53 protein-coding genes and 3 tRNA genes (2 of these 56 only partly in view) are annotated in these 56,273 nt (G+C 70.8%); 37 read left to right on the top strand and 19 right to left on the bottom strand.

Features of this window, described 5'->3' with window-relative positions:
* On the top strand, positions 1-212 hold the final stretch of the coding sequence (locus tag ABZ532_RS23000) for a hypothetical protein (protein WP_361286699.1). It extends 271 nt beyond the left edge of the window; the window shows 212 of its 483 coding nt (coding positions 272-483); its start codon lies beyond the left edge, outside the window; its stop codon occupies positions 210-212.
* A 58-nt stretch (positions 213-270) separates the two neighbouring features.
* Here the strand turns inward: ABZ532_RS23000 and ABZ532_RS22995 are convergent, their stop codons facing one another.
* Positions 271-930, bottom strand: a complete 660-nt coding sequence (locus ABZ532_RS22995; RefSeq protein WP_361286696.1) for a SprT family zinc-dependent metalloprotease — start codon at positions 928-930, stop codon at positions 271-273.
* Positions 931-1,040: 110 nt separating this feature from the next.
* Here ABZ532_RS22995 and ABZ532_RS22990 point away from each other — a divergent pair, with 110 nt between their 5' ends.
* Positions 1,041-2,198 carry an acyl-CoA dehydrogenase family protein gene (locus ABZ532_RS22990; protein WP_361286693.1) on the top strand — a complete coding sequence of 386 codons (1,158 nt, stop codon included), beginning with the start codon at positions 1,041-1,043 and terminating at the stop codon, positions 2,196-2,198.
* 4 nt (positions 2,199-2,202) lie between these two features.
* On the top strand, positions 2,203-3,078 hold the full coding sequence (tesB, locus tag ABZ532_RS22985; protein ID WP_361286690.1) for an acyl-CoA thioesterase II: 876 nt from the start codon (positions 2,203-2,205) through the stop codon (positions 3,076-3,078).
* A 49-nt stretch (positions 3,079-3,127) separates the two neighbouring features.
* Here tesB and ABZ532_RS22980 read toward each other — a convergent pair whose 3' ends face one another.
* The gene (locus ABZ532_RS22980) at positions 3,128-3,847 is read right to left on the bottom strand and encodes an alpha/beta hydrolase (protein ID WP_361286789.1); all 720 of its coding nucleotides are present in this window, start codon (positions 3,845-3,847) and stop codon (positions 3,128-3,130) included.
* Positions 3,848-3,918: 71 nt separating this feature from the next.
* Between ABZ532_RS22980 and ABZ532_RS22975 the strand changes: the two genes are divergently transcribed.
* Positions 3,919-5,046 carry a cation diffusion facilitator family transporter gene (locus tag ABZ532_RS22975; protein ID WP_361286687.1) on the top strand — a complete coding sequence of 376 codons (1,128 nt, stop codon included), beginning with the start codon at positions 3,919-3,921 and terminating at the stop codon, positions 5,044-5,046.
* On the opposite strand, the gene ABZ532_RS22970 is transcribed toward ABZ532_RS22975, so the two are convergent.
* Both ABZ532_RS22970 and ABZ532_RS22965 read right to left on the bottom strand, forming a co-directional pair.
* A complete protein-coding gene (locus ABZ532_RS22970) occupies positions 4,982-5,761 on the bottom strand; it encodes a phosphatase (RefSeq protein WP_361286684.1) in 780 nt (259 codons plus the stop codon). The two genes, ABZ532_RS22975 and ABZ532_RS22970, sit on opposite strands and share 65 nt — an antisense overlap.
* Before the next feature lie 76 nt (positions 5,762-5,837).
* A complete protein-coding gene (locus ABZ532_RS22965; RefSeq protein WP_361286681.1) occupies positions 5,838-6,461 on the bottom strand; it encodes a TetR/AcrR family transcriptional regulator in 624 nt (207 codons plus the stop codon).
* Positions 6,462-6,544: 83 nt separating this feature from the next.
* Here ABZ532_RS22965 and ABZ532_RS22960 point away from each other — a divergent pair, with 83 nt between their 5' ends.
* The 13 genes from ABZ532_RS22960 (at position 6,545) to glmS (ending at position 22,944) form a co-directional block, all read left to right on the top strand.
* Positions 6,545-8,176, top strand: a complete 1,632-nt coding sequence (locus tag ABZ532_RS22960) for a carboxyl transferase domain-containing protein (protein ID WP_361286678.1) — start codon at positions 6,545-6,547, stop codon at positions 8,174-8,176.
* A gap of 27 nt (positions 8,177-8,203) precedes the next feature.
* Complete coding sequence (locus ABZ532_RS22955) at positions 8,204-10,255, top strand: acetyl/propionyl/methylcrotonyl-CoA carboxylase subunit alpha (protein ID WP_361286675.1); 2,052 nt, start codon at positions 8,204-8,206, stop codon at positions 10,253-10,255.
* Positions 10,248-11,189 carry a hydroxymethylglutaryl-CoA lyase gene (locus ABZ532_RS22950; RefSeq protein WP_361286672.1) on the top strand — a complete coding sequence of 314 codons (942 nt, stop codon included), beginning with the start codon at positions 10,248-10,250 and terminating at the stop codon, positions 11,187-11,189. The genes ABZ532_RS22955 and ABZ532_RS22950 overlap by 8 nt, the downstream gene beginning before the upstream one ends.
* A 2-nt stretch (positions 11,190-11,191) precedes the next feature.
* On the top strand, positions 11,192-12,358 hold the full coding sequence (locus ABZ532_RS22945; RefSeq protein ID WP_361286669.1) for an acyl-CoA dehydrogenase family protein: 1,167 nt from the start codon (positions 11,192-11,194) through the stop codon (positions 12,356-12,358).
* A gap of 126 nt (positions 12,359-12,484) precedes the next feature.
* Entirely contained in the window at positions 12,485-13,525 is a 1,041-nt protein-coding gene (locus tag ABZ532_RS22940) for an ABC transporter substrate-binding protein (RefSeq protein WP_361286666.1), read from the top strand.
* 2 nt (positions 13,526-13,527) lie between these two features.
* On the top strand, positions 13,528-14,385 hold the full coding sequence (locus ABZ532_RS22935; RefSeq protein WP_361286663.1) for a siderophore-interacting protein: 858 nt from the start codon (positions 13,528-13,530) through the stop codon (positions 14,383-14,385).
* Positions 14,386-14,652: 267 nt separating this feature from the next.
* Positions 14,653-16,095, top strand: coding sequence for an aspartate aminotransferase family protein (locus tag ABZ532_RS22930; RefSeq protein WP_361286660.1), 1,443 nt, complete (start codon positions 14,653-14,655; stop codon positions 16,093-16,095).
* Complete coding sequence (locus ABZ532_RS22925) at positions 16,079-17,359, top strand: lysine N(6)-hydroxylase/L-ornithine N(5)-oxygenase family protein (protein WP_361286657.1); 1,281 nt, start codon at positions 16,079-16,081, stop codon at positions 17,357-17,359. The genes ABZ532_RS22930 and ABZ532_RS22925 overlap by 17 nt, the downstream gene beginning before the upstream one ends.
* Complete coding sequence (locus ABZ532_RS22920; RefSeq protein ID WP_361286654.1) at positions 17,356-17,907, top strand: GNAT family N-acetyltransferase; 552 nt, start codon at positions 17,356-17,358, stop codon at positions 17,905-17,907. Before ABZ532_RS22925 ends, ABZ532_RS22920 begins: the two co-directional genes overlap by 4 nt.
* Complete coding sequence (locus ABZ532_RS22915) at positions 17,907-19,694, top strand: IucA/IucC family siderophore biosynthesis protein (RefSeq protein ID WP_361286651.1); 1,788 nt, start codon at positions 17,907-17,909, stop codon at positions 19,692-19,694. The genes ABZ532_RS22920 and ABZ532_RS22915 overlap by 1 nt, the downstream gene beginning before the upstream one ends.
* A gap of 125 nt (positions 19,695-19,819) precedes the next feature.
* Positions 19,820-20,680: a DUF4429 domain-containing protein gene (locus ABZ532_RS22910; protein WP_361286648.1), complete on the top strand. Its 861-nt coding sequence runs from the start codon at positions 19,820-19,822 to the stop codon at positions 20,678-20,680.
* A 101-nt stretch (positions 20,681-20,781) separates the two neighbouring features.
* Positions 20,782-21,060, top strand: coding sequence for a hypothetical protein (locus ABZ532_RS22905; RefSeq protein WP_361286645.1), 279 nt, complete (start codon positions 20,782-20,784; stop codon positions 21,058-21,060).
* A gap of 66 nt (positions 21,061-21,126) precedes the next feature.
* Positions 21,127-22,944, top strand: coding sequence for a glutamine--fructose-6-phosphate transaminase (isomerizing) (gene glmS, locus ABZ532_RS22900; protein WP_361286642.1), 1,818 nt, complete (start codon positions 21,127-21,129; stop codon positions 22,942-22,944).
* A 101-nt stretch (positions 22,945-23,045) separates the two neighbouring features.
* Here glmS and ABZ532_RS22895 read toward each other — a convergent pair whose 3' ends face one another.
* On the bottom strand, positions 23,046-23,618 hold the full coding sequence (locus tag ABZ532_RS22895) for a GPR1/FUN34/YaaH family transporter (protein ID WP_361286638.1): 573 nt from the start codon (positions 23,616-23,618) through the stop codon (positions 23,046-23,048).
* Positions 23,619-23,975: 357 nt separating this feature from the next.
* Positions 23,976-24,497 (bottom strand): universal stress protein, encoded by a 522-nt coding sequence (locus ABZ532_RS22890; RefSeq protein ID WP_361286635.1) that lies wholly within the window; start codon positions 24,495-24,497, stop codon positions 23,976-23,978.
* A gap of 763 nt (positions 24,498-25,260) precedes the next feature.
* On the opposite strand from ABZ532_RS22890, the gene ABZ532_RS22885 reads away from it, so the two are divergent.
* From ABZ532_RS22885 to ABZ532_RS22875, 3 genes are all read left to right on the top strand, one after another.
* Positions 25,261-26,463, top strand: coding sequence for a helix-turn-helix domain-containing protein (locus ABZ532_RS22885; RefSeq protein ID WP_361286632.1), 1,203 nt, complete (start codon positions 25,261-25,263; stop codon positions 26,461-26,463).
* 202 nt (positions 26,464-26,665) lie between these two features.
* The gene (orn, locus tag ABZ532_RS22880; protein WP_361286629.1) at positions 26,666-27,271 is read left to right on the top strand and encodes an oligoribonuclease; all 606 of its coding nucleotides are present in this window, start codon (positions 26,666-26,668) and stop codon (positions 27,269-27,271) included.
* Between the two features lie 135 nt (positions 27,272-27,406).
* A tRNA-His gene (locus ABZ532_RS22875) sits at positions 27,407-27,479 on the top strand.
* A gap of 214 nt (positions 27,480-27,693) precedes the next feature.
* On the opposite strand, the gene ABZ532_RS22870 is transcribed toward ABZ532_RS22875, so the two are convergent.
* Together ABZ532_RS22870 and ABZ532_RS22865 are read right to left on the bottom strand one after the other, a co-directional pair.
* Positions 27,694-29,067: a HAMP domain-containing sensor histidine kinase gene (locus ABZ532_RS22870; RefSeq protein WP_361286626.1), complete on the bottom strand. Its 1,374-nt coding sequence runs from the start codon at positions 29,065-29,067 to the stop codon at positions 27,694-27,696.
* Entirely contained in the window at positions 29,064-29,753 is a 690-nt protein-coding gene (locus tag ABZ532_RS22865; protein ID WP_361286624.1) for a response regulator transcription factor, read from the bottom strand. The genes ABZ532_RS22870 and ABZ532_RS22865 overlap by 4 nt, the downstream gene beginning before the upstream one ends.
* A 69-nt stretch (positions 29,754-29,822) precedes the next feature.
* Between ABZ532_RS22865 and ABZ532_RS22860 the strand changes: the two genes are divergently transcribed.
* Entirely contained in the window at positions 29,823-30,386 is a 564-nt protein-coding gene (locus ABZ532_RS22860) for a hypothetical protein (RefSeq protein ID WP_361286621.1), read from the top strand.
* Between the two features lie 16 nt (positions 30,387-30,402).
* Here ABZ532_RS22860 and ABZ532_RS22855 read toward each other — a convergent pair whose 3' ends face one another.
* Together ABZ532_RS22855 and ABZ532_RS22850 are read right to left on the bottom strand one after the other, a co-directional pair.
* Positions 30,403-31,269, bottom strand: coding sequence for a fused MFS/spermidine synthase (locus tag ABZ532_RS22855; RefSeq protein ID WP_361286618.1), 867 nt, complete (start codon positions 31,267-31,269; stop codon positions 30,403-30,405).
* Positions 31,270-31,336: 67 nt separating this feature from the next.
* On the bottom strand, positions 31,337-31,711 hold the full coding sequence (locus ABZ532_RS22850; RefSeq protein WP_361286786.1) for a hypothetical protein: 375 nt from the start codon (positions 31,709-31,711) through the stop codon (positions 31,337-31,339).
* A 499-nt stretch (positions 31,712-32,210) separates the two neighbouring features.
* Between ABZ532_RS22850 and ABZ532_RS22845 the strand changes: the two genes are divergently transcribed.
* Positions 32,211-33,563 (top strand): tetratricopeptide repeat protein, encoded by a 1,353-nt coding sequence (locus ABZ532_RS22845; RefSeq protein WP_361286615.1) that lies wholly within the window; start codon positions 32,211-32,213, stop codon positions 33,561-33,563.
* Positions 33,564-33,583: 20 nt separating this feature from the next.
* Here ABZ532_RS22845 and ABZ532_RS22840 read toward each other — a convergent pair whose 3' ends face one another.
* The gene (locus ABZ532_RS22840) at positions 33,584-34,180 is read right to left on the bottom strand and encodes a histidine phosphatase family protein (protein ID WP_361286612.1); all 597 of its coding nucleotides are present in this window, start codon (positions 34,178-34,180) and stop codon (positions 33,584-33,586) included.
* Between the two features lie 178 nt (positions 34,181-34,358).
* Between ABZ532_RS22840 and ABZ532_RS22835 the strand changes: the two genes are divergently transcribed.
* The 6 genes from ABZ532_RS22835 to ABZ532_RS22810 all read left to right on the top strand — a co-directional run bounded on the left by ABZ532_RS22835 (position 34,359) and on the right by ABZ532_RS22810 (position 40,126).
* Positions 34,359-35,321 (top strand): phosphatase PAP2 family protein, encoded by a 963-nt coding sequence (locus ABZ532_RS22835; RefSeq protein WP_361286609.1) that lies wholly within the window; start codon positions 34,359-34,361, stop codon positions 35,319-35,321.
* Positions 35,251-36,387 carry a hypothetical protein gene (locus tag ABZ532_RS22830; RefSeq protein ID WP_361286606.1) on the top strand — a complete coding sequence of 379 codons (1,137 nt, stop codon included), beginning with the start codon at positions 35,251-35,253 and terminating at the stop codon, positions 36,385-36,387. Before ABZ532_RS22835 ends, ABZ532_RS22830 begins: the two co-directional genes overlap by 71 nt.
* Entirely contained in the window at positions 36,378-37,967 is a 1,590-nt protein-coding gene (locus ABZ532_RS22825; RefSeq protein ID WP_361286603.1) for a hypothetical protein, read from the top strand. Before ABZ532_RS22830 ends, ABZ532_RS22825 begins: the two co-directional genes overlap by 10 nt.
* The gene (locus tag ABZ532_RS22820; RefSeq protein ID WP_361286600.1) at positions 37,964-39,322 is read left to right on the top strand and encodes an AAA domain-containing protein; all 1,359 of its coding nucleotides are present in this window, start codon (positions 37,964-37,966) and stop codon (positions 39,320-39,322) included. Before ABZ532_RS22825 ends, ABZ532_RS22820 begins: the two co-directional genes overlap by 4 nt.
* 118 nt (positions 39,323-39,440) lie before the next feature.
* Positions 39,441-39,782, top strand: a complete 342-nt coding sequence (locus ABZ532_RS22815) for a hypothetical protein (RefSeq protein WP_361286597.1) — start codon at positions 39,441-39,443, stop codon at positions 39,780-39,782.
* A 270-nt stretch (positions 39,783-40,052) separates the two neighbouring features.
* A tRNA-Lys gene (locus ABZ532_RS22810) sits at positions 40,053-40,126 on the top strand.
* Between the two features lie 44 nt (positions 40,127-40,170).
* On the opposite strand, the gene ABZ532_RS22805 is transcribed toward ABZ532_RS22810, so the two are convergent.
* Positions 40,171-41,397 (bottom strand): M6 family metalloprotease domain-containing protein, encoded by a 1,227-nt coding sequence (locus tag ABZ532_RS22805; RefSeq protein ID WP_361286783.1) that lies wholly within the window; start codon positions 41,395-41,397, stop codon positions 40,171-40,173.
* Positions 41,398-41,749: 352 nt separating this feature from the next.
* Between ABZ532_RS22805 and ABZ532_RS22800 the strand changes: the two genes are divergently transcribed.
* Positions 41,750-43,561 carry an EAL domain-containing protein gene (locus ABZ532_RS22800; RefSeq protein WP_361286594.1) on the top strand — a complete coding sequence of 604 codons (1,812 nt, stop codon included), beginning with the start codon at positions 41,750-41,752 and terminating at the stop codon, positions 43,559-43,561.
* A gap of 9 nt (positions 43,562-43,570) precedes the next feature.
* Here ABZ532_RS22800 and ABZ532_RS22795 read toward each other — a convergent pair whose 3' ends face one another.
* The 3 genes from ABZ532_RS22795 to ABZ532_RS22785 form a co-directional block, all read right to left on the bottom strand.
* Positions 43,571-44,677, bottom strand: a complete 1,107-nt coding sequence (locus ABZ532_RS22795; RefSeq protein ID WP_361286591.1) for an LLM class flavin-dependent oxidoreductase — start codon at positions 44,675-44,677, stop codon at positions 43,571-43,573.
* A 111-nt stretch (positions 44,678-44,788) separates the two neighbouring features.
* On the bottom strand, positions 44,789-45,541 hold the full coding sequence (locus ABZ532_RS22790; protein ID WP_361286588.1) for a decarboxylase: 753 nt from the start codon (positions 45,539-45,541) through the stop codon (positions 44,789-44,791).
* A complete protein-coding gene (locus ABZ532_RS22785; protein WP_361286585.1) occupies positions 45,538-46,413 on the bottom strand; it encodes a decarboxylase in 876 nt (291 codons plus the stop codon). The genes ABZ532_RS22790 and ABZ532_RS22785 overlap by 4 nt, the downstream gene beginning before the upstream one ends.
* A gap of 98 nt (positions 46,414-46,511) precedes the next feature.
* Between ABZ532_RS22785 and ABZ532_RS22780 the strand changes: the two genes are divergently transcribed.
* A complete protein-coding gene (locus tag ABZ532_RS22780; protein ID WP_361286582.1) occupies positions 46,512-47,465 on the top strand; it encodes a D-2-hydroxyacid dehydrogenase in 954 nt (317 codons plus the stop codon).
* The gene (locus ABZ532_RS22775; RefSeq protein ID WP_361286579.1) at positions 47,455-48,918 is read left to right on the top strand and encodes an amidase; all 1,464 of its coding nucleotides are present in this window, start codon (positions 47,455-47,457) and stop codon (positions 48,916-48,918) included. Before ABZ532_RS22780 ends, ABZ532_RS22775 begins: the two co-directional genes overlap by 11 nt.
* A 22-nt stretch (positions 48,919-48,940) precedes the next feature.
* Here the strand turns inward: ABZ532_RS22775 and ABZ532_RS22770 are convergent, their stop codons facing one another.
* On the bottom strand, positions 48,941-49,432 hold the full coding sequence (locus ABZ532_RS22770) for a DUF3830 family protein (protein ID WP_361286576.1): 492 nt from the start codon (positions 49,430-49,432) through the stop codon (positions 48,941-48,943).
* A gap of 42 nt (positions 49,433-49,474) precedes the next feature.
* Between ABZ532_RS22770 and ehuB the strand changes: the two genes are divergently transcribed.
* From ehuB to ABZ532_RS22740, 6 genes are all read left to right on the top strand, one after another.
* Positions 49,475-50,371: an ectoine/hydroxyectoine ABC transporter substrate-binding protein EhuB gene (gene ehuB, locus ABZ532_RS22765; protein WP_361286573.1), complete on the top strand. Its 897-nt coding sequence runs from the start codon at positions 49,475-49,477 to the stop codon at positions 50,369-50,371.
* Positions 50,368-51,027 carry an ectoine/hydroxyectoine ABC transporter permease subunit EhuC gene (gene ehuC, locus ABZ532_RS22760; protein ID WP_361286570.1) on the top strand — a complete coding sequence of 220 codons (660 nt, stop codon included), beginning with the start codon at positions 50,368-50,370 and terminating at the stop codon, positions 51,025-51,027. The genes ehuB and ehuC overlap by 4 nt, the downstream gene beginning before the upstream one ends.
* Entirely contained in the window at positions 51,024-51,674 is a 651-nt protein-coding gene (gene ehuD / locus ABZ532_RS22755; RefSeq protein ID WP_361286567.1) for an ectoine/hydroxyectoine ABC transporter permease subunit EhuD, read from the top strand. The genes ehuC and ehuD overlap by 4 nt, the downstream gene beginning before the upstream one ends.
* Positions 51,664-52,449 carry an ectoine/hydroxyectoine ABC transporter ATP-binding protein EhuA gene (ehuA, locus tag ABZ532_RS22750; protein ID WP_361286564.1) on the top strand — a complete coding sequence of 262 codons (786 nt, stop codon included), beginning with the start codon at positions 51,664-51,666 and terminating at the stop codon, positions 52,447-52,449. Before ehuD ends, ehuA begins: the two co-directional genes overlap by 11 nt.
* A gap of 167 nt (positions 52,450-52,616) precedes the next feature.
* The gene (locus ABZ532_RS22745; protein ID WP_361286561.1) at positions 52,617-53,375 is read left to right on the top strand and encodes an IclR family transcriptional regulator C-terminal domain-containing protein; all 759 of its coding nucleotides are present in this window, start codon (positions 52,617-52,619) and stop codon (positions 53,373-53,375) included.
* A gap of 100 nt (positions 53,376-53,475) precedes the next feature.
* Positions 53,476-53,549 (top strand) — tRNA-Lys (locus tag ABZ532_RS22740).
* Between the two features lie 99 nt (positions 53,550-53,648).
* Here the strand turns inward: ABZ532_RS22740 and ABZ532_RS22735 are convergent.
* The 3 genes from ABZ532_RS22735 to ABZ532_RS22725 all read right to left on the bottom strand — a co-directional run.
* On the bottom strand, positions 53,649-55,325 hold the full coding sequence (locus ABZ532_RS22735; RefSeq protein WP_361286558.1) for an AMP-binding protein: 1,677 nt from the start codon (positions 55,323-55,325) through the stop codon (positions 53,649-53,651).
* Between the two features lie 26 nt (positions 55,326-55,351).
* A complete protein-coding gene (locus ABZ532_RS22730; RefSeq protein ID WP_361286555.1) occupies positions 55,352-55,939 on the bottom strand; it encodes a lytic polysaccharide monooxygenase in 588 nt (195 codons plus the stop codon).
* A 139-nt stretch (positions 55,940-56,078) separates the two neighbouring features.
* Positions 56,079-56,273: the end of an SPFH domain-containing protein gene (locus ABZ532_RS22725; RefSeq protein ID WP_361286780.1), read on the bottom strand. Its footprint extends 1,560 nt past the window's final position; 195 of the gene's 1,755 nt are visible here — the last part of the coding sequence; its start codon lies off the right edge, out of view — the gene reads right to left on this strand; its stop codon occupies positions 56,079-56,081.

Below are 56,273 nucleotides of genomic sequence, written 5' to 3'. Positions count from 1 at the left end.
CGGGCTTCCTCCGCAGCGACACCCGCCGCCGGGCCAACAAGCGCGCCCGGCACGCCTGGGCGGACGTGGAGGGCCGCGCCACGGTGAAGCTGGCCCAGGAGCGTCTGACGCCCGAGGACCTCGGTGAACTCCTCGTACGCCGGCAGGCGGCACTGGCGGCCTACGACGGCGAGGCGCCCCTGCCGGACCAGACGTCGGTCACTGCGAGCTGAGCGCACACCCGCCGACGACTGAGGCCACCGAACTGCAGCTGCTCACAGCGGAGGCGGACTAGACGATCTCTCCCATCCACATGCGACGCCCCAGTTCGTCCAGCTCGGCACGCCGCTCCTCGTACTCGGGCAGGGCGCGCCCCAGCAACCGCCAGAAATCGTCTCCGTGCCCCGAGACACGCACATGCGCGAGCTCGTGGGCGACGACATAGTCCACAAGATGCATGGGCAGTTGGAACAGCGACCAGCCCAGACTCATCTGCCCGGGTCCGACGTCGCCGCCAGACGGACGGTAGCGGCCCCAACGGCCGCCGAGATCCAAAACGTCCAGCGTCGGCTCCGCGACTCCCATACGCGCCGCCCACGGCTGGAGTCTGCCCCTGGCCCACTCGCGGCCGGCGCGGCAGTACCAGTCGACGAGCGCAGACCGGCCCCGGGCCGGATCATCGGCCTGTTCCTGGTTGAGGAGCAGACGCCCGGCGACGAGCCGGACCCCGGCGCCCTCCGGGCGCTCGCCGTCGATGGCCAGGCGATAGGTCCGCCCGAGATACCGGAACACCTCTCCCTCGACGAGACGCTTGGGCGGGTTCAGCGGCCTGGTTCGCTCCCTTTGCGCAGTCTTGGCCGCCACCCATGCCCGGTGGGCCCGGACGAACGCGAGGGCGTCGGCCGCCGGACGTCCCTGGGGCGCGTGAAGGGTGACCGGCCTTGGGGGCACGCGAGCGTGCCCAGCATCACTCTGGACACGTTCAACAACCGCCCGGTAACTTATGACTGAGCAAGCGCTTAGACATTGCCGCGAACCCACACAGTCACGAGGAGGCGTCCGTGCGCCGTACCGTTTTCAACGAGGACCACGAGGCGTTCCGGGAGACCATCCGGGCCTTCATCGAGGCCGAGGTCGTGCCCGTCTACGACGAGTGGTTCGCGGCCGGCCAGGCGCCTCGCGACTTCTACTACAAGCTCGGTGAGCTGGGCGTCTTCGGGATCAACGTGCCCGAGGAGTTCGGCGGAGCAGGCCTGGACACCCACAAGTTCGAGGCTGTGCTCTACGAGGAGACCTCCCGCGCGGGTGTCCAGTTCGGCGGCTCAGGCGTGCATGTGCTGCTCGCTCTGCCCTACATCAAGATGCTGGCCGACGACGAGCAGAAGAAGCGCTTCCTGCCGAAGTTCGTCACCGGCGAGGAGATGTGGGCACTGGCGATGACCGAGCCGGGCACCGGCTCCGACGTCGCGGGCATGAAGACCACCGCCAAGCTCTCCGATGACGGCACCCACTACGTCCTCAACGGCTCCAAGACCTTCATCACCGGTGGTGTGCACGCCGAGCGCGTGATCGTCTGCGCCCGCACCTCCGCCCCGACCGCCGAGGACCGCCGCTTCGGCATCTCCCTGTTCGCGGTGGACACCAAGTCCGAGGGCTACTCCATAGGCCGCAAGCTGGACAAGCTGGGCCTGCGCACTTCCGACACCGCCGAGCTGGCCTTCGTCGACGTCAAGGTCCCGGTCGAGGACCTGCTCGGCGAGGAGAACAAGGGCTTCTACTACCTCGGCCAGAACCTGACCTCCGAGCGCTTCGGCATCGCCTTCGGCGCCTACTCCCAGGCGAAGGCCGCCGTCCGGTTCGCCAAGCAGTACGTGCAGGACCGCACCGTGTTCGGCAAGACGGTCGCCTCGTTCCAGAACACCAAGTTCGAGCTGGCCGCCTGCCAGGCCGAGGTAGACGCCGCCGAGGCCGTCGCGGACCGCGCGCTGGAGGCCCTGGACGCGGGCGAGCTGACCCCGGCCGAGGCCGCGTCGGCCAAGCTGTTCTGCACCGAGGTGGCGCACCGGGTCATCGACCGCTGCCTCCAGCTGCACGGCGGCTACGGCTACATGAACGAGTACCCGATCGCCCGCCTGTACGCTGACAACCGTGTCAACCGCATCTACGGCGGCACCAGCGAGGTCATGAAGTCGATCATCGCCAAGAACATGGGACTCTGACCCTGTGAGCGAAGCTCTTGACGGCCTGCTCGATCTGCTCGACCTCGAGCAGATCGAGCAGGACATCTTCCGGGGACGATCGCGTTCGGCGGTCGTACCCCGGGTCTTCGGCGGACAGGTCGCGGCCCAGGCGCTCGTCGCCGCGGGCCGCACCGTCCCCACGGACCGTACGGCGCACTCCCTGCACTCGTACTTCCTGCGCATGGGCGACCCCGGCGCGCCGATCGTCTACACCGTCGACCGGATCCGCGACGGCCGTTCCTTCACCACCCGGCGGGTCGTCGCCGTCCAGCACGGCCAGCCGATCTTCCATCTCTCGGCGTCCTTCCAGACGTACGAGGAGGGGCTCGACCACCAGGCCCCTATGCCGGACGCCCCGGACCCCGAGACCCTGCCGACGGCCGCCGAGAGCATCCCGCAGTATGCGGACACGTTCATCCACCCGGACGTCGCGCGGCGCCTGCTCGCCGCCCGGGACGCGGTCGATCTGCGCTATGTGTCCGAGCCTCCGTTCGCCACTGTCGGGAACCCGCGCGAGCCGCGCTCACAGGTGTGGTTCCGCACCAACGGCAAGCTCGCGGACGACCCGATGCTGCACGTCTGCCTCGCCACCTATGTCTCGGACATGACCCTGCTCGACTCCGTGCTGCTCGCCCACGGGCGGGGCGGCTGGACGGTCGGGGACGTCGTGGGCGCCTCGCTGGACCACGCGATGTGGTTCCACCGCCCCTTCCGGGCGGACGAGTGGCTGCTGTACGACCAGGAGTCGCCGTCCGCGCACGGCGGGCGCGGTCTCGGACAGGCACGTATCTATACGCGGGACGGGCAGCTGGCGATCTCGGTGATCCAGGAAGGCGTGGTCCGCGTCCCACGCGACTAGGTGTACTCGGCCCTGTTCCGGCCTGATCACTCCACCGGACCCACTCAGGTCATGTCCGGGTCCGGGACTCGAGGATCCGGGCCGTCTCCTCCGGGGCCTCCAGCATCATGTCGTGCCCGCACGCGATCGTGCGGATCTCCCAGCCGTCCGCGCGAGCGGCCGCGAGGGACGCGTCGAGGCTCGGCAGCGGCGGGCCGGTGTGCCGCACATAGACCCTGTGCAGTGCCGCGAGGGGGCCCGGGTCGAATTCGACGGGATCCGTCTGGCAGCGGAACGGGAAGTCGGTGAGGCGTGGCCCCGCCCACGCCCGCAGTCGCTCGTCCCGTACGCCCCACTGGGTGAGGTACGAGGCGTCCGCGGGCAGGTACCAGCCCTCGCCGCGCTCGGCGGCCAGCTCGCGGTAGCGACGCGCGGCCTCGGGCGGCTCGACGTCCAGCAGGCACTCCCCGGGCCGGACCAGGAAACCGCCCATGAGGACCACGACGGCGAGCCGGCCGGCCGCGCGTTCCGCGACCGGTCCGGCCAGGATTCCGGCATAGCTGTGCAGGACGAGACGGACGTCGCCGAGGTCCTCGTACCAGATGAGGTCCACCAGGTCGTCCACATGGGTGGCGACGCCCACCTCCCGAGTCAGCTCGCGGTGACGCTCGCCCTGACCGGTCAGACTCGGTGTGAACACGCGGTGCCCCTGCCGGGTCAGCGCATCGCGCACCGGCCCCCAGCACCAACCCCCGTGCATGGCCCCATGGACCAGGACATAGTCCGCCAACGTCTCACCGCCTGTCGCCCTGGCCACGCCGAGATCGGGCACACCTGACACAACAGACATACCCTCCCCTCATGGCGAGCGACGCGAACACCGCCGGCGAGCCGGCAGACGCTCCCGTCCCCCCACCGGAGCACATAGCGCCCGACGAGCCACCGGAAAGCACCGGCACCGTGATCGTCGCGGGCCTGGCCGGCCTGGCCATCGCCGTGGCGAAGGCGGTCGCTGGAGTCGTCAGCGGGTCGGGCGCGATGCTCGCCGAGGCCGCCCATTCGGTCGCCGACACGGTCACCGGCGTCCTGCCGCCCACCGCGCTGCGCAGGAGCGCCCGACCCGCCGACGAGGAGCACCCGCTGGGCTACGGGCCCGAGCGCTACGTCTGGGCCGTGCTGGCCTCGGTCGCCACCTTCGTGGGCGGCGCGGTCTTCGCCGTGTACGGCGGCATCCGCACCCTCGCACACGGCGGTACGCCGGGTGATCCGCTCGTCTCCTACCTGGTGCTGGCGGTCGCCGCCGCGCTGGAAGGGGTCTCGCTGACCAGGGGCGTCCGGCAACTGCGGGGCCGGGCGGTGCGGCCGGGCGCCCCGGCCCGGCGCCCGCTGCGCCACACCCCCCGGCCGGCGGTGAAGGCCGTGACGACGGAGGACTCCGCGGCGCTGCTCGGACTGCTGCTCGCCGCGGCGGGCCTGGCCGGTGGCCAGCTCACAGGCTCCACCGTCTGGGACGGCATCGCGTCACTGCTGATCGGGCTGCTGCTGGCCGCCGTGGCCTGGGTGCTCGGCAGCAGCAACGCCGCGCTGCTGATCGGCCGTCCACTGCCGCCACGGATGCGGGAGTCGGTGCGCGAGGAGCTGCTCACCGTGCCGCACATCGTCGAGGTGCTGGAGCTGACCACTCTCGTCCAGGGGCCCACCGAGATCCTGATCGCGGCGAAGGTGAACTTCCGGGACGTGGCATCGGCCGAACAGGTGGAGTGGGCCTGCGAGGACGCCGAGCAGCAGCTGCGCCAGCGCTTCCCCGCGATCCGCAGGGTGTACCTGGATCCGACGCCGGGAGTGCACCAGGTCCGGCCCGGCTCCCGTCCCGGAACGGCACCAGGTCCCGGAGCACCCCACGATCCCGTGGCGTCCCCTGGGGTCAGAGGAGCCCTGCCGCGTTCAGGAGATACGCCGTCATCGGATCGTAGAAGCGCGGGTCCGTGACATGGTCGTCCAGCGGAACCGTCACCTGAAGGGTGCCCTCCGCCTCGCCGATGAACAGCGCCGGGTCGTTGCAGTCCGCGTAGCCCACGGCGTCGATCCCCCGCTGGCCGGCGCAGCCCGCCCAGCCGTGGTCCGCGACCACCAGATCCGGCTGGGACCGCCCTTCCCGCCCCAGACCGTCCAGGACGGCGGCCATCGGTTCCGGCGAGTGGGTGTGCCACAGGGTGGCGCCGCGTTCCAGCATCGCGACATCGGCGAACTGGAAGACCAGGCCCTCGTCCGCGGTGAGTCCCGAGGGGATCCGCACGATCTCGCAGCCCGCGGCCCGCAGCGCGTCCGCGGTCTGCCGGTGCACATCGAGCAGCCCACCGGGGTGCCCGGTTGCGAAGAGCACCGACTGCCTGGCGGCGGCCGCCTCCTTGAGCCGTGCCGCCATGCGGTCGAGGGCGTCGACGGTCAGCTCGGGGTCGATGGTGTCCTGGCCGAACCGGTGCAGGGGATCGTCGTTGACGCCGCAGCGCTCGGCCATGACGGCCAGCACGTCCTGCTCGTCGGTCCAGCGGTCGCCGAGTTCGAGCCCCAGCCAGTAGTGGCGGTCGCCGTTGGCCAGCTTGCGGTAGTGGGAGAGGTTGTTGTCGCGGGGCGTGGCGACGTCTCCGGCGATACGGGTGCGGACGAGGTGGTCGACGAGGGCGGCGCGGTTCGGTATCGGCATGCGCCCATTGTGCCGCCAGGTGTGCGGAGCGTGCCGGGCGTCCCAGAGCGCGGACGCCGCCACCCCGGGTCGAGGCTCACGCCGACAGCGACGCGAACGCTCCGTGGGCCAGCTTGCGCAGGAGCGCCTCCATGGCGGAGCGCCCCGGCAGGCCGTTTCCGTAGGAGTTCCCGTACGAGCCGAGGTGCGGGGTGGAGTTCAGCAGCCCGAACACGGCGTGGACGGCCGCCCGTACCTGGGCCTCGGGGACCTCCGGGTGCAGCTTGCGGACCACGTCGACCCACAGCTCGACGTACTGGCGCTGGAGCTGACGCACCAGCTTGCGGTCGCTGTCGCGCAACCGGTCGAGCTCGCGGTCGTGCAGGGTGATCAGCGGGCGGTCGTCGAGCGCGAAGTCGATATGCCCGTCGATCAGTGAGGCGAGCACCTGCTCAGGGGCTCCGCCGGCTCCACCGGATCCATCGGCTTCGGCGACCCTGCGCCTGCCACCGTCCAGCAGCCGGCCGGAGATCCCGACCAGCAGCTCGGCGAGCATCGCGTCCTTGCCGGCGAAGTGGCGGTACAGACCGGGGCCGCTGATACCGACAGCCGCTCCTATCTCGTCCACTCCGACGCCGTGGAAGCCGCGCTCGGCGAAGAGCCGGGCGGCCTCCTTGAGGATCTGCTCGCGCCGGGTCGGGGCGTCGGCTCTGGTGCTCATACAACTGATTCTAGACAGCACGGTTAGCGCTCGTTAACCTGGAGGGGATCGGTTAACGCTCATTAACAAGGAGGGCTGGACCGATGCAGCAGGCACCTGTGCTGGCGAGTGCGGCAGATCCCGCATCCGAGGCCTGGCAGGCCAATGAGGCGGCGCACCGCGAGCTGACCGACACACTGCGCGCGAAGCTGGCCGCGGCTCGTCTGGGCGGCGGCGAGAAGGCGCGCGCACGGCACACCGCGCGCGGCAAGCTGCTGCCGCGCGACCGGGTGGACACGCTCCTGGACCCGGGCTCGCCCTTCCTGGAGCTGGCCCCGCTGGCGGCCGACGGGATGTACGACGGCCAGGCTCCCGCGGCCGGGGTGATCGCCGGTATCGGCCGGGTGAGCGGTCGTGAGGTCGTGGTCGTCGCCAATGACGCCACGGTCAAGGGCGGCACGTACTACCCGATGACGGTGAAGAAGCATCTGCGCGCCCAGGAAGTGGCGCTGGAGAACCGCCTGCCGTGTGTCTACCTGGTCGACTCGGGCGGCGCCTTCCTGCCGATGCAGGACGAGGTCTTCCCGGACCGTGAGCACTTCGGCCGGATCTTCTACAACCAGGCACGGCTCTCGGGTGCGCGCATTCCGCAGATCGCCGCGGTGATGGGCTCCTGCACGGCGGGCGGCGCCTACGTCCCGGCGATGAGCGACGAGGCCGTGATCGTGCGGGACCAGGGGACGATCTTCCTGGGCGGACCGCCGCTGGTGAAGGCGGCGACGGGCGAGGTGGTCACGGCCGAGGAGCTCGGCGGTGGCGAGGTGCACTCCCGGATCTCCGGGGTGACGGACCATCTGGCCGAGGACGACGCCCACGCCCTGCGGATCGTGCGGAACATCGTGGCGACCCTGCCCGAGCGCGGGCCGCTCCCGTGGTCCGTGGAGCCCGCCGAGGAGCCGAAGGCCGACCCCTTCGGGCTGTACGGGGCGGTGCCGGCGGACTCGCGCACGCCCTATGACGTCCGGGAGGTCATCGCCCGGATCGCCGACGGCTCCCGGTTCGCCGAGTTCAAGTCGGAGTTCGGGCAGACCCTGGTCACCGGCTTCGCCCGGATCCACGGCCACCCGGTCGGCATCGTCGCCAACAACGGCATCCTGTTCGCCGAGTCCGCCCAGAAGGGCGCGCACTTCATCGAGCTGTGCGACCAGCGGGGAATCCCCCTGCTGTTCCTCCAGAACATCTCGGGCTTCATGGTCGGCAAGGACTACGAGCACGGGGGCATCGCCAAGCACGGCGCCAAGATGGTGACGGCCGTGGCCTGCACCAGGGTGCCCAAGCTGACGGTCGTCATCGGCGGCTCCTACGGCGCGGGCAACTACTCGATGTGCGGCCGGGCGTACTCCCCCCGCTTCCTGTGGATGTGGCCGAACGCCAAGATCTCCGTGATGGGCGGGGAGCAGGCCGCATCGGTGCTGGCGACGGTCAAGCGCGACCAGATCGAGGGCCGGGGCGATGCGTGGGCCGCCGATGAGGAAGAGGCCTTCAAGGCCCCCATCCGCGACCAGTACGACCAGCAGGGCAATGCGTACTACGCGACCGCCCGGCTGTGGGACGACGGGGTGATCGACCCGCTGGAGACCCGGCAGGTGCTGGGTCTGGCTCTGACCGCCTGTGCCAACGCCCCGCTCCCGCAAAGGGACAGCGCGGCGCCCGGCTTCGGCGTCTTCCGGATGTGAGGGACTGTGGACTTCAAGGGACAGACGATGTTCGACACGGTTCTGGTCGCCAACCGCGGTGAGATCGCGGTCCGCGTCATCCGGACGCTGCGGGCCATGGGGGTGCGCTCGGTCGCCGTCTTCAGCGACGCGGACGCCGATGCCCGGCACGTCCGGGAGGCCGACACCGCGGTGCGGCTCGGTCCGGCCGCCGCGGCGGAGAGCTACCTCTCGGTGAAGCGGCTGCTGGACGCGGCGCGGCTCAGCGGGGCCCAGGCGGTCCACCCCGGCTATGGCTTCCTCGCGGAGAACGCGGCCTTCGCCCAGGCCTGTGAGGACGCGGGGCTGGTCTTCATCGGTCCTTCCGCGTCGGCGATCTCGCTGATGGGCGACAAGATCCGCGCGAAGGAGACCGTACGCGAGGCCGGCGTACCGGTGGTGCCCGGTTCGTCCGGGTCCGGGCTGACGGACGAGCAGCTCGCCGACGCGGCCCGGGAGATCGGGATGCCGGTGCTGCTGAAGCCGTCGGCGGGCGGCGGCGGCAAGGGCATGCGGCTCACGCGGGTCGAGTCGGCGCTGCTGGAAGAGATCGCCGCCGCGCGACGCGAGGCGCGGGCCTCGTTCGGCGACGACACCCTGCTGGTGGAGCGGTGGATCGACCGTCCCCGGCACATCGAGCTCCAGGTCCTCGCGGACGGGCACGGCAATGTGGTGCACCTCGGTGAGCGCGAGTGCTCGCTTCAGCGCCGCCACCAGAAGATCATCGAGGAGGCACCGTCCGTCCTGCTGGACGAGGCGACCCGGGCCGCCATGGGCGAGGCCGCTGTGCAGGCGGCGCGCTCCTGCGGCTACCGCGGCGCGGGCACGGTGGAGTTCATCGTTCCGGGCAGTGACCCTTCCGCCTACTACTTCATGGAGATGAACACCCGGCTCCAGGTGGAGCACCCGGTCACCGAGCTGATCACCGGTCTGGATCTGGTGGAGTGGCAGCTGCGGGTGGCGGCGGGTGAGCGGCTCTCGTTCACCCAGGAGGACATCCGGCTCACCGGTCACGCCGTCGAGGCCCGGATCTGCGCGGAGGACCCGGCACGCGGCTTCCTGCCCTCCGGTGGCACGGTGCTCGCCCTTCATGAACCGCAGGGCCAGGGCGTGCGCACCGACTCGGGGCTCAGCGAGGGCACCGAGGTCTCCAGCCTCTACGACCCGATGCTGTCGAAGGTCATCGCCTACGGCCCCGACCGCCGGACCGCGCTGCGCAAGCTGCGCGCGGCCCTGGCGGACACGGTCACCCTCGGCGTGCCGACGAACGCGGGCTTCCTGCGCCGTCTGCTGGATCACCAGGATGTGGTCTCGGGCGACATGGACACGGGGCTCGTGGAGCGGGACGCGGACGGCCTGGTGCCCGGTGGCGTGCCCGACGAGGTGTACGCGGCGGCGGCACTGCTGCGCCGGCCGGGGGCGTCCGGGACGTCCGGCGGCTGGGTCGACCCCTTCTCCGTCCCGAACGGCTGGCGGCTGGGCGGTGAACACGCCGCGACGGTGCACCACTTCCGCATCCCCGGCCAGGACCCGCTGACGGTCCGGGTGAGCGGTACGGCGGCGGGGACCGTGTGCACCGTGGGCGAAGCGCCCGCGAAGCCGGTGCGGCGGGTGCGGACGGACAACGGGTCGGGGCTGTCGGCGGACGGGGACCGGTCCGGCACCGTCACCGTCGAGGTCGACGGAGTCACCCACACCTTCCGGCATGCCATCGGACCCGAGGGGATCTGGCTCGGCAGGGACGGTGACTCCTGGCACGTCCTGGACCACGACCCGGTGGAGGCCTCGCTCAGCGGCGCCGCGCGCCAGGGAGCGGACACGCTGGCGGCACCGATGCCGGGCACCGTGACCGTGGTCAAGGTCTCCGTCGGCGACACGGTCGAGGCGGGCCAGAGCCTGCTGGTCGTCGAGGCGATGAAGATGGAGCACGTCATCTCCGCCCCGCACGCCGGCACCGTCACCGAGCTGGACGTCACCCCGGGAGCCACCGTCGCCATGGACCAGGTGCTCGCCGTCGTGGCCCCGCGCGAGGACGGACCGAAGGAGCCGAGCGATGACTGACGGACTGCCGATGCAGGTACCCGTCCCGGAGCTCCCACCGCGGGTGCGCATCCATGAGGTGGGCGCCCGTGACGGTCTCCAGAACGAGAAGGAGGTCGTCCCGACCGAGGTGAAGGCGGAGTTCATCCACCGTCTCGCCGACGCGGGCCTGACCACCGTCGAGGCCACCAGCTTCGTCCACCCCAAGTGGGTGCCCCAACTGGCGGACGCCGAAGATCTTTTCCCCCGCCTCGGCGACCTCGAGGGTGTCGCCCTGCCCGTCCTCGTGCCCAACGAGCGCGGCCTTGAGCGTGCCCTTGCCCTGGGGGCGCGCCGCATCGCGGTGTTCGGGTCGGCGACCGAGACGTTCGCGGCCCGCAACCTCAACCGGACGGTCGCCGAGTCGCTCGCCATGTTCGAGCCCGTCATCGCCCGCGCGAAGGACGACAAGGTCCACGTGCGGGGCTATCTCTCGATGTGCTTCGGCGACCCCTGGGAGGGCAGGGTGCCCATCCACCAGGTGGTCCGGGTCGCCAAGCAGCTGATGGACCTGGGCTGCGACGAGCTGAGCCTCGGGGACACCATCGGTGTCGCGACCCCCGGTCATGTGCTCGCCCTGCTCGCCCGGCTCAACGAGGAGGGTGTGCCCACCAGCGCGATCGGGGTGCACTTCCACGACACCTACGGCCAGGCCCTGGCCAACACCTTCGCGGCGCTGGAGCACGGTGTGACCACGGTCGACGCCTCGGCGGGCGGCCTCGGCGGCTGCCCGTACGCCAAGAGCGCCACCGGAAACCTCGCCACCGAAGACCTCGTGTGGATGCTCCACGGCCTCGGTATCGACACCGGGGTCGATCTCGACCGACTCAGCGCCACCAGCGCGTGGATGGCCGAGCAGCTGGGCCGACCCAGCCCGTCCCGCACCGTGCGTGCCCTGTCCCACAAGGAGTCCTAGCCATGTCGCTCGACCACCGTCTCTCCTCCGAGCACGAGGAACTCCGGCGCACCGTCGAGGAGTTCGCCCACGATGTGGTCGCCCCGAAGATCGGCGACTTCTACGAGCGGCACGAGTTCCCCTACGAGATCGTCCGCGAGATGGGCCGTATGGGCCTGTTCGGACTGCCCTTCCCCGAGGAGTACGGCGGGATGGGCGGCGACTACCTGGCCCTCGGTATCGCCCTGGAGGAGCTCGCCCGGGTCGACTCGTCCGTGGCGATCACCCTGGAGGCCGGTGTCTCGCTGGGAGCCATGCCGGTCTACCGCTTCGGCACCGAGGAGCAGAAGCGCGAGTGGCTGCCCCGGCTGTGCTCCGGTGAGGTCCTCGGCGCCTTCGGCCTCACCGAGCCCGACGCGGGCTCGGACGCGGGCGGCACCAAGACCACCGCCGTGCGCGACGAGAGCACCGGCGAGTGGGTGATCAACGGCTCCAAGTGCTTCATCACCAACTCCGGCACGGACATCACGGGCCTGGTCACGGTCACCGCGGTCACCGGTCGCACCCCCGAGGGCAAGCCGCTGATCTCCTCGATCATCGTGCCGTCCGGCACCCCCGGCTTCACCGTCGCCGCCCCCTACTCCAAGGTGGGATGGAACGCGTCGGACACCCGTGAGCTGTCGTTCGCCGACGTCCGGGTCCCGTTCGCCAACCTGCTCGGCGATGAGGGCCGCGGCTACGCCCAGTTCCTGCGCATCCTGGACGAGGGCCGTATCGCGATCGCCGCGCTCGCCACGGGTCTGGCCCAGGGCTGTGTGGACGAGTCGGTGAAGTACGCCAAGGAGCGGCACGCCTTCGGCCGCCCGATCGGGGACAACCAGGCCATACAGTTCAAAATCGCCGACATGGAGATGCGGGCACACATGGCCCGGATCGGCTGGCGCGACGCGGCATCGCGTCTCGTCCTCGGCGAGCCCTTCAAGAAGGAGGCGGCGCTGGCGAAGCTTTACTCCTCCACCGTCGCGGTCGACAACGCCCGCGAGGCCACCCAGATCCACGGCGGCTACGGCTTCATGAACGAGTACCCGGTGGCCAGGATGTGGCGGGACTCCAAGATCCTGGAAATCGGCGAGGGCACGAGCGAGGTCCAGCGGATGCTGATCGCAAGGGAGTTGGGGCTCACGGGCTGAGCTTGCGGGCGGTGCCGGGGGTTGCGGTACGACCCCCGCCTCTGGACAGTTTCTGAGGTTAGGCTAACCTACCCTCGAGTCTTGGCCACGAGGCCGCCCCCGGCACGCACGAAAGCGAAATCCCTCATGCCCCATGCCGCTTCCCCCCTGACCCGCCGCGGACTGCTCGCAGCGGGCGGCGCCCTCGGCCTTGTCGCCGCCCTCACCGCATGCGGCGGCGACAAGAAGGGGGGCGACACGGCCTCGGACGCCGAGAAGTCCGGTCCGTGGCAGTTCAAGGACGACCGCGGCCAGACGGCCAAGACGAAGTCGGCCCCGAAGAACATCGTCGCGTTCTCCGGCATGGCCGCGGCGCTGCACGACTTCGGCGTCGAGGTGAAGGGCGTCTTCGGCCCGACCTATGTCGAGGACAAGGCCAAGGGCACCAAGACCCCGGACGTCCAGGCGGGCGACCTCGACATCAACAAGGTCAAGGTGCTGGGCAACGTCTGGGGCGAGTTCAACGTCGAGGCATACGCCGCGCTGAACCCCGAGGTCCTCATCACCGACATGTGGGTCAAGGACCAGCTCTGGTACGTGCCGGACGAGTCCAAGGACAAGATCCTCAAGCTGGCCCCGAGCGTCGCCCTGTGGGCCTCCGACGCCACCATGCCGAAGGTCCTCCAGCGCCACGTCGACCTCGCCGAGTCCCTCGGCGCCGACGTGAAGAGCAAGAAGACCACTGACGCCAAGGCCGCCTTCGAGAAGGCAGCCGCCCGGCTGCGCGCCGCCGCGAAGGCCAAGCCGGAGATCAAGGTGCTCATCGGCTCCGCGAGCGCTGAGCTGTTCTACGTTTCGACCCCGGTGCGCCCCACCGACACGCTGTACTTCAAGGAGCTCGGCGTCAATTTCGTCACTCCCACCAAGCTGGACGAGCAGGGCTTCTTCGAAGGCCTGAGCTGGGAGAACGTCGACAAGTACAAGGCCGACATCATCATGATGGACAACCGCTCGTCGGCCCTCCAGCCCGAGGCCCTGAAGTCCAAGCCGACCTGGGCCAAGCTGCCCGCCGTCAAGGCCGGCCAGGTCATACCGCGTGTCACCGAGCCCATCTACTCCTACGAGAAGTGCACCCCCATCCTCGAGGAGCTCGCCAAGGCCATCGAGAACGCGAAGAAGGTCGCCTGACGATGACGGCAGCCGCAGCCGCCCCGTTCCGTTTCTTCCCTCTCCAGGTCGTACGGACGCGGCGGCTCGGCCCGTCGCTGATACGCGTCACCCTCGGGGGAGAGTCGCTCGCGGACTTCGCGTCCGGGGGCCGCGACCAGTCGCTCTCCCTCTTCCTGCCGCACCCGGGGCAGGACGCACCGGTGCTGCCCGCCCCTCAGGACGGCAGCACGGAGGCCATGTACGCCACGCTCGGCGCCTGGCGTGCGCTGCCCGCGGGCGAACGCGCCGTGATGCGGTCGTACACGGTGCGGGAGCAGCGTCCCGGCGCGGGTGAACACGGCGAGATGGACATCGACTTCGCCGTCCACGAGGACGGCGGCCCGGCCTGCCGGTGGGCGCAGCGGGCCTCCACCGGGGACCGGGTGACCGTGCTCGGCCCGGCCGTCGCCGACAACACCGCCGTGCGTTTCCGGCTCCCCGATGACGCCGACTCGGTGCTGATCTGGGCGGACGAGACGGCGCTGCCCGCCGCTTCGGCCATCCTGGAGTGGCTGCCGGCCGGCATCCGCGCACAGGTCTGGATCGAGGTCCCGCACGCCGGTGACCGCACGGAACTCGCCACCGCGGCCCAGGCCACCGTCACCTGGCTGGTACGGGACGAGGGCGCGCCACCGGCCGTCGAGGCCGTGCGGGCCGCTGAGCTCGCGGGCTCGGCGCCGTATGCCTGGATCGCGGGTGAGTCGGGGACGGTCAAGGCACTTCGCCGCCAACTGGTGAACGAGCGCGGGCTGGACAAGCGCCGGGTCACGTTCGTGGGCTACTGGCGCAAGGGTCTGAGCGAGGACGCCCTGCGCGAGACCCCCGACGACGCGTCATAGCCTCACATCCGGACCCGGACCCCCAATGCCGCCCCGCGGCCCCGTCTCCCGCCGCGAACGGGGCCGCATCGGCATGCGCACCACCACCGGGCAACCCCCGTTCGGCGCCCGCCTCGTGAGTGTGAGCCAGATCGCTTCCGCTTCGTCGGAGCAGAGCTCTCCCGATGTCGAAGTTCAGGTTAGGCTAACCTAAGCTCAGTCCCCCACACCGCTCCCTCCTGCCCCAGAGGGCGCCTTTGTCACGTCCCCGCACCGGGAGGCCACCCCATGCGCTCGCACCTGCTCAACGACACAACGGCGGAGCTCTACCGCAGCTCCGTGATCGAAGGAGTAGAGCGGGTGGCGAACAAACTCGCCACGACTCGGCAGCCGTTCACCGGCATCACCCCCGATGAACTCGCCCCCACGATCGCCGCAGTCGATCTCGACCAGCCCCTTGGTGACGCCTCAGCCGCGCTCGACGAGCTGGAGCAGGTGTATCTGCGCGACGCGGTGTACTTCCACCACCCCCGCTACCTCGGCCACCTCAACTGCCCGGTCGTCATCCCCGCCGTGCTGGGCGAGGCGGTGCTCTCGGCCGTCAACTCCTCACTCGACACCTGGGACCAGAGCGCCGGCGGCACCCTGATCGAGCGCCGGCTCATCGACTGGACCACCGGCCGGATCGGTCTCGGCCCGGCCGCCGACGGCGTGTTCACCAGCGGCGGCACCCAGTCCAACCTCCAGGCGATGCTGCTGGCCCGCCAGGAGGCCAAGACGGACGACCTGTCGAGGCTGCGTGTCTTCGCCTCCGAGTGCAGCCACTTCAGTGTCCAGAAGTCCGCCACCCTGCTCGGGCTCGGCCCCGACGCCGTCGTCTCCGTCCCCACCGGCCGCGACAAGCGCATGCAGACGGTCGTCCTCGCTGCCGAGCTCCAGAAGTGCCGTCAGGAGGGTCTGGTCCCCATGGCCGTGGTGGCCACCTCGGGCACCACCGACTTCGGCTCCATCGACCCGCTGCCGGAGATCGCCGAGCTGTGCGAGCAGTACGGCGCCTGGATGCATGTGGACGCCGCCTATGGCTGCGGACTGCTGGCCTCCCCCACCCGCCGCCACCTGCTGGACGGAATCGAGTGCGCCGACTCCGTCACCGTCGACTACCACAAGTCCTTCTTCCAGCCGGTCAGCTCCTCCGCGCTGCTGGTACGGGACCGCGCCACACTGCGGCACGCCACCTACCACGCGGACTACCTCAACCCCCGGCGCACCATCGAGGAGAGGATCCCCAACCAGGTCGACAAGTCCCTCCAGACCACCCGGCGCTTCGATGCGCTCAAGCTCTGGATGACCCTGCGGGTCATGGGCGCCGACGGCGTGGGGCAGCTCTTCGACGAGGTCTGCGACCTGGCCTCCGACGGCTGGCGCCTGCTGGCGGGCGACCCCCGCTACGACGTGGTGGTCGAGCCCAGCCTGTCCACGCTGGTGTTCCGCTACATCCCGGCGCATGTCACCACGCCGGCCGAGATCGACCGCGCCAACCTCTACGCCCGCAAGGCCCTGTTCGCCTCGGGCGAGGCAGTGGTCGCGGGTACCAAGGTCGACGGCCGCCAGTACCTGAAATTCACCCTGCTGAACCCCGAGACGACCCTGGCCGACATCGCCGCCGTCCTCGATCTGATAGCCGGCCATGCCGAGCAGTACCTGGGAGAGAACCTTGTCCACGCGTCCTGAGCACCGTGACATCCACGATTTCATCGGTATCGGACTGGGTCCGTTCAACCTCGGCCTCGCCTGCCTGACCGAGCCCATCGCCGAGCTGAACGGCGTGTTCCTGGAGTCCAAGCCGGACTTCGAGTGGCACTCGGGGATGTTCCTCGACGGCGCCCACCTCCAGACCCCGTTCATGTCGGACCTGGTGACCCTCGCCGACCCGACGTCCCCGTACTCCTTCCTCAACTACCTGAAGGAGAAGGGCCGTCTCTACTCGTTCTACATCCGGGAGAACTTCTACCCGCTGCGGACCGAGTACAACGACTACTGCCGCTGGGCCGCCGCCAAGCTGAGCAGCATCCGCTTCAGCACCACGGTGGCGACGGTCGAGTACGAGGCCGGGGACGAGCTCTACGCCGTCCACACCACCGGCGGCCAGGTCTTCCGGGCCCGCCGGATCGTGCTCGGCACCGGCACTCCCCCCTATATCCCGGACCCCTGCCAGGACCTGGGCGGCGACTTCGTCCACAACTCCCGCTACCTCCAGGCCAAGGAAGAGCTCCAGAAGAAGAAGTCCATCACCCTGGTGGGCAGCGGGCAGAGCGCGGCGGAGATCTACCACGACCTGCTCTCCGAGATCGACGTACACGGCTACCGTCTCAACTGGGTCACCCGTTCCCCGCGGTTCTTCCCGCTGGAGTACACCAAGCTGACCCTCGAGATGACCTCCCCCGAGTACATCGACTACTTCCACGCGCTGCCGGAGGCCACCCGCTACCGGCTGGAGTCGCAGCAGAAGAACCTCTTCAAGGGCATCGACGGCGACCTCATCAACGAGATCTTCGACCTGCTCTACCAGAAGAACCTCGGCGGCCCCGTGCCCACCCGGCTTCTCACCAACACCGCCCTGCACAGCGCCCGGCACGAGAACGGGACGTACACCCTGGGGCTGCGGCAGGAGGAGCAGGAGAAGGACTTCGAGATCGAGACCGAGGGCCTGATCCTGGCCACCGGCTACAAGTACGCCACTCCTGAATTCCTGGAGCCCGTGCGCGACCGGATCCGCTGGGACGGGCAGGGCCGCTTCGACATCGCCCGGAACTACGCGATCGACACCACCGGGCGGGCGATCTTCCTCCAGAACGCCGGGGTGCACACGCACTCGATCACCTCGCCCGACCTCGGCATGGGCCCGTACCGCAACGCGTACATCATCAGTGAGCTGCTCGGGAGCGAGTACTACCCCGTGGAGAAGACCATCGCGTTCCAGGAGTTCGCCGTATGAGCACCACCGCCCCTGCCCTGGGAACGTTCTCCTTCCGTCCCCTGGACCCCCTCGCCGACGCGGAGTTGCTGCACGGCTGGGTCACCCACCCCAAGGCCGCGTTCTGGATGATGCAGGACGCCAGGCTGGAGGACGTGGAGCGCGAGTACATGGCGATCGCGGCGTCCGAGCACCACCACGCCTTCCTCGGTCTGCTGGACGGCGAGCCCGCTTTCCTTATGGAGCGCTACGACCCGCGGCACATCGAGCTGGTCGGGCTGTACGAGCCCGAGCCGGGCGATGTCGGCATGCACTTCCTGGTCGCCCCGACCGACACCCCGGTGCACGGCTTCACCCGGGCCGTTATCACCGCCGTGATGGGGGAGCTGTTCGCGGACCCGGCGACCCGGCGCGTCGTGGTCGAACCGGACGTCGCGAACAAGGCCGTGCACGCGCTCAACGAGGCCGTCGGCTTCGTACCCGAGCGCGAGATACAGAAGCCCGAGAAGAAGGCACTGCTGAGCTTCTGCACCCGCGAGCAGTTCGAAGCAGCCACCGGAGCCGCCTGATGAACACCACGAGCATCGACAGCGTCGCCCACCTCACCCCCGCGCTGTGGGCCGAGGCCGGCAGGTCGCTGATCCGCAAGGGACTCGCCGAGTTCTCCCACGAGCGGCTGCTCGCGCCGAAGGACCTCGGCGCCGGCCGGTACGCGGTGTCCAGCGACGACGGCAGGACCGAGTACCGCTTCAGCGCCGACCGTTACGCCCTCGACCACTGGCAGATCGACCCCGCGTCGGTCACCCGCCACCGAGACGGCGCCGAGCTGCCGCTGGACGCCCTGGACTTCTTCACGGAACTGCGCGGCGCGCTGGGCCTGTCCGACGAGATCCTGCCGGTCTACCTGGAGGAGATCTCCTCCACTCTGTCCGGTACGGCCTACAAGCTCACCAAACCGGACGTCTCCGCAGCCGAGCTGGCACAGGCCGGTTTCCAGGCGATCGAGACCGGGATGACCGAGGGCCACCCCTGCTTCGTCGCCAACAACGGGCGCCTCGGCTTCGGCATCCACGAGTACCACCGGTACGCCCCCGAGACGGCGGCCCCCATCCGGCTGCTGTGGCTGGCCGCGCACCGCTCCCGAGCCGCCTTCACCTCCTGCGCGGACCTCGGCTACGAGAACCTGATGCGGGCGGAGCTGGGGCAGGACACGCTCGACCGGTTCGACGCCCGGCTGCGCGGGCTCGGTCTGGACCCGGACGACTACCTGCTGATACCGGTGCACCCCTGGCAGTGGTGGAACAAGCTCTCCGTCACTTTCGCCGCCGAGATAGCCCAGCAGCGGTTGGTGCCGCTCGGCGAAGGGGACGACGAGTATCTGGCCCAGCAGTCGATCCGTACCTTCTTCAACACCAGCGACCCGGCGAAGCACTATGTGAAGACGGCCATGTCCGTGATCAACATGGGCTTCATGCGCGGTCTCTCGGCCGCGTACATGGAGGCCACGCCCGCCATCAACGACTGGCTGGCCGCGCTGGTGGCGAGCGACGAGGTGCTGAGGGCGGCCCGCTTCTCGATCATCCGCGAGCATGCGGCCGTGGGCTACCGGCACCTGGAGTACGAGGCCGCCACCGACCGCTACTCGCCCTACCGGAAGATGCTCGCCGCGCTGTGGCGCGAGAGCCCGGTGCCCACGCTGGTGGAGGGCGAGCGCCTGGCGACCATGGCGTCCCTGCTGCACACCGACCGTTCGGGGAAGTCCTTCGCGGGCGCCCTGGTCACCGGGTCGGACCTGGCTCCCGAGGAGTGGCTGCGGGGCTATCTGGACGCCTATCTGGTGCCGGTGCTGCACTGCTTCTACGCGTACGACCTCGTCTACATGCCGCACGGAGAGAACGTGATCCTCGTGCTCGGCGAGGACGGCTCGGTGCGGCGTGCGATCTTCAAGGACCTCGCCGAGGAGATCTGCGTGATGGACCCGGACGCGGTCCTGCCACCCTCGGTGGAGCGGATCCGCGCCGAAGTCCCGGAGGACATGAAGCTGCTCTCGGTCTTCACCGACGTCTTCGACTGCTTCTTCCGCTTCCTGGGCGCCACGCTCGCGGCGGAAGGCGTGCTGGACGAGGACTCGTTCTGGCAGACGGTCGCCACGTGTGTCTCCGGCTACCAGGAGTCCATGCCGCAGCTCGCGGACAAGTTCGCCCAGTACGACATGTTCGCCGACGAGTTCGCGCTGTCCTGCCTCAACCGGCTCCAGCTGCGCGACAACGAGCAGATGGTGGACCTCACCGACCCGTCGGGCGCGCTCCAGCTCGTGGGCAGCCTGCGGAACCCGATCGCGCCCTTCCGGCGGTAGCCGAGGCGGTGCGATCACGGTCGGGCGGACGCCCCGCGGAGATACGGTCCTCCGCGGGGTGCCCGCTTCACGCGCGTCCCCGGCGGAGCCGGATCCTCCGCCACCCCGGTGCCAGAATCACCCGCATGGCGGAAATCATCGACAAGAGCGGCACCTGGATCTTCGACGGCGACGGCGTGCGGATCGTGCCCGGCCATGACAGGGGCGTGAGCCTGCTGCGTCGTACCCTCGGTGAGATCCGCGTACCGCTGGGCGCGCTGGCCGGGATCTCGTACGCGCCCGGCAAGAAGTCCGGGCTGCTGAAGCTCCGTCTGCGCGAAGGCGCGGACCCGCTGCTGATGGTCGCCCGGGGCAGGCTGGACGACGACTCCGACCCCTACCGGCTGACCGTGTCCCCGGAACGCGCGGGCGTTGCCGAGTACTTCGTGGACGAGGTGCGCAACGCCCTGCTGCTGGAGGGGATCGACGACGGCCCGACGAGCTCGTATCTGCTGCCCGGCCCGGGCGTGCCCCTCAGCGTCGGCGCGGGTGACGGCACGGTCGCCTTCGACGGCGAGCAGATCCGGCTGGAGTGGAACTGGAAGACGGACGACACCAAGGCGTCGGCCGGTCCCCAGGTCCTGGACCTCGCCGAGGTCACCGCCGTGGAGTGGCTGCCCGCGACCGGTCTGGAGAACGGCTACCTGCGGTTCCGGGTGGCTCAGGCCAGACCGCCTGCGGCGCCGAAGTACGACCCCCTCTCCGTGGAGCTCTGGGGCTTCCGCAAGGACCCGCTGATGGCGCTGGTCGGGGCGGCCGTGCTGGTACGGCTGCGGCAGCTCCCGGCCCCCCGGGCGGCGCTGCCGCCCCCGGAGCCCGCGGTCGTCGCCGACGATCACGACGTACTGCTCCGCAGGCTGCGTGAACTGGGTGAGTTGCATCACGCAGGGATACTGACGGACGACGAGTTCGCCGCCGCGAAACAGGCGGTTCTCAAGCGCATGTGAAGCCCATGGGGCCGGCCTCTGTAACCTTGGTCACGTAGGTACCTGCCCGGATTCGGGCAGGAATCTTGCGTTCAGGGCCGGTCGCCCTTCAGTATCTACGGGTGCTCGATCGCCGACCGCCGTCCCATGAGGACCTCATCGACCATCTGGTGCGCAGCACCGCGCTCCAGCGCGGTGAAGCGGTCCGGGTGGTGCTCGATGTGCTGGCGTTCTTCGACGAGAGCACGGAGGAGTTCGTCCGCCGACGGCACCGCGAGCTCCAGTCCGGCGGAGCCGTGAACGCGGAGATCTTCGACCGTATCGCGGCCGAGCTGCGGCACCGTGCCGTGGCACCGCCCGAGCTCACGCTCAGGCAGCTGCGACGGATCGTCTACGGCTGATCGTCCCGACGAACGCATCGGACGGCCGGGCACCACACCCATCGAACCTGGAGGGGCAAAGACTTTATGTGCGGAATCGTTGGTTACATCGGGAAGCGCGATGTCGCGCCGCTGCTGCTGGAAGGCCTGGCGCGGCTTGAGTACCGGGGCTACGACTCCGCGGGCATGGTCATCACCAGCCCGAAGGCCTCCGGGCTGAAGATGGTCAAGGCCAAGGGCCGGGTCAGGGACCTCGAGGCCCGCGTCCCCAAGCGCTTCACCGGCACCACCGGTATCGCGCACACCCGCTGGGCCACCCACGGTGTCCCGAGCGACCACAACGCGCACCCGCACATGGACCCCGAGAACAAGGTCGCCGTCGTCCACAACGGCATCGTGGACAACGCGATGGAGCTGCGCGCCAAGCTCGAGGCCGACGGGGTCGTCTTCGCCTCCGAGACCGACACCGAGGTGCTCACCCACCTGATCGCCCGCTCCCAGGCCGAGTCCCTGGAGGAGAAGGTCCGCGAGGCGCTCAAGGTCGTCGAGGGCACCTACGGCATCGCCGTCATGCACGCCGACTTCAACGACCGCGTCGTCGTCGCCCGCAACGGCTCCCCGGTCGTCCTCGGCATCGGCGAGAAGGAGATGTTCGTCGCCTCCGACGTCGCCGCGCTGGTCGCCCACACCCGCCAGGTCGTCACCCTGAACGACGGCGAGATGGCCACCCTGAAGGCCGACGACTTCCGCACCTACACGACTTCCGGCACGCGGACCACCGCCACCCCCGAGACCGTCGAGTGGGAGGCCGCCTCCTACGACATGGGCGGCCACGACACCTACATGCACAAGGAGATCTCCGAGCAGCCCGACGCGGTGGACCGCGTGCTGCGCGGCCGGATCGACGACCGGTTCTCCACCGTGCACCTGGGCGGGCTCAACCTGGACGCCCGCGAGGCCCGCGGCATCCGCCGCGTCAAGATCCTCGGCTGCGGCACCTCGTACCACGCGGGCCTGATCGGCGCCGGGCTCATCGAGTCCCTGGCCCGTATCCCCGCCGACTCCGAGCCCGCTTCCGAGTTCCGCTACCGCAACCCGGTCGTGGACCCCGACACCCTCTACATCGCCGTCTCCCAGTCCGGCGAGACCTACGACGTGCTGGCCGCCGTCCAGGAGCTCAAGCGCAAGGGCGCCCGCGTCCTCGGCGTGGTGAACGTGGTCGGCTCCGCGATCGCCCGCGAGACGGACGGCGGCGTCTACGTGCACGCCGGTCCCGAGGTGTGCGTGGTGTCCACGAAGTGCTTCACCAACACGGTGGTCGCCTTCGCGCTGCTCGCGCTGCACCTGGGCCGTATCCGCGACCTGTCGGTGGCCGACGGCAAGCGGATCATCGAGGGTCTGCGCAAGCTGCCCGCCCAGATCTCCGAGATCCTCGAGTCCGAGGACGAGATCAAGAAGCTGGCGGCGGAGTACGCGGACGCCAAGTCGATGATGTTCATCGGCCGGGTGCGCGGCTACCCGGTGGCGCTCGAGGCCTCCCTGAAGCTCAAGGAGATCTCCTACATCCACGCCGAGGCCTACCCGGCGTCCGAGCTGAAGCACGGCCCGCTGGCCCTGATCGAGCCCGCGCTGCCCACGGTCGCGATCGTGCCGGACGACGAGCTGCTGGAGAAGAACCGCGCCGCGCTCGAGGAGATCAAGGCCCGCAGCGGCAGGATCCTCGCGGTGGCGCACCAGGAGCAGGAGAAGGCCGACCACACGTTGATCGTGCCGAAGAACGAGGACGAGCTGGACCCGATCCTCATGGGCATCCCGCTCCAGCTGCTGGCCTACCACACGGCTCTGGCCCTCGGCCGGGACATCGACAAGCCGCGCAACCTGGCGAAGTCGGTCACGGTGGAGTAGTCCACCTCCTACGGCAGACGGCGACCCCCTGCACACGCCACCAGCGTGCAGGGGGTCGCCTCTTTCGTCGCCGGCGCGCCCTCACACCGGCCCATGGCCCCTCAGCCGGTGGCCGTCACCCCCCGGCCCGCGGCACGACGCCCGCTGAAGGTGGGCCAGTGCGCCAGCGCCGCCGTGGCGCCGTACCAGGCTGCGAGGCCCGCGACCGCGCCGACCCAGCCGCCGGCCCTGGCCAGTCCGTCGCTGTCCGCGAACGCGGCGATGCCGAGCAGCAGCATCGACACGCACAGCAGCCCGTACACGCCCTGGCCGAACATCCCGCTGCCGGACGAGCCCACGGTGAGCGTGAGTGCCAGCAGCGCGAACAGCAGCAGGAAGAGTCCCGCGGCCTCCGCCGAGGCCCCGGAGCCGACACCGGTGCCCCAGGTGAACCAGAGGGCGCCGAGGCCCGCGAAGGCCGTGCCCGTACCGCCGTTGCCCGCACGGAACTCGAGCAACCCGACGAGGAACAGTGCGACCCCGCCCACCCAGGTCGCGAGGGATGCGGCGTCGGACGCCGCGACATTGTCGATCACACCAGTGTTCCCGAGGCCGAAGGCCAGCAGGGTCAGTCCCAGTGCGAGGTGGCCGAGAGTGGTTGACGTTGCGCTTCCCGCGGAGACTTCGTTGTCCACGGCGGGCTCCCTTCATGCGCGCGATGGTGCTGCTTCCCAGCCACGGATATCTACCCTTCACAAGCGCACAATCCACCCGTACGGACGAGTAGATTTGACGGTCGTCAAAAAGCCATCCGCCCGTCTCGACCTGGGCACACGGCAGCGGCGCCGGCCCCCAGGGGCCTGGCCGGGTGGCTAAGGGCTGTCCCGTAATCCCCGGTGGATCAGCGCACGGCGCCAGATGCGGTGCATCGCAAGGCGGAGGGTCGTCCTCATACTGGGCGCATTCGGGCGATTCGACAACGCAGCGAGATGCCGTAGCTGTCGTCGTGCGCCCGCCGGGGATTACGGGACAGCGCTTAGGGGGGACAGCGCTTAGGGAATGACGATGACGGGTCGCTGCGCGCGCTTCGCGAGACGCCCTGCGACGGAGCCGAAAATGCGCCCCACGATCCCGTGGGTGGAGCCGACGACGATCGCGTCCGCCGAATACTCCCGGCCGACCTCCTCGAGCTCGTGGCAGATGTCCCCGCCACGCTCCACGAGGATCCACGGGACTTCGGAGAGATAGTCGGCACAGGCGAGCTCGAGCCCGAGCACCTCGGTGCGGTGGTCCGGTACGTCCACGAAGACCGGGGGCTCACAGCCCGCCCAGACCGTCGTGGGGAGGCGGTTGGCGACATGCACGATGATCAGCCCGGAACCGAAGCGCCGCGCCATGCCGATGGCATAGGCGAGCGCGCGCTCGCTGGACGTCGATCCGTCGAAGCCCACGACGACTCCGTGCCGGAAGGCCGGATCGCAGGACTGGCGCGGCTCTTCCGCCGCTTGCAGATCCGACAGGGGGTCGGCGACCTGCTTGCGGTCTGCGGGTTCGGAGAATTCGTGACCGGCCATCGGTGTCTCGGCGTTTAGGTCCTCATGGGAGGGCGACGGTGGGCGGCGGAGCTGTGTCCGGGAATCATCTTCCCAACCCCATACCCCCAAGGGTACGGCGACACTCCTCCCCTGCCCAGAGCCGTCGGCGCCACTCGCGGCGTTGCAGGGAGCATGCACGAGCACGCTCCGTATGGCAATGGCAGCTGCCTGATACAGACAGGCTCCACAGGCTTCGGCGCGAAAGGCGCCCTGATATCCGGAAGAAGATGTTCCGGCAGGGGTCCGACCGGTGGCGTGCCCCCGCGCCCGACACAGAGAAGCGTGGGTCGCATGACGGTCGTCACATCCGTACACGCCGAACTCATGGACGGGAGTGAATCCACCGGGCGACTTGACGGATTCGCAAGCCGACGCCCGAACGTTTTCAGCCAACTTCACGGCCAGTCCAGGTCCTTGCCCAAGGGGCTCGCCAACCCGCTTGTCACCAGGCGAAAAAGGGTCGGGACGGCCGCTCGCACCCTACGGGGACGGGCCATGCCCGCGACGCGTACTTCCCTGCACGGCCCACGAGTGCAACGCTTCGTGATCGAATGCTTCGCGCCAAGTGCCCTTGTCGACAATGTGCCGGATTCCGAACTTGTCACGGCGGCACCACAGGACGCAGTAGATTCGATCATGAGTATCGAAGACTGGGGACTCGTGCAAAACCGAGGGGAAACGTGCAGGAGCGACACGCCCGACACGAACGGGGAGACGCGAACACCGAGGGGGGCTTAGCGTCATGACTCAGGACTCCGCCGCGCCGGAGGCCGCACGGAAGCTTTCCGGGCGCCGCCGCCGGGAAGTCGTCGCGGTGCTGCTGTTCAGCGGCGGTCCCATCTTCGAGAGTTCGATCCCGCTCTCGGTGTTCGGAATCGACCGCCAGGATGCCGGAGTTCCCCGCTACCGGCTGCTCGTATGCGCCGGTGAGGAGGGCCCCCTGCGGACCACAGGGGGACTCGAACTCACCGCGCCGTACGGGCTCGAGGCCATAGGCCGGGCGGGCACCGTCGTCGTGCCCGCCTGGCGATCCATCACCTCTCCACCGCCGCCGGAGGCGCTGGAGGCACTGCGCCGCGCCCATGAGGAGGGCGCGCGGATCGTGGGGCTGTGCACGGGGGCGTTCGTCCTCGCCGCCGCCGGGCTGCTCGACGGCCGTCCGGCCACCACCCACTGGATGTACGCACCGACGCTGGCCAAGCGCTACCCGTCGGTGCACGTCGATCCGCGTGAGCTCTTCGTGGACGACGGCGATGTGCTGACCTCGGCGGGGACGGCGGCCGGGATTGATCTCTGTCTGCATATCGTCCGTACCGACCACGGGGCCGAGGCGGCCGGTGCGCTGGCGCGCCGGCTGGTCGTGCCACCGCGACGCACCGGCGGCCAGGAGCGCTACCTCGACAGGTCTTTACCAGAGGAGATCGGCTCCGACCCGCTCGCCGAGGTCGTGGCCTGGGCGCTGGAGCACCTCCACGAGCAGTTCGACGTGGAGACGCTCGCCGCGCGTGCGTACATGAGCAGGCGGACCTTCGACCGCAGGTTCCGCTCGCTCACCGGGAGCGCTCCGCTGCAATGGCTGATCACCCAGCGGGTACTCCAGGCCCAGCGGCTGCTGGAGACCTCCGACTACTCGGTGGACGAGGTCGCGGGTCGCTGCGGCTTCCGCTCCCCGGTGGCGCTGCGCGGCCACTTCCGGCGCCAGCTGGGCTCCTCGCCCGCGGCATACCGGGCCGCCTACCGGGCCCGGCGCCCGCAGTCCGACCCCGGGCTGCCCACGGCCGCCGCTGAGCACATGGTCCCGCCGCAGGCCCAGGGCGTGGCGCCCCAGCCGAGGCGTCCCGCCCCGGCGACGGCCTCCGCGCTCGCCCCGGAGCCCGGCAAGCCGACCTCGGACGCCTATGCCTCCGGGCGCCCGGCACTTCCGGGCCAGCGGACCGCACCCTGAAGGTCCCCTGTGACGGGCCGGGGGGGGGGGGGCCCGCCCCCCCCCCCCCCCCCCCCCCCGGGGGGCCCCCCCCCGGCCCCCCCCCCGGGGGGGGGGGGGCGGGGGCGCGGGCCCCCCCCCGCCCGCCCCCCCGCCCCCCGTCCGGCTGCCGACACAGGTCGCGCCCGCTGTGAGCGTGGAGAGACGGCCTAAGGTAGGACGCATGAACGATCGCATGGTGTGGATCGACTGCGAGATGACCGGGCTCTCGCTGACGGACGACGCACTCATCGAGGTGGCCGCACTGGTCACCGACTCGGAACTGAACGTGCTCGGCGAAGGCGTGGACATCGTGATCCGCCCGCCGGACTCAGCCCTGGCCACGATGCCCGATGTGGTGCGCCAGATGCACACCGCCTCGGGCCTCCTCGACGAGCTCGCGGCCGGCACCACGCTCGCCGACGCGGAGGAGCAGGTCCTCGCCTACGTCCGCGAGCACGTCAAAGAGCCCGGCAAGGCCCCGCTGTGCGGAAACTCGGTCGGCACGGACCGCGGGTTCCTGCTGCGCGACATGCCGAAGGTGGAGGAGTACCTCCACTACCGGATCGTCGATGTCTCCTCGGTCAAGGAACTGGCCCGCCGCTGGTACCCGAGGGCGTACTTCAACAGTCCGGAGAAGAACGGCAACCACCGGGCACTCGCCGACATCCGTGAATCCATCGCGGAGCTGCGCTACTACCGCGAGGCGATCTTCGTCCCGCAGCCCGGACCTGACTCGGACAGGGCGAAGTCGATCGCGGCACGCCATGTGCTGCCCGCGTCGCAGTAGTCCGCCCCGCCCCCGCTGACCGGCCCGGAGGGCTCGCGCCCGGCCCCTTCGCCAGGCGAACGTAAACAGGTGCGCGAGCACCCTCCCGGACCCTGTACACTTTTTCTCGGCCGGTCGGGAAAACGACCGATCATGGTGGGTGTAGCTCAGCTGGTAGAGCACCTGGTTGTGGTCCAGGATGCCGCGGGTTCAAGTCCCGTCACTCACCCTGTAGGACGAAGGCCCGGTCTGTGGAAGCAGACCGGGCCTTCGTCATTGCCCGTATGTCTGTCGCGTGACCCTCCGAGGACGTCGCGGGCGACCGGTGGCGCACCGGTCGCCGCAGTCCCAGGGCGAGTACCGATGCGGTCCCGTTCCCGGTCCACGGGATCCTCCGCACCGTCCGGCCTCACCACGGGCACAGCGGCACCCGAGCGGCAGGGTCAGCGGTTCCGGCTTCTGCGCCCCCGCCGCCCCCGGGGGGTACCGCGCCGCCCGCCGTCGAGTCCGATCCAGATGCGGACCTCCGTGCCGCCGAGTACCGAGTGGCCGATGCGTACATCGCCGCCCGTGGACTCCGCGACCCGGCGCACGATGTCCAGGCCCAGGCCCGTGGAGCCGTCCCGTCCGGTGCTGTTGCCGCGGGTCAGTGCGGCTTCCGGATCGGGGATGCCAGGGCCCGCGTCCGAGACGAGGACGATCACGGCGTCGTCTCCGTTGTGGACGTCCACCGAGAAGGCGGTGCCCTCGGGGGTGTGGCGGAAGACGTTGCCGAGCAGGGCGTCGAGCGCGGCGGCCAGCTCGGGGCGGGCCACCGGGATGCGGACCGGACGGTCCACGCCCGCGAGGCGGACCTTGCGGGCCTCGTCCTCGGCGAGGGCGGACCAGAACTCCATGCGCTCGCGCACCACTTCGGAGACATCGCAGCCGGCCCCGGGGCTGGTGGCCTGGGTCTGCGGTTTGGCCTCACGGGCGGTGCGGATGATCGTGTCGACCTCACGCTCCAGCTGGGCGACCGCCGATCTGGTCTGCTCGGCCGCGGCTCCTTCGCCGAGTGAGGCGGCGTTGAGCCGGAGCACGGTCAGCGGGGTGCGCAGCCGGTGGGACAGGTCGGCGGCCAGTTCCCTTTCGTTGGCGAGGAGCTGAACCACCTGGTCGGCCATGGCGTTGAACGCCACGGCGGCGGAGCGCAGTTCGGTGGGCCCCTCCTCAGGGACCCGCGCCCCGAGCCTGCCCTCGCCCAGGTCGTGGGCGGCGCCCGCGAGGCGGCGGGCCGGCTGGACCATCCGTACGCCCAGCCGGTCGGCCACCGCGACCGAGCCGACGATCAGCGCGGCGCCGACCACGGCGAGGACCAGCCAGGCGGTGGCCACTCCCCTGTCGACCTCTTCCTCGGGCACGAACACCTCGACCACCGCGATCTTTCCCGAGCTCAGCGCGGTGGGCTGGAGCAGTGCGGAGCCACCGGGGACGTCGGCGGTGGAAGCACGGCCGACGCGCCGGGTGGCGGTGAGGTCCCGTACGGCGGCCCGGCGGACGCCGACATCCAGCTCCCGGCCACCGGTCTCATCGGACGCGGGGATGTGCAGGGCCATCCGGCCCGCCGCTCCGGCCTGGGTGGAGGCGACCGCGCGTTCGAGCTGGCCGCGGTCAGTGGTGATGGAGAGGGTGGGGCCGATGGCGGCGGCCTGCCGTTCGGCGTTGGAGAAGGCCCGGTCCCTGGCCATCTCCTGGACGACGAGCCCGAGCGGCACGGCGAAGGCGATCACGACCATCGCCGTGACCGCCAGGGACACCCTGACCAGTGCCCATCTCAACGCGGGGGCTCCAGCTTCACTCCCACGCCCCGGAGGGTGTGCAGATAGCGGGGACTGGCCGCGGTCTCCCCCAGTTTCCGTCTCAGCCAGGACAGATGGACATCGATGGTCTGGTCGTCGCCGTAGGCCTGCTGCCAGACCTCGGCGAGCAGCTCCCTGCGCGGTACGACGACACCCGGCCGCCCCGCCAGAAAGGCGAGCAGGTCGAACTCGCGGCGGGTCAGATCGAGTCGTGTCCCGTCGAGTTCGGCCTGCCGGCGCAGGGGGTCGATCGAGAGGCCGCCGACCTGGATCACCCTGCCGGGCGGGTCCTCGTCCGCGGCGGCCCGGGAGCGCCGCAGCACGGCCGAGATCCGCGCCGACAGGTGCTCCACCGAGAACGGCTTGGTGAGGTAGTCGTCCGCGCCGTCGTTGAGCAGCCGTACGATCTCCGACTCATCGTCGCGCGCGGTCGCGATGATGACGGGGACGTCGGTGATGCCCCGCAGCATCTTCAGCGCCTCCGCCCCGTCCAGATCGGGCAGCCCGAGATCCAGGATGACCACGTCGAACCGGAAATGAGCCGCTTCCCGCAATGCCTCGAGGGCCGTCCCGACGCTCCGTACGGTGTGGGAGGCCTCGGTCAAGTGCCTGATGAGGGCGGAGCGCACGAACTGGTCGTCCTCGACCACGAGCACACTTGCCATGGGCGGCACCGTACGCCATCCGGAGGAACACGGTCCCCCTTGGGACAGGGGTGACGGGTGTGGTGCAGTATGGGCCCGATGCGGAGAGGACTCGTACACGCCCTGGCGTGGTCGCTCGCCACCGGCGCGGCGGTCACGCTCTCGTGGTGGGGTGTCCACACGGTGATGGCTGACACGGCCTATGACCGCCCCCGCGCGCTGCCGATCACGACGGACGGCGGGGGGACGAAGCAGGCCGCGCCACCGAAGTCCGCACCGGAGCCGGGGGCTTCTACGACACCTGGCCCCTCGGCCTCTTCGAAGCCCCCAGCTTCTTCGGGTTCCTCGGGTTCTTCGGGGTCCTCGAACCCCTCGGCCTCCCCGGCGGCCTCCCGGGGCGCTCCCTCACCCGCCGCGCCGGACGCTCCGCCCGGGAACGTGAAGAGCTACACCGTCGAGGGCGGCCGGGTCGCCTATGACATCGGCCCCGCATCCGCCGAGTTGGTCTCGGCGACCCCCTCCGGCGGATGGACGATGCAGATCTGGAAGCAGTCCACCTACATCCGCGTGACGTTCTCCCAGAACGGCCGCGAGATCGATGTCTTCTGCACCTGGCACGACACCGCGCCCCGGGTGACGATCGAGGAACGATGACCCGGGGGCCCGCTTCTCAGCGGAACACCGAGGGCGGCGGTACGGGCGAGGGGCGCGCGGTCACGTCGGTCACCGCCGCGGCGCCACCGGTGAAGTCGGCGAGGGCCTTGCCGTGTTCCACCCTTCCGGGGTGCGGGTCACCCGCGATCCTGCGGGTCAGCTCGGCGACCGGCAATGGCAGATCGCAGGCGAACAGCACCGCGTTGCCGAAGCGACGGCCGCGCAGCACGGTCGGGTCGGCGGCGAGGGCGAGTTCAGGAAAGACGGTGGCGGCGGTGGCTATCTGGCCGCGCAGATGGGCGAGCGGCGGGCCGTCGGCGAGGTTGGCGGCATAGTGCCCGCCGGGCCTGAGTACCCGGCGTACCTCGGCGAGGAATTCCGTGCTGGTGAGGTGGGCAGGAGTGCGGGCGCCGCTGAAGACATCGGCTATCACGAGGTCCGCCCAGTCGTCGGGCACCTTGCCGAGCCCTTCGCGGGCATCTGCCGACCTCACCCGTATCCGGGCGTTCGGGTCCAGCGGCAGCCGGTCGCGGACGAGTTGGACGAGGGGCGCGTCAACCTCGACCACCTGCTGGGTGGAACGCGGACGGGTGGTGGCGATGTACCGCGCGAGGGTGAGGGCGCCCCCACCGAGATGGACGGCACGCACCGGCCGACCGGCCGGGGCCACGAGGTCGATCACATGGCCGAGGCGGCGCTGGTACTCGAAAGTGAGCAGTGCGGGATCGTCGAGATCGACATGGGACTGCGGGGCACCGTCGATCACCAGGGTCCAGGCCCGGGGGCGGTCGCGGTCGGGTATCAGCTCGGCGAGCCCACCGGCCACGGCCTCGACCACGATCTCCGCCGACGCCTCACGCCCACGCTGCTTCTTCCTCGCCACCTGGCCATTATCGGCGGTCGGCCGTGTTCCCCTCCAGCCGGCCGAGGCCCCACCGCCCGGACGGGGCCTAAATGCTGTCCGCGGCCTCGATCATGCGCGCGGCCTCGCCGAGTGCCTCGCGGAGCATCACCGGATCGGTGACCGGAACGGTGTCGATGGCCCCGGGGGGCAGCAGCCAGCCGCTGCCGGGGACGGGGGACCCCACGGGGGCGGGCCGGCCACCGGAGTCGGCGAGGATGCGCAGCCCGCGGCCCGATGTCTCCGTACAGGCACTGCCCGGCATGTCCCAGCCGGCCGCGGTGCCCGGTGGCACCAGGAAGCCCAGGGTGTCGCAGCTGCCGTCGTGCAGCACCGGACCGACCGCGGGGACGCCTCCGCGGCGCAGGATGTCGACCGCTTCCAGGCCCTGGCGGGCCGGTACGGTCACCAGGTCGCAGGGCACGGCGTGCTCTCCGGCGAGGCCGTACTCACCGCACCCGCCGTGCTCGTCGTACCGAGTGTGCTTTTCGTGCTCCTCGCAGCCGTAGCCGCCGCACTCACCGCGCCCGGGGGCCGGGCCCGGCGCCGGGCTCCGCTCCTCGCTGGGCAGGTGCTGGGCGTTCGTCGCACTCGACGCACTCGTCCGTGAGCCACCGCTGGTCTCCACGCCGACCTCCAACAAGGGAACCCCTCCTCGCCGAGTGAGGGAGGACACGCACGCGTCCCCTCGTGGTTCAACGCCGCTGCGCGTCAACGGCTACGGCGGCACGCCGCCACAAAGGATGGCAGTTCATGGCGGATCGTGGGTGAGATATCCCGTTTGTAGCCAAACAGGGCGTACCGGGGTGGTCACAGCCGGTACCTTCTTGCCGCGCCGGAGCGTGGAACTTCTCTGTACCGGAAGGACCGGAAACCCAGAAAACCAGAGAAGGCTCCGGCAGTTACAGCAGAAGGGCTCGGCCATGGCGTCGTCACGGGCAGTTCCCAACCTCGTCTTCCGGCGGCTGCGCGGGCAGCGCTCACCGGGGGAATTCGCCGCGCTCGTCCGCAGGGCGGCCCGGGAGATCGGCGAGCAGGTCGCCTGCGACGCCCGGTACGTCGGGCGGGTGGAAGCCGGCGAGATCCGCTGTCCCAACTACGCGTACGAGCGGGTCTTCCTGCACATGTTCCCCGGTTCCACGCTGACCGATCTGGGGTTCGCGGCCCGCGAGGCGGTACGCGGACGGCGAGCGCGGCAGGCGGACGGCGGCAGCAACACCCAAAGCACCACCTACAGCAACGAGGAGAGCGACGTGCTGCGTCGCGCATTCATGACCAGCGGCACCGCCACCGTGGCGACCGCATCCCTGGGCCTCTGCGCCCTGCCGGTTCCCGAAAGGCTCCGGGCCGTCATGCCACGCCAGCGGATCGGCGAGTCCGAGGTGGGCGCCGTCGAGGAGGCTGTGCGCCGGATCCGGCTGCTCGACGACCGCCATGGCGCCGACCGGCTCTACAAGTGGGCCGCGCATCCGCTGCGCAGTGCGTACGCGCTGCTCGACTCGGGTACGGCCGCACGCGGCTCGACCGTGGCGCGGCTCGCGGCGGGTGCGGGGGAGCTGGCCATTTCGGTCGGCTGGCTGGCGCATGACTCGGGCCGGCTGGAGGACGCCCGCTCGCACTACGCGGAGGCGCTGGCCACCTCGCGGGTGGCCAACGACCCGGCCCTGGAGGCGCATGCCTTCTGCAACACCTCGTTCCTGGCCAGGGACGGAGGCCGGTACCGGGAAGCGGTACGTGCCGCGCAGGCGGGGCAGCAGGCGGCGGGCAGGCTGGGCTCCGCCCTGCTGCTGGCACTGCTGAGCCTGCGCGAGGCGGGCGGCTGGGCGGGACTCGGCGACCGCGCGGACTGCGAGCAGGCACTGGCACGGGCCCACGCGCTGTTCGACCGGGGGGCCTCGGACGCCGACCCGGAGTGGATGTCCTTCTTCGGCGAGCCCGAGCTGCAAGCCCTGGAGGCCCAGTGCTGGTCGGCGCTCGGTGACTGGCCGCGGGCCGCACGGCACGGCTACCTGGCGACGACCCTGCAAAAGCCCCACTTTGCCCGCAACCTCGCGCTCTACCGGGCGCAGCTGGCCCTGGACCTGGCCCGTGCGAACGACACCCCCGTGGAAGCCGCGGCAGCGGCCGGGCAGGTGCTGGACGTACTGGACGAGGTCCAGTCGTCCCGTATCCGCGCGATGCTCGCCGACACCGCGCGGTTGCTGCTGCCGCGGCGGCGCACCCCGGGGGTGGCCGACTTCCTGGACCGCCACGGGGACACGGCGAGGGGTGCCTGAGGGGGATGCGTTACCCGTGATCAGGTGCCCAGGTGGCCCGCGTCGTTCCAGCGGTCGATCGCCGGGGCGCCGTAGGCCCAGCCCAGAGCGGACAGGCTGGTCGGGTCCAGCTTGATACGTGCACCGAAGGACACGTCCTCGCCGATCCAGCGGGCGCCCAGCACCCGCAGGATGTGGCCGTGCGCGAAGACCAGCACATCGCGGTCGGCCGACCGCACGTACTCGATGATCCCGTCCGCGCGGTCGGAGAGCTGGGCCATGGTCTCCCCCTCGGGGACCCCGTCGCGCCAGATGAACCAGTCGGGGTCGATCGCGTGGATCTCGTCCTGCGTCATGCCCTCGTACGCGCCGTAGTCCCACTCCATCAGCGCGTCCCAGGGCTGGGCCCGGTCCGCGAAGCCCGCGAGTTCGCAGGTCTCGGAGGCGCGGGAGAGCGGGCTGGTGCGGATCTCGGCGTCCGGGAGTCCGTTCCACGGCTCCCTGTGCAGGCGCTCTCCGACGAGCTTCGCGCCGCGGCGGCCTTCGTCCAGGAGGGGGATGTCGGTCCGGCCTGTGTGCTTGCCCAGCGAGGACCACTCGGTCTGCCCGTGACGGACGAGAAATATGCGGGGTGCCATGGCCTCATCATCGCCCAGCCGGACGATCACCGCCCATCGGATACCCCCGGCTCCGTACGCCGGACTGGTTCGTTGCCCCGGGCAACCCCCACCGTTCTCCCCGCGTCCTCCGGCTCGTAATGTGGTGCGCCGGTCTCCCGCCGCGCCGATACGAGAACACAAGATGGAGAGCGCCCGGATGGCGATACCGCAGCCCGCTCGGCCCGACCGTCGCACGCTGCACCATCGGGGTCCGGTCCAGCGCGGCCCGCACCTTCGTGAACCGCACCGCCGAGGTCCGCGTTGGTGGAGCGAGCTGCCGCTCGTGATCGTGGTCTACGCGGCGTACTCGGCGGGACGGCTCCTGGCGCGCGGCGACAGGAGCGATGCCGTCGGCCACGGGCTGGCCCTCCTGGACATGGAGAAACGTCTCGGCATCGACTTCGAGCGTCCGCTCAACCGCCTCTTCACCAGCACCCCGTCCGTGGGTATACCCGCCGACTTCGCCTACGCCTCCCTGCACTACCTGGTCACTCCGGCGATCCTGGTGTGGCTGTTCCGCAGACGGCCCCGGGGCTACCGGGCCGCGCGAACCTGGCTGATGATGTCCACCCTCCTCGGGCTGATCGGCTTCACCCTGATGCCGACCTGCCCGCCGCGGCTGCTCGACGCGGGGCACGGCTTCACCGACACGATGGCGCAGTTCAGCTCGTACGGCTGGTGGGGCGGGGAGGCGAGCGCGCCGCGCGGGCTCGGCGGGATGACCAACCAGTTCGCCGCGATGCCGAGTCTGCATGTCGGCTGGGCGCTGTGGTGCGGGGTGATGCTGTGGCTGCACGGCCGCGGCGTGATCCTGCGGGCGCTCGCGGTCGCCTATCCGGCGATCACCACGCTGGTGGTCATGGGCACCGCCAACCACTACTTCCTCGACGCGCTCGCCGGCGCGCTCACGATGGGGGCCGGACTGCTGCTCGCCCGGCCCGCGCTGCTGGTGGCCGACCGGGTGCGGGCCCGCTTCCGGGCGTCCCCCCGAGGGGTCGGATCAGGCGGAACGTCCACGGTTGTCAGTGGCGGATGCGAGACTTCCGCGGGTGAGCACATCCCTGGACAGCGGACCTCCTCCGCAGGTGCCGGCGACAGCACTCCGGCAGCGACTCGCTGAGCTGCGCGGCCCGTCCGCGGCGCCGCACCCGCTCGACGCCCGTGCCCTGGCGGCCCTGGCCGCCAACCCGGGGTGCCGGCGGCGCGCGTTGCTGGACGGCGCCGGGGTGGACAAGGCCGTGCTGGCCCAGGCGCTCGGGTCGCCGGGGGCCTTCGGGCAGTCCCAGTTCGCGTTCATGCGGGGCCATGCCTTCGAGGCCCGGGTCAAGGCCGACCGCGGTGCGGAGCTGCTGAAGCTGCTCGGCGTGGAGGACACACGGCAGGTCCAGGTCCCGGATCTCTCGGCGGCCGGCCCCGAAGGGCGCACGGCGCGCACGGCCCTGGCGCTGCGCGAGGCCGCCGCGGCCGGGGCGCGGGACGGGGCGTGGACGCTGCTCGACCACCCCATGCTGGCGCTGGACGTGGCCGGGTCCCCGGCCTATCTGGAACCGGACGCGGTCGTGGTCCATCCCGACGGCCGGTGGACGGTCGTGGAGATCAAGTCGTTCCCGGTGATCGACGGCTCGGCGGACCCGTCGAAGGTCGGCGCCGCGGCGCGCCAGTCCGCCGTCTACGTGCTGGCGCTGGAGCGGGTCGCGGAGCGGACCGCGGGGGCACGCGTGTCGCACTCGGTGCTGCTGGTCTGCCCGAAGGACTTCTCCAACCTGCCCGTGGCCTCTGTGGTCGATGTGCGCAAACAGCTCTCGGTGACCAGGCGGCAGCTGACCAGACTGATCCGGATCGACGCCATCGCGGCCGCGCTGCCCGACGGGGTCAGTTTCGATGTGGAGGGCTGCTCGGCCGGTGAGCTGACGGCCTCCGTCGAGGCCGTCCCCGCCGCATACGCGCCCGAGTGCCTGGCCGCCTGCGAGCTGGCTTTCCACTGCCGGGAGCGGGCCCGCACTTCAGGCGCGGTGGAGTCGCTCGGGCGGTCCGCGCGCGGCGAGCTGGGCGGGCTCACCGCCGTTCCGGACATCCTGGCGGCGGCCCGCGGGGAATCGGGCGATCCTGCTGACCCAGCGGTCGCGGCCCTGCGCAGGGCGGCCTCGCTGCGGGCCGAAGCGCTGGAGGCCGCGGGATGTCGCTGATCAGTACGCTCGCCCGGCTGGAGGCGGTGGAAAGCGGCCGGGCCCAGCGACTGGCCACGGTGCGTCACCGGCGGCTGTCCGCGCGCCCGCTGGTGTTCGTCCCCCTGACCACGGCCGGTGAGGCGGGGGCCCCGCTCGGGGCACTGGTGGGCACGGACCGGGACGCGCCACGGCTGCTGAGCGTGGCGCAGCCGCGTGACCGCGATCTGCGCTCCGCCTTCCTCGCCGAGCTGGCCGATTGCGTGCTGCCCCATCTGGAGCGGTACGAGGACGACGTCGAAGCCGCCGACCGCAGCGAGACCGATCCCGAGACCGGCAAGCGGGTCAAGGTCGCGGTCGAACTGTGCGCGGACGCCCCGCAGCTGATCGTGCCCGGCCGTTCCGGCGTCGAGTTCGTCCGGCTGCTGGGGCGCTCGATGAGGTTCCGGCGGACGGTCGAGCAGGATCCCGACACCCCGTACCCGGCGCCGCCGCGGGTGCCGCTGCTCGGGCGCTGGCTGACGCACTACGGGGAGCGGGCGCGGGTGCCCGGGTCATCGCTGTTGCTGTCGATGACCGAGCTGCTGGGGCGGCACTGGGCGACGGGCCAGTCCGTGCTGGAGGACCAGCACCTGGGCGCGCTCCTCGCCTGGATAGCGCCGCCCGAAGGCGGGACCGGCGCCGAGGCGGCGCTGCGGGCGGAGACGGCCAGGGACGACGCGGGGCAGCTGGTGTGCCCGCCGGCCGGTCCCGCCACGGACCCCGCCTTCGACAACCGGCTGCTGGCGCCCGCGGTGGAGCGCTACGACCGGGCACGCCAGGCCCTGTCCGCGGCGGAGGACGGCGCCGCGGCGGACGAGTGGCTGGGGCGGCTGACAGCCGCCGAAGGAGAGATCCGCGGGCTGCTCGAGCGGGTTCTGCGGCCCACCTGGGATGCCGTATGGCAGGGCGTCGACCTGCTGCGGGAGCTGCCGGAGGGGTCCAGGGTCGCCGACCGCTGGACCCGTGACCGGTGGTCGTTCACGGGCCATCGTGACCGGGTACGGGCCGGTGAACCGCCCCAGCCGCGCCGCGACGACGCGGTGACCGCGGCGCAGAAGCTCGCGGCGCGCGAGACGGCGCAGGCCCAGCTGGAGGCGCAGGAGGCGCTGGACGATCCGCTGGTGCTGGCGGGGCGGCGGCTCTCCGGCGAGGCCTTCGCCAGCGAGGTCACCGAGGTGACGATGGCCTGGTCGGAGTCCAAGCGGCCGTCGCCCAGGCCGCTGCTCACCGTGCGGACCGACGACAGCCCGCAGCTGGGCACGGGCGTGAAGGTGTACCGCTCGCTGGAGGGCAAGCCGCAGAGCGCGGAGTTCGTGCGGTACGAGGAGGACGGCTCGCTGGTGCTGCGGTTGCTGGACCGGATGGGGCGGTCACGGGACCCCGTCGGGGGTTCCGTACCGGAGAAGGCCGACCGGATCGCCTGGACGCTGTTCGAGCACGAGCAGCGAGGCGGTCCGAAACTGCCGGATCCGGAGGAGACGCCCTGGACACATGGCGGTCCGCCGCGCACCGACGCTGCGGAGAACCCGGACCCTGTGACCACGGAGGACCTGCTGTGACCGGCGCTGTCATCCCTCTGTTCGATTCGGTCGACCCGGGCACCGCGGCGACCCGTGCCACCGATGCGATCCTGGCGGACACGCTGGACGGGGACGCGCGGGGTGTCGTCGTGGACTCCCCGCCCGGCGCGGGCAAGTCGACCCTCGTCGTGCGCGCGGCGCTCGAACTGGCGGCGGCGGGCAGACCTTTGATGGTGGTCGCCCAGACCAACGCCCAGGTGGACGACCTGGTGCTGCGGCTCGCCGAGAAGGAACCCGGGCTGCCGGTCGGCCGGCTCCACAGCAGCGACCCCGACCCCTACGACAAGGCGCTCGACCGCCTGGACAACGTCCGGAAGTCGGCGAAGGCGGGCGATCTCGCGGGCCTGGACGTGGTGATCTCGACGGCCGCCAAGTGGGCTCACGTCAAGGGCGTCGAGCCCTGGGGCCACGCGATCGTGGACGAGGCGTACCAGATGCGCTCGGATTCCCTGCTCGCCGTGGCCGGGCTTTTCGAGCGGGCTCTGTTCGTGGGCGATCCGGGGCAGCTCGACCCCTTCTCGGTGGTAGGTGCCGAGCAGTGGGCGGGGCTGTCGTACGACCCGTCCGCGAGCGCGGTCTCCACCCTGCTTGCACACAATCCGGAGCTGCCGCAGCACCGGCTGCCGGTGTCCTGGCGGCTTCCGGCGTCGGCGGCGCCGCTGGTTTCCGACGCCTTCTACCCGTACACGCCGTTCCGCAGCGGCACCGGTCCCGGCGACCGGCGGCTGTCCTTCGGCGTCGCCTCGGACGGCTCAGGGCCCGACCGGGTGCTGGACGAGGCCGCGGCGTCCGGCTGGGGGTTGCTGGAACTGCCCGCACGGCACACTCCCCGCACGGACCCGGAGGCGGTGCGGGCGGTGGCCCTGGTGGTGCGGCGGCTGCTCGACCGCGGCGGTGTCTCGGTGTCGGAGCGGTCCGACGAGCCGGTGCCGCTCACCCCGGAGCGGATCGCGGTCGGCACCGCGCACCGCGACCAGGCGGCGGCGATCCGGGCGGCGCTCACGGAGCTGGCGGTGACCGGGGTGACCGTGGACACGGCCAACCGGCTCCAGGGCCGCGAATTCGATGTCACCGTCGTGCTCCACCCGCTGTCGGGCCGGCCGGACGCGACGGCCTTCCACCTGGAGACGGGCCGCCTGTGCGTGCTGGCGTCCCGGCACCGGCACGCCTGCATCGTGGTGTGCCGGGCGGGCGTGGCCGAGCTGCTGGACGACCACCCGTCGACGGAGCCGGTGCAGCTGGGCGTGACCATGAAGTTCCCGGACGGCTGGGAGGCGAATCACGCGGTGCTGTCGCATCTGGCGGAGCACCGGGTGGCCTCGTCGGCGGGGTGACGGGACGGCGGAATCGGCCGCGTCCGGCGTCCGCGTGGTCGTATGACAGCAGGCCCGGGGCCTCTTGCGCTGCGCGGGACAATGGTGGGTGGCCAGAAAGCACGGTGAGGAGACAGGCATGGCGGAATCGTCGGAGCGCGGCGAGCGGCGGATGCGGCCTGCGCCGCTGATCTTCGAGCCCTCGGAGGCCGCGTCCGACCCGGATCACTTCTTCGACCTCGAGTCGATCGAGGACCCGCGGGAGCTGCTGGTCCGTGCGACGGAGCTGACCCAAGCCTTCCAGGCCGCGGCGGACCGTGCCGTGGAGTACCAGGCACTCGCCGCGGCGCAGCTTGCCGATCCACGGCGGTTCGACCGGCTGACCATGGCGGATATCGCCGCGCGGGGGGAGTGGAGCGAGGACTACGCGCGCAGGATGGTCGAATTCGGGCGCGACCTGCTCCGCACTCCGGAGCAGTAGGCTCCGCCCGGGCACGGGCCCCTGGACGCGCGCCGCCCCGGCCGGGCCTCACGGCCACGGGGTGGGCGGTTTCGCGGTGTGCCGCGCCACGCCGGTGGGCCGCGGTGTCCCCCGTCGAGCGCCGGGCAGGCCGGGTCCACGGGCGTGCCCCGTGCCCGGCGTGAGCTGCGGCCCCGCCAGGGACCTCCCGCTCCACGCCCTGAGCACCGTGGTCCGTATATCGATTTTTCCTCTCGCGGATACGGGTGCTAAGGTCTACGACGTCAGCAGGCGCCGCTAGCTCAGTTGGTTAGAGCAGCTGACTCTTAATCAGCGGGTCCGGGGTTCGAGTCCCTGGCGGCGCACAGACGGAAAAGGCTCCTCGCAGCAGCGAGGGGCCTTTTCGTTGTCAGGAGGCGACCGGGGTGATCTTGACCGTCCAGGAACCCCATGGCGTGCGGTCCAGCACCTGCACCCGCACCCGGTCCTTCGGGTCCGTGAAGGTCTCGCCCACACCCAGGGGAGCGTCCGCGAGCGCGGGGTAGACGGACTGGCCCCAGCAGGCCTCGGTGCGGGGGTGGGTGTCGACCACCTGGACCGGCCCGGCGCCGGAGGCGGGCTCGTTTCCCACGCGGTAGATCAGCACGCCCTCGGTGCAGGTGTCCCGGTCGTTGCCCGTGGCGCCGCGCGCCTCGATCGCGAGGGCCGAGTCCTCGCCGGTGCGCACGACCGCGAGGCGGGTGCCCAGGGTTCCGCCCGGGACGGGTGCGGCGCCCATCGACTCCAGGGTGAGCATGCGGTCCGCCGCACGCCGGCCCGCGACGCACCGCACCTCCTCGGCGTTCAGCCAGCCCAGCTTCCACTTGTGCCAGCCGAAGAGGTCGGGGGCGAGGCCGAACTGGCTGCCCATCACGTCCCAGTCCCCGACATGGGTGTCCCAGTCGCTCTTGCCGTCCGTGGGCCGGTGGTAGAGGTCCGGGAGGTCGAAGACGTGCCCGGTCTCATGGGCCAGTACGTTGCGGTCGGGCGGGTGCTTCTCGAAGACGGTCACGACCCGTCTGATGTCCGTGCCGTCAGCGGACAGCGGATAGTCGAAGTTGACGACTTTGGTGGCGTCGGAGTCGACGCCCGGCGCGTCCGGGTCGGCGACCAGATAGACGATGTCGTAGCGCGAGAAGTCCACCACCGGGTCGGCCACGGCGATCGCGTCCCGCAGATAGGCGGCGCGGCGGCGGGCGTCCCAGTCACGCTTCATCCGGTACGCGGTCGACGCCTGCGGCATCCGGATCCACTTGCGCAGCGGATGAGCCCTCAGCTGGAAGCGCCCGTAGGAGGCACGCCGGAAGAAGTCGGAGGTCGCCGGGAAGTGGTCGGCTGCCAGCTCGGCGGGTCGCGTCTTCGGGGCGGCGTCCGGGAAGGAGAGGAAGACCATGACGGCGTCGAGGTCACGGTCCGGGCGGGGGTAGGCGGAGTTCCAGGTGTCCAGGCCGATGGAGTGGTGGGCCGAAGTACGCGGCAGGGCACAGCGGTCGGCGGAGGTGTCGGCGACGGCGGGTCCGGCGACGAGGGAGGTCGCGGCGAGGGCCATGAGGGAGGTGAAGGCGGCGGCCGTGGCACGCAGCCGGGGCCGATCCACTCCCTCGGGTGGTCCCCCGTGTGTCTGCTGACCCTCCACGTCGACCTCCGGCTGCGAATTACGAGACGCCACACCCACCTTGTGATGGTTTTAGGTAATTCGCACCTTTCCGCTGACCCGGCTGGGTGAGCGAACGGCGACACCCCGAGCTTTCACGGAAAGTCACAACCGATCAGGAGAGCGCCGAGCACGGCCACAGCCGCGCAGAAACGATCGGGCTGACCCCTGAGGTGCCCTTGGTCACCGCAGACACGCTGGAACGGCCCCCGGCCAGCCTCTATGATCGGCACACTTTCCCTGCTTTCCGGCCTCGACCGGACCTGAACGACACGACGCACAGCGGGAGCGAGCGGTGAGCGGAAACCCCGAAGGGCCGAGTCCCACGGCGGTCGCGGCACCCGGGAGCGCCTCAGCGCCGCTCACGGAACGTCACGAACGGGCGGCGGTGTACGCCGACTACCGTGCCGCCTTCAACGCGGCCCAGATCGCGATGGCCCTCGTCGACCACGAGGGCCGTGTCGTGTCCGCGAACGACGCACTGGGCACCCTTCTCGGCACCGAACCCGCCGCGCTGCACGAGCAGTCGGCCGCCGAACTGGTCGACCTCACGGGCGACCCCCGCACCTGGCACGCGTACCGCGAGGTGCTCCAGGGGCGCAGCGCCCGGTTCCGTTGCACCCGCAGACTCAAGCACCCTGACGGGCGCTCACTGTGGACGGAGGTCACGGTCACACCCGTGCCCGACCGTCCGCGCGCCCTCGTGTCCGTGGCCGATGTCAGCGAACGGCGCGAGCTCCAGGCGCGGCTGCGCCACCTCCAGATGCACGATCCGGTGACCCGGCTGCCCAACCGCACTCTGTTCTTCGAGCGGCTCTCCACCGCACTGGAGACGTCCTCGTACGAGCCGGGCGGCACGGGCAGGATCGGTCTCTGCTATCTCGACCTCGACGGCTTCAAGGCCGTCAACGACACCCTCGGGCACCGGGTCGGCGACCGGCTGCTGGCGGCCGTCGCGGCGCGGCTCACCGAATGCGCGGACAGCGACGGCTACACCCGCAGCGGCGGCCATCTGGTGGCGCGGCTCGGGGGCGACGAGTTCGCCATCCTGGTCGAGGACTCCATGGGCCGGGAGCAGCTCGCCGAGCTGGCGCGGTCCGTGCTGGTCGCGCTCCAGCAGCCGTTCGACCTGGTGGGTCAGCGCCTTTCGGTGTCGGCGTCCATCGGAGTGGTGGAGCGGGCCGCGGACGGGACGACGGCGACCGGCCTGATGCAGGACGCGGACACCACCCTGTACTGGGCGAAGGCGGACGGGAAGGCCCGCTGGACATTCTTCGACCCCGAGCGCAACGCCTACCGGATGACCCGTCAGGCGCTGTCCTCGACCCTGCGGCCCGCGGTCGAACGCGGGGAGTTCGCGCTGGAGTACCAGCCCCTGGTGGGGATGGTGGACGGGGCGGTCCGGGGCGTCGAGGCGCTTGTCCGATGGAATCATCCCCAGTTCGGCACACTGGCGCCGAATCGGTTCATCGGAATTGCGGAAGAGGACGGCTCGATCGTCCAGCTCGGCCGGTGGATCCTGCGCTCCGCCTGCCGGCAGGCCCGGCAGTGGCAGATCGACCATCCGAACGCCACCCCGCTGTTCGTCAGCGTCAATGTCGCGGTCCGCCAGGTCTGGGACTCCGATCTGGTCGCCGATGTGGCGGAGATCCTGGCGGAGACGGGCCTCGCGCCGCATCTGCTCCAGCTCGAGCTCACCGAGTCCGCGGTGATGGGCTCGGCCGGCCGCCCCCTCCAGGCCCTCCAGGCGCTGAGCGACATGGGGGTACGGATCGCCATCGACGACTTCGGGACGGGGTATTCGAACCTCGCCTATCTGAGCCGCCTTCCGGTGTCCGTGCTGAAGCTGGACGGCTCGTTCGTCCGGGGCTTCCGCTACGACGACGGGACCCACCCCAACCCGGCGGACGAGACGATCGTCGAGGCCATGGTCGAGCTCGCCCATCGGCTGGGGCTCACGGTCACGGCGGAGTGTGTGGAGACGGCGGGCCAGGCGGAGCGGCTGCGCAGGATCGGCTGCGACACCGGCCAGGGCTGGCTGTACTCGCGGGCGGTCGGCCCGGAGCGTATCGACGGAATGATCGGCATCAGTCCGCAGCCGGTGTGACGCGCCGCTCTATGCCGGCTCCGGCATCCCGTGGGCGTCCGCGATCAGCTCGTACGAACGCACGCGCGCGTCCGCGCCGTGGGCGTTGGACGTGATCATCAGCTCGTCCGCGCCCGTGCGCTCACGCAGGTCGTCGAGACCGCTGCGCACCTCGTCCGCCGTGCCGTGGACGACGTTGGCCAGCCAGCCGTCCACGAACTCCCGCTCCATCGGGCTGAACCGGTACGCCTCGGCCTCTTCCGGTGTCGGGATCAGACCGGGGCGGCCGGTGCGCAGCCGCAGCATCGACAGGGCGCCGGTCATCACCTGGCGGCGGGCTTCGCCGGCGTCGTCGGACGCGAGCGCGGCCACGCCGATCAGGGCGTAGGGAGCGTCCAGTACCCCGGACGGGCGGAAGCTGTCCCGGTAGAGCTCGAGGGCCGGGACGGTGTGGCGCGCCGAGAAGTGGTGGGCGAACGCGAAGGGCAGTCCGAGCATGCCCGCCAGGCGGGCGCTGAAGCCGGATGACCCGAGCAGCCAGATGGGCGGTCGGGCCGGGGACTGGACCCCGCCCGGCGAGCTGGCCTGGATGGGGCCGGGTACCGCGTGGATACGGGCGTAGGGGTGGCCCTGGGGGAAGTCGTCGTCCAGGAACCGGGTGAGCTCGGCGAGTTGCTGCGGGAAGTCGTCGGCGCCTTCGGCGAGTCCTTCGGTGCGGCGCAGCGCGGCGGCGGTGGCGCCGTCGGTGCCGGGTGCGCGCCCGAGCCCGAGGTCGATACGGCCCGGGGCGAGGGCCTCCAGGGTGCCGAACTGCTCGGCGATCACCAGCGGGGCGTGGTTGGGCAGCATCACCCCGCCCGAACCGAGCCGGATGCGCTCGGTTCGGGCGGCGAGGTGGGCGAGGATCACCGCGGGGGACGAGGAGGCGACACCGGGCATGGAGTGGTGCTCGGCCACCCAGTGGCGGTGGTAGCCACGGCGCTCGGCGAGCCGGGCGATGTCGACGCTGGTGCGCAGGGCCTGGGTGGCGGTGCGACCGCTGCCGACGGTGACCAGGTCCAGGACCGAGAGGGGTACGGGGGCGTCGCCCTGTGCCGTGCCCCGGATCTCGTCGTCTGCTGTGTTCGCTGCCACCACGGGTGGGCCCCTCCTGCGTCGTCCTGCTGCTTCAGGTCAACAACAGGAGGGGGTCTCCGGTTATTCCGGGTCGTCCCCCGCGGTCTTTCGCTCGCCGCTGGGCTGGCGGCTTCAACCGCCGCTGGGCTGCCACTCGTCGCGTTCCCAGGCGGGCCTGACGAACAGCGCGCCCAGGTCGTCCGCCCATGCCCGCCGCTCGGCAAGCCGCAGCCCCTCCCACACCGTCACCTGGTTCGCCGTGAGCACCGGCTTGCCCAGCTCGCTCTCCAGCTCCTCCAGATGCGCGACCGTGTGCAACGCGGTGTCCGGCAGCAGCACCGCCTCGGCCATCGGGTCGTCGCCCGTGCGGGCGAGGTCGAGGACCTGCTCACGGCCCCAGGTGGCGACCTCGGCGGCGGTGACGATCCCGCTCGCCCGCGCGGCGGTGACCTCGAGCCCCGCTTCCTTCAGGAAGTCCCCGAAGGAGGCGGTGATGTCCTCCGGGTAGGTCGCGGCGACCGCCACCCGCGTCAGACCCAGGGCCTGCACCGCGTGCACGAAGGCGAACGAGGTGCTCGACGCCGGCAGTCCCGCCGTCTGCGCCAGCTCCCTGATCTGCTCCTGGGCGCCTCGCATGCCCCGGACGAAGCTGCCGCTCGTGCAGGCCCACATCAGCGACTCGGCCCCGGCAAGCCGCAGTTCCTCGACCCCTGCCGCGAGCCGGTCCGCCGAACCCATCTCGATCAGCGCGTCCGTCCGGTGCGCGTCCTCACCGATGTCGGTGTGGAAGAGCGGCAGCCGGATATCGCTGTCGAGCAGCACGGCGATACGCGGATAGTCGTCCTCTGCGGAGTGCCCCGGGTAGAGGAGTCCGACGGTCGTCATGTCCATCCTTCCTGCTGTTCCTCGGGCTGGGCGGCGGACGGCTGTACGGGCGGCGGCGCGAGCTGCGCGGACCCGGGCGCGGGCGGCACCTGCGGGAGAGACGGCGGCGGCTCCTCGTGCGGTCCCGCGGTGGCCATCAGCAGGGCCTGGTACGAGCCGACCGAGTACACCCCGATACGGCGCAGCGCCGCCCACATCGTGACCTGGTTCGCAGAGACCACCGGCATGCGCAGTTCCGCCTCCAACTGGGGTATCGCGTCGTACGTCGGCAGATTGGTACAGCTGATGAAGAGCGCGTCCGCCGCGCCCACCACGGCCTGCCGCGCCATGTCCACCACGGACCGGTACGGCACCTTCCAGATGTGCCGGGTCAGCCCCAGGAAGGCGCGGCCCGTGACCGCTACCCCAGCTTCGCCCAGATACTCCTCCAGCGCCCCGGTCACGGACTCCGTATAGGGGGTGACCAGGGCGATCCGTCCGACGCCCAGCTCCTCAAGGGCCTCCAGAAGCGCTCCCGAGGTGGTCAGCGAAGCGACGTCGCCCGCCTGGGCCATGGCCTCGCACATGGCACGCTCCCCCGCGAGCCCACCGACGAAACTGCCCGAGGTGCAGGCGTACGCGACGACCTCGGGCTCGGACACGGACAGAGCCCGGACCGCGTTGGCGAGTGTCTCGTGCTCGCTGACCAGCCGGGCCAGGTCGAGCGAGACCTCGACGGGCACGTAGGGGGTGCGGGTCACGCGCAGCGAGACATCGTCCGGGACCCAGCGCCACAGCTCGCGGTCGAGCGCGAAGTCGAAAGGCGCCACCACGCCGATTCCGCGCTGCGGAGCAGGACCACCGAGAAACGAGACTTCGAGGGACACATCCACCACAGGCCCCCTTAGGACTTCTTGTTGACGACGGTAGGCGGGGGTGCGAGCGTGGGTCAATCCGTACATGTCAGACGTTCAGAAACGGTCTCTCCGCGATGTCCGTGCCAAGAATTCTCGTACTCGAAGCGGATCCCCCGCCGAGGCTCGGCCGGCTCACCGGGCAGGCGGAGATCCGCTACGCCGACGAGCGCTCCCTGGCGGACGCGCTCCCGGGGGCCGACGTGCTGCTGGTGTGGGACTTCGCCTCCGACGCGGTACGCCACGCCTGGCCGGGCCCGGGGCCGCGCCCCCGTTGGGTGCACACGCCGAGCGCGGGCGTGGACCGGTTGCTGTGTCCCGAGTTCGCCGCATCGGACACCCTGCTGACCAATGCCCGGGGGATCTTCGAGGAGCCCATCGCCGAATACGTGGCCGGTCTGGTGCTCGCCATGGCGAAGGACCTGCCCCGCACCCTGGAGCTCCAGCACGGGCGCCGGTGGCAGCACCGCGAGGGGCTGCGGGTCGCGGGCAGCAGGGCGGTGGTCGTCGGCTCAGGACCCATCGGGCTGGCGGTCGCGGGCACCCTGCGGGCGCTCGGGGTGACCGTCGCCGTCACCGGGCGCACCGCCCGTCCCGGGATCCATGGCGCCGGGGAACTGGACCGGCTGCTCACCCGGGCCGACTGGGTGGTGTGCGCGGCACCGCTGACTGATCACACCAAGGGCATGTTCGACGCCCGGCGGTTCGGGCTGATGCAGCCGTCGGCCCGGTTCGTCAATGTGGGCCGCGGCGCGCTGGTGGTGGAGGACGCGCTGGTCGCGGCACTCGCCGAGCGACGGATCGCCGGAGCCGCCCTCGACGTGTTCGCGCGTGAGCCGCTGCCGCCCGGCGACCGGCTCTGGGATGTGCCCGGGCTGATCATCTCGCCGCATATGAGCGGTGACACGGTCGGGTGGCGTGACCGGCTCGGTGAGCAGTTCGTCGAGCTGTTCGCTCTGTGGGCGGCCGGAATGCCGCTGCCGAACGTGGTCGACAAGAAACGTGGGTACGTCCCTTCTCATGACACCTGACCCCAGCGCACCAGCGGTACCGGCGGAAGCGGCAGGACTGACCGGGCTGACCGCTCACCAGCTCGTCGCCGGATACGAGCGGGGCGAGTTCTCCCCCCTGGACGCCACGCGCGCCGTGCTGGAGCGGATCGAAGCGGTCCAGCCCATGGTGAACGCGTTCGTCCGGGTCGACGCCGAAGGAGCCCTGGCCCAGGCCGGAGCGGCCACCGAGCGCCGACGCAGGGGAGAGCCGCTCGGGCCGCTCGACGGGGTGCCCGTGACCGTCAAGGACCTGTTGCTCCAAGCGGGTGTGCCGACCCTGCGCGGTTCGCGGACGGTGCGACCCGATGCCGCCGCCTGGGACGAGGACGCCCCGGCCGTGGCCAGACTCCGGGAGGGCGGCGCGGTGCTGGTCGGGCGGACCACGACGCCCGAGTTCGGCTGGAAGGGGGTCACGGACTCACCGCTCACAGGGGTCACCCGCAATCCGTACGACGTGTCGCGGACCTCGGGCGGGTCCAGCGGCGGAAGCGCGGCGGCCGTGGCGGCGGGGGCCGCACCACTGTCCGTCGGTACGGACGGCGGCGGTTCCGTGCGGATCCCGGCCTCCTTCTGTGGCGTCTTCGGGCTGAAACCCACCTACGGGAGGATTCCGCTCTATCCCGCCAGCCCGTTCGGCACCCTGTCGCACGCCGGGCCGATCACCCGCGACGCCGCCGACGCGGCCCTGCTGCTGGATGCGCTCAGCGGGCCGGACTGGCGTGACTGGTCCCAGCTGCCCGCCGCACCCGCCACCGCCGACACCCTCGCCCCGGGAGCGGACGGGGCAGCGGGCGTGAAGGGCCTGCGGATCGCCTACTCGCCGTCCCTCGGCGGCCAGGTCGCGGTCACGCCCGAGATCGCGGCGGCGGTCCGCGTAGCCGTGGAGCGGCTGGCGGAGCTCGGCGCCTACGTGGAGGAGGCCGACCCTGATCTCGCCGATCCCGTGGAGGCTTTCCACACCCTGTGGTTCACGGGCGCGGCACGGCTGACCCAGCACCTCAGCGCGGAGCAGCGTGAGCTGCTCGACCCCGGGCTGCGGGAGATCTGCGCGGACGGCGCCGGGAGGTCCGCGCTGGACTATCTCGCGGCAGTGGACGTACGGATGCATCTGGGCCGGCGGATGGGCCGCTTCCACACCTCGCACGACCTGCTGGTCACACCCACGCTGCCGATCACGGCCTTCGAGGCGGGCGTGGAGGTACCCGGTGGCTCCGGGTACCGGCGCTGGACCGGATGGACCCCGTTCACGTACCCGTTCAACCTCACCCAGCAGCCCGCCGCGTCCGTGCCCTGCGGGGTGGACGGGGACGGACTGCCGATCGGGGTGCAGCTGGTCGGGGCCCGCCACCAGGACGCACTGGTACTGCGGGCCGCGCACGCGCTGTACGTGTCGGGCGCGGCGGCGATCCCGGCGCCGCACACCGCGGCCTGACGGGACTCCGGCAGCGGGCCGCTCACAGCCGCCGGAAGTTCAGCGTCTCGCCCAGCGCCCCGGCCCGCCACAGGTCCTGGCATGCCGCGGCCATCCGGTCGAGTCCGTCGACCACCGTGCCCCAGACGATCCCCGGCACCCAGCCCGTGTCCCCGTTGAGCAGAAGGTTGTTGCGCTCGTAGAAGAGAGCGAGGTCCACGGTCACCGGCCGGGTCAGGTCCTGGTCATAGCCGTACGCGGCCGTGGCCAGCTCCGTACCGCTGAAGGTGAAGTAGCAGAGGTCGCCCGGGACGGGCGTCACCGTCGGGTTCTCCAGCGGGGGCTCGCGGTCGGCGAAAGCGGGGAAGAGCGCGTAGATCTCGTTGCGCGCGTACTTCGCGTGATACACGTCGCTGCCCAGCGGCAAGGCGTCCCATACGGCCTGGCAGGCCAGTGGCGCCCGGTCGTCGAGCAGGCGAGCGGTGCAGTGCACGTCGCGCTGTGCGAGGAAAACGTCAACGAAGCGATCAGCCATTGGTTACGCATACCCCGACTCCGGGCGGGTAGCCGCGCGCCCATGGCTCCTCACACCGCTGAACACACCAGACGAGCGACACGGGCGATACCCCGGCGCACCCTCCTGCTGGGCACCGCGGGCGCCCTCGGCGCCGCCGGTGCCGCGGGCGGCTGCGCCCGGGTCCCCAGCGGCGACGGGCTGGCGCGGCTGAGATCCCAGGGCACCGTGCGCCTCGGTATCGCGGGCGAGGTGCCATACGGCTATATCGACAAGCAGGGCGAGTTCACCGGTGAGGCACCCGAACTCGCGAAGGCGGTCTTCCAGCGGCTCGGTGTACCCAGTGTCCAGCCGGTCGCCACCGACTTCGCCTCCCTGATACCCGGCCTCAATTCGCAGCAGTTCGACGTCGTTTCGGCCGGGATGTACATCAACAGAGAGCGTTGCGCACAGGTCGTCTTCTCGGATCCGGAATACCAGATGCTGGATTCCTTCATCGTGCGCAAAGGCAATCCGATGAATCTGCGCAGTTACGACGATGTCGTGCGGGCCAAGGCGAAGTTCGCGACCGGTACCGGTTACGCGGAAATCGACTACGCGGTCGCGGCCGGATATCCCGAGAAGGACATCGTCATCCTCCAGGACCAGGTGGCCGGGCTGAACGCCGTCGAGTCCGGCCGCGTCGACGTGTTCGCGGGCACCGCCCTCACCACCCGCGAGGTCGTCAAGGGCAGTGCCAAGGCCGAGTCGACCGAGCCGTTCGCCGCGATCGTGGACGGCAAGAAGAAGATCGACGGCGGGGGCTTCGCCTTCCGGCCGACCGACACCACGCTGCGGGACGCCTTCAACACCGAGATCCACCGGATGAAGAAGAGCGGTGAGCTCTTCCGCATCCTGCGCCGGTTCGGCTTCACCGAGAGCGAGATGACCGAGCTCACGGCGAAGGAGCTGTGCCGATGACCGCCGGACTGTGGCAGAACTGGGTACTCCCGGGGATCTGGATCACCGTCCAGCTCACCGTCTACAGCGCCGCGCTGGCCACGGTGGTGGCGTTCGGCGTCGGGATGGCCAGGACGCACCGCTCGCGCGCCGTCCGCTTCGCCGCCGCCTTCTACACCGAGGTGTTCCGCGGGACTTCGGCGCTGATCCTGATGTTCTGGCTGTTCTTCGTGCTCCCGCCCCTGCTGGGCTGGCAGCTCGTCCCGATGTGGGCGGCCGTGCTCGCGCTCGGCCTCTCCTACGGCGCGTACGGGGCCGAGATCGTGCGGGGCGCCCTGAACGCCGTGGCACCCGCCCAGCGCGAGGCGGGGATCGCCCTCAGCTTCACACCCTGGCAGCGGATGCGGCTGGTGCTCCTGCCGCAGGCCGTCCCCGAGACGATCCCGTCCTTCTGCAATCTCGCGGTCGAGCTGCTGAAGGGGACGGCGCTCGTGTCGCTGCTCGGCGTGGGCGATGTGTCGTTCGCCGCGTATCTCGTGCGTCTCGCCACCCAGGAGAGCGCGCAGATCTACACCGTCACGCTGGTGATCTACTTCGTGCTCGCCTTCGTCATCACCCGCTCCATGAAGGCGCTTGAGCGCAAGACCAAGGCGAACGTGGGGGTGGTGGCCAAGTGAACTGGGACTGGTCCGCGGTCGCGGACTTCATGCCGCGCTTCTGGGACGGTGTGCTGGTCACCTTGCAGACCCTGGTGCTGGGCTCACTGCTGTCGTTCACGCTCGGCCTGGTCTGGGCACTGGCGCTGCGGTCGGAACTGCGCCTGCTGCGCTGGCCGGTGGGGCTGATCACCGAGTTCATCCGCTGCACCCCGCTACTGGTGCAGCTCTTCTTCCTCTTCTTCGTGCTGCCCGAGTGGGGCGTGCAGTTCTCCGCGCTCACCACCGGCACGATCGCGATCGGGCTGCACTACTCGACGTACACCGCACAGGTCTACGGGGCCGGTATCGACGCCGTGCCCGCCGGTCAGTGGGAGGCCGCCACGGCGCTGAGCCTGCCCACGCACCGGACCTGGTTCGCGGTGATCCTGCCGCAGGCGGTACGGCGTATCGCGCCCGCGCTCGGCAACTACGTGATCGCGATGCTCAAGGACACGCCGATACTCGCCGGGATCAGCGTGCTCGAGATGCTCCAGCAGTCACGTCTGGAGAGCGCGGCGACCTTCCAGTACACGGAGCCGCTGACCGTCGTCGGCATCGCCTTCATCGCCATCGCCTACCCGGCTTCCCTGCTCGTACGGACCCTGGAGCGCCGCCTTGCCCGCTGAGATACCCGCCCAGACACCCCTCACGACCGAGGCCTCGGCCGAGGAACTGATCCGCTTCACCGACGTCACCAAGCGGTTCGGCGACAACACGGTCCTCGACAACCTCTGCTTCTCGGTGCGCCCGGGCAAGCACGTCACCCTGATCGGCCCCTCCGGCTCCGGCAAGACGACGATCCTGCGGTTGCTGATGACCCTGGAGCGGCCCGACGCAGGCACTATCGAGGTCAACGGCGGCCGGCTGTTCCCGGCCGACGAGAAGCAGCGGCGCGAGGTGCGCAAGAAGATCGGCATGGTCTTCCAGCAGTTCAACCTGTTCCCGAACATGAGCGTGCTGCGGAACATCACCGAGGCCCCGGTTCGGGTGCTCGGGCTGTCCAAGGACGAGGCCGAGGAGCGCGCCCGCGAACTGCTCGACCTGGTGGGTCTGGCCGACCGCCTGGACGCCAGACCGACGCAGTTGTCGGGTGGCCAGCAGCAGCGGGTGGCGATCGCCCGTGCGCTGGCGATGCGCCCCCAGGTGCTGCTGCTCGACGAGGTCACGTCGGCGCTCGATCCCGAGCTGGTGGCGGGGGTGCTGGACGTCCTCAGGGACATCGCCCGCAGCACCGACATCACCATGCTCTGCGTGACCCACGAGATGAACTTCGCCCGGGACATCTCCGACGAGGTGTTGATGTTCGACTCGGGAAAGGTCATCGAATCGGGCGGCCCGGAGAAAATCTTCTCCGAACCGGAGCACGACCGTACCCGCGAGTTTCTCCGTGCGGTGCTCTGACCTCCCACTATCCGGCTTAGTTGTGACCTTGGCATATGCCAGAGTCGTGCGCCCCGGGGAACACTCCCGGGGCGCACGACAATTCTCGCCAACAGCCGCCCCACCGCCGGTTCTTGGCGGCTATCGTGATAGAGAAGCATGCGGTCACAACCTGGTAGGGGGAAACCGTGGCGCTGAAGCCGGAGCCGACCGCGCCGTTCCACTCGGTCCAATATGCCCTGCGCGTGCTGGAGACCATCTCCAGGCACGGCGGCGGGGTCACCGATGTGCAGATCGCGCGCGAGACGGGTCTGCCCACCGGGCATCTGGCGCCCATGCTGCTGATGCTGCGCCGCGAGGGCTATGTGGAGCAGGTCGGCGACGGGGCCTATGTCATAGGTGACTCCCTCGTCCTGCTCGGCTCGGGCACCACACGCCAGGAAGCCCTGGAGCGCAAGCTCCAGGAGACCCTCACCGAGCTGCGCGACTCCGTCGGCGCTGCGGTCTACATCAGCCGGTACATCGACGGCGAGGTCCGGATCACGCAGTACGCGGACGGCCCCCGCACCCCGAAGGTCAACGAGTACGTGGACTTCCGCTCCGCCGCCCACGCCAGCGCGGTGGGCAAGTGCCTGCTCACCCAGCTCGACCAGAACGGCCGCCGCGACCACCTCTCACGCCACAGGATCGCCCGGCTGACCTCCCGCACGATCACCAATGAGAAGTTGCTGTTCTCCAAGCTGGACGCGCAGCCGCCCACGGTCCCCGTGCTGGACCTCCAGGAGTACGCGGTGGGCACGGTCTGCGCGGCGGTGCCACTGACGGCCGGATCGGCGGTGGGCTGCCTGGCGCTCTCGCTCCCGATCGAGCATGCGCACCGCCTGCGCGCGGCGGCGGACACACTGAACCGCCGGGCGGCGCCGGTGGTGCTGTCCCTGACCCTCTGAGGATCCCGGGCGGTGGTCCGCGGCGGTGCGGAGCACCCCTGCGGACCAGGTAGTATTACTTCCGTCGTCAGCCGCCGAGCGCGGCGGGAACGGCAAACCCGCGCCGCTAGCTCAGTTGGTTAGAGCAGCTGACTCTTAATCAGCGGGTCCGGGGTTCGAGTCCCTGGCGGCGCACTTTTCACTGTGGCCCCTCGTATCCGTACGAGGGGCCACAGTGTTTCCGGGACGGCGGTCGTCCCCGGCCCTGCCCCTCGGCGGGTCGGATCCGGGCGGTCAGAGAAGCCAGGCGCGACGGTGCTCGTCGTAGGCACCCAGCAGAGCCCGGATGTCCTCGCCCGTCAGCGGGCGGTGGTGCCGCTCACCCGCCGGGCGCCACCACACAGGCTCCGGGCAGCGGAACGACTCGCGCCGCAGCGCCACGCGGTGGATCTTGTTGGTCGCCGTGACCGGGAGCCGGGTCAGCACGCGGACGAAACGCGGGGCCATCTTGGTGCCCAGGTCGGGCTGGGCGGCGAGGAAGGCGCCGAAGGCCACCGGGTCGAAGGCGGCGCCGGGGCGCAGCGCCACGGCGGCCATGACCTGGTCGCCGGATACGGGGTCGGGCACCGCGTAGACCGCGGCTCCCGACGCGGCGTCCCAGCGGCAGAGGATGCTCTCGATCATCGCCGCGGCAAGGTTCTCCCCGTCCACCCTGAGACGGTCGTCGGCGCGGCCGGCGAAGTACAGGAAGCCGTCGGCGTCACGGAAGAAGAGGTCCCCGGTCCAGTACCAGCCCTGCCGGACCCGTGCCGCCTCGGCCTCGGGATTGCGCCAGTAGCCCTCGAAGGGGCTGCGCCCGCGGTTGACCAGTTCGCCTATCGCCTGGTCGCCGTTGAGCAGCCGGCCGTCCGGGGACAGCCGCGCGTGCTCGCACTCCTCCCCCGTCGCGGGGTCGACCACCGCGAGGTCGCCCCCGGGCGCGGCCCGCCCGATGGCCCCGGGCGGAGTGCCGGGGGTGCGCTGTATGGCGGCGCCACCCTCGGACGAGCCGTAGCCCTCGGTGAGCCGGACCCCGAAGCGACGCTCGAAACGGGCCGCGTCCACCGCCCCCGCCTCCGTGCCGAAGCCGGTCCGCAGCCGGTGGTCCCGGTCGTCGTCCCCTTCGGGCACGGCCAGCAGATAGTGGACGGCTCGTCCGACGTACGTGAAGTACGTGGCGCCGTAGGCCCTGACGTCCGGCAGGAAGCCGGAGGCGGAGAAGCGCCGCCGCAGCGCGATGGAGGCACCGGCCGCGAGTGCCGGTGCCCAGTTGGCGATCACCGCGTTGCCGTGGAACATCGGCATGCAGATGTAGTGGACGTCATCGGGGCGGACTGCGAAGTGCCGTACGAGCGAGGCGCCCGCCGCGGCGAGCCGGCCCTGGCTGCATATGGCCGCCTTGGGTGCACCGGTCGACCCGGAGGTGAAGTAGAGCAGCAGCCGGCTCCCCGGCCGCACCGCGTGGATCGCCGTGTCGCCCGGTTTCGCTCCCTCGTACGGGGCGATGAGCGCGGCACAGGCGTCGGTGTCCGTCACCAGTATCCGTACGCCGGGGAGGTCGAGACCGTCCAGCAGAGGCAGATGGGCGCGTTCGGTGACCAGCACCCCGCAGTCGGTGTGCAGGATGTCGCGGGCCAGCTCGGCGCCCCGGCGGGTCGGGTTGATGCCCGCGACGGCGGCCCCGGCGAGGGCCGCCGCGCTGATCCAGAGGGGGAACTCCGGAGTGTTGTCGAGCAGGATCCCGAGGTGCGGTTCGGCGCCCCGGGGCAGCAGCTCCGCCAGCAGTGCGGCGCGCGCGGCGGCGCCGGAGGCGACCTGGTGGTGGGTGAGCACGAGGTCCTCGTGTCTCAGCCCCACGCGGTGGTCGCCCCACTGGCGCGCTACGAGGTCCGCGACGGTCGCACCGCTTCCGGTGCCACGGGGGCTCACCATGGCGCCGCACAGTAGCTGACGTATCGTCAGAAATGAACGTCCGAGCAGGCGTAGAACGCGTTCGGGGTGTCACTGATCGTCCATACCGCCAGGATCAGATGGCGGCCGGACTTGGCCGGCAGCCGACCCGTGTGGCTGACCGTCGCCGGTGGGCGCTGACCGTGGTACGGGACGGTCAGGAAGGGCGCCGGGTCGAGTGCGGCCCTGGTCAGCGGCCGGCCGGGGTTCCAGCCGTTCCTGGTGATGTAGTACCGGAAGTCGGCGGTGGCGTGCGGGGCGGTGAACCGCCACCGGAAGGTGTAGTCCTGCCCCGAGGAGACCCGGGTCGCCGGCCAGGACCCGCCGCGCGGGTCGTCGAGCTGCGCGAAGCGGCTGTTGCCGCCCGCACAGATCGTCCCGTCGGCCGGACCCAGCGAGGGGAAGCCCTTGGGCCCCTCGACACTCTGGGGCTCCCACTGGATCTCGCCGCAGTTCGCCACCGCGCCGTTGGCGCAGAGTCTCTGGCGGCTGACGGGGGTGTCGGTGTAGCCGTGACTGGCGGCGCCGCCGGTGGCGAGCACCGTGCCGCCCGCCACCGCGAGCCCGACCAGGGCCGCGCCTATTCGCTTCCGCATGCTGTCGCTCCTGGAGAACGTGGGGGTGTTCTTCGAGCCGCGCCGCGCGGTCGTGCATATTCAGGTCTAGACCAAGTCCCAGACTATTGGCGGTGGTTGGACATGTCCAGACCAATCAGCAAGACCGATTCCGGCCTGATCACACCCCGTCGGTGCCGGCCGGGCGTCCGGTGTAGAAGGCCACGGTCAGGTCCCGCACGAGAGCCTTGCGCTCGTAGTCGTCGAGCTCCACGAGCCCGCGTACGGTGAGCCGCCGCACCGTCTCGTCGACCGCGTCCACCACCGACGTCATCAGCGCGTCCCGGTGCTCGGCCTCGATCACCGCGGCCTGGCG

It is taken from the genome of Streptomyces sp. NPDC019396, assembly GCF_040632375.1.
Classification (GTDB): Bacteria; Actinomycetota; Actinomycetes; order Streptomycetales; family Streptomycetaceae; genus Streptomyces.
Note: the sequence above shows the minus strand (reverse complement) of the source record. Positions and strands in the feature narration are given on the sequence as shown.

Bases quoted from the DNA above. Each gene is read 5' to 3' on its own strand.
- ABZ532_RS22915 (WP_361286651.1), top strand. From the start codon at position 17,907: ATGAACACCACGAGCATCGACAGCGTCGCCCACCTCACCCCCGCGCTG.
- ABZ532_RS22790 (WP_361286588.1), bottom strand. From the start codon at position 45,541: ATGACGACCGTCGGACTCCTCTACCCGGGGCACTCCGCAGAGGACGAC.
- ABZ532_RS22780 (WP_361286582.1), top strand. From the start codon at position 46,512: ATGTCCGTGCCAAGAATTCTCGTACTCGAAGCGGATCCCCCGCCGAGG.
- ABZ532_RS22960 (WP_361286678.1), top strand. From the start codon at position 6,545: ATGCAGCAGGCACCTGTGCTGGCGAGTGCGGCAGATCCCGCATCCGAG.
- glmS (WP_361286642.1), top strand. From the start codon at position 21,127: ATGTGCGGAATCGTTGGTTACATCGGGAAGCGCGATGTCGCGCCGCTG.
- ABZ532_RS22865 (WP_361286624.1), bottom strand. From the start codon at position 29,753: ATGGCAAGTGTGCTCGTGGTCGAGGACGACCAGTTCGTGCGCTCCGCC.
- ehuC (WP_361286570.1), top strand. From the start codon at position 50,368: ATGACCGCCGGACTGTGGCAGAACTGGGTACTCCCGGGGATCTGGATC.
- ABZ532_RS22955 (WP_361286675.1), top strand. From the start codon at position 8,204: ATGTTCGACACGGTTCTGGTCGCCAACCGCGGTGAGATCGCGGTCCGC.
- ehuB (WP_361286573.1), top strand. From the start codon at position 49,475: ATGGCTCCTCACACCGCTGAACACACCAGACGAGCGACACGGGCGATA.
- ABZ532_RS22730 (WP_361286555.1), bottom strand. From the start codon at position 55,939: ATGCGGAAGCGAATAGGCGCGGCCCTGGTCGGGCTCGCGGTGGCGGGC.
- ABZ532_RS22735 (WP_361286558.1), bottom strand. From the start codon at position 55,325: ATGGTGAGCCCCCGTGGCACCGGAAGCGGTGCGACCGTCGCGGACCTC.
- ABZ532_RS22885 (WP_361286632.1), top strand. From the start codon at position 25,261: ATGACTCAGGACTCCGCCGCGCCGGAGGCCGCACGGAAGCTTTCCGGG.
- ABZ532_RS22815 (WP_361286597.1), top strand. From the start codon at position 39,441: ATGGCGGAATCGTCGGAGCGCGGCGAGCGGCGGATGCGGCCTGCGCCG.
- ABZ532_RS22945 (WP_361286669.1), top strand. From the start codon at position 11,192: ATGTCGCTCGACCACCGTCTCTCCTCCGAGCACGAGGAACTCCGGCGC.
- ABZ532_RS22890 (WP_361286635.1), bottom strand. From the start codon at position 24,497: ATGGCCGGTCACGAATTCTCCGAACCCGCAGACCGCAAGCAGGTCGCC.
- ABZ532_RS22775 (WP_361286579.1), top strand. From the start codon at position 47,455: ATGACACCTGACCCCAGCGCACCAGCGGTACCGGCGGAAGCGGCAGGA.
- ABZ532_RS22930 (WP_361286660.1), top strand. From the start codon at position 14,653: ATGCGCTCGCACCTGCTCAACGACACAACGGCGGAGCTCTACCGCAGC.
- ABZ532_RS22935 (WP_361286663.1), top strand. From the start codon at position 13,528: ATGACGGCAGCCGCAGCCGCCCCGTTCCGTTTCTTCCCTCTCCAGGTC.
- ABZ532_RS22910 (WP_361286648.1), top strand. From the start codon at position 19,820: ATGGCGGAAATCATCGACAAGAGCGGCACCTGGATCTTCGACGGCGAC.
- ABZ532_RS22845 (WP_361286615.1), top strand. From the start codon at position 32,211: ATGGCGTCGTCACGGGCAGTTCCCAACCTCGTCTTCCGGCGGCTGCGC.
- ABZ532_RS22860 (WP_361286621.1), top strand. From the start codon at position 29,823: ATGGGCCCGATGCGGAGAGGACTCGTACACGCCCTGGCGTGGTCGCTC.
- ABZ532_RS22835 (WP_361286609.1), top strand. From the start codon at position 34,359: ATGGCGATACCGCAGCCCGCTCGGCCCGACCGTCGCACGCTGCACCAT.
- ABZ532_RS22770 (WP_361286576.1), bottom strand. From the start codon at position 49,432: ATGGCTGATCGCTTCGTTGACGTTTTCCTCGCACAGCGCGACGTGCAC.
- orn (WP_361286629.1), top strand. From the start codon at position 26,666: ATGAACGATCGCATGGTGTGGATCGACTGCGAGATGACCGGGCTCTCG.
- ABZ532_RS22825 (WP_361286603.1), top strand. From the start codon at position 36,378: ATGTCGCTGATCAGTACGCTCGCCCGGCTGGAGGCGGTGGAAAGCGGC.
- ABZ532_RS22920 (WP_361286654.1), top strand. From the start codon at position 17,356: ATGAGCACCACCGCCCCTGCCCTGGGAACGTTCTCCTTCCGTCCCCTG.
- ABZ532_RS22840 (WP_361286612.1), bottom strand. From the start codon at position 34,180: ATGGCACCCCGCATATTTCTCGTCCGTCACGGGCAGACCGAGTGGTCC.
- ABZ532_RS22940 (WP_361286666.1), top strand. From the start codon at position 12,485: ATGCCCCATGCCGCTTCCCCCCTGACCCGCCGCGGACTGCTCGCAGCG.
- ABZ532_RS22950 (WP_361286672.1), top strand. From the start codon at position 10,248: ATGACTGACGGACTGCCGATGCAGGTACCCGTCCCGGAGCTCCCACCG.
- ABZ532_RS22975 (WP_361286687.1), top strand. From the start codon at position 3,919: ATGGCGAGCGACGCGAACACCGCCGGCGAGCCGGCAGACGCTCCCGTC.
- ABZ532_RS22970 (WP_361286684.1), bottom strand. From the start codon at position 5,761: ATGCCGATACCGAACCGCGCCGCCCTCGTCGACCACCTCGTCCGCACC.
- ABZ532_RS22965 (WP_361286681.1), bottom strand. From the start codon at position 6,461: ATGAGCACCAGAGCCGACGCCCCGACCCGGCGCGAGCAGATCCTCAAG.